Genomic DNA, 48,116 nt, shown 5'->3' with positions numbered 1-48,116 from the left:
AAACATGGGATCTAATATAGATTTATGAATATTAATTCCGATATCAACAAAGGTAAATCAGATTTCAATAATCTTAATTTCTGATTTAATAATCACAATCATAAAATATCCTTTACTTTTGTTGTTTGTTCTAAAAAAATGCTTTAACTTTGTAAAACGTATAAAAATGGCCATTTTTGGCCCTCTTAAACCCATTAACAGAAAATGAAGGACAGAATTAAGCAGATTATGGAAGCCCAGAGGTTGACCCAACAGGAGTTTGCCAACACCCTCGAGTTGTCTCCCGCCACCCTCAGCAGCATCTTCAATGGTCGTACCAACCCTACCCTTAACATTGTCGACGCGATAAAGAAAAAGTTTCCTGCCATCTCTACCGACTGGTTGATGTTTGGCAACGGTTCGATGTATGGAGACCATTCCGGCGACATTGCCCAGGGCCATGACTCCGCTCCCGATGGCGGTGAACAGGTTATCGATTTCGGCGATGCCCCTCAGACGGCTCCCACCCCATCGGCTGTCAATCGTGCCCAACAGCAGGGTCAACAGCCCACTGCTGTAGTGATGAAAAATATTTACAAAGCTCAACGCAATATCACCGAAATTCGTATCTTCTACGATGACCAGACCTGGGAAACTTTTGTACCCAAAAAGTGATTATTCGCAAAATAATAAGTAATTTTGCAGCATATAATTATATGTACGCGCGTGAGACGCCTGACGGCGTCTTCACGTGTCATCATCAAATTGCAGTGTTACTTATAAAACTCTATTTATGAAGAAGGCTTGCTTGGACTTGACCGTAAGTTCCATCGACCACCTCAACGAGAAGTACGTACTCATCAAGTTGACTTCTCAGGACGCCATGCCGCCTATGGCGCCTGGTCAGTTTGTTGAGGTGAAGGTAGAAAAGTCTCCCAATACTTTTCTGCGTCGTCCTATATCCATTCACAATTTTGATGCCGAGACCAACGAACTTTGGCTCCTTGTCGCCCGTATTGGCGACGGTACCCGCCAGATGGGCGAGCTCCATGTCGGCGATACCCTCAACTGTGTCCTTCCTTTGGGCAATGGCTTCACCATGCCCGACACTGCCGACAAGCGTCTGCTTCTGGTTGGCGGCGGCGTGGGTGTGGCCCCTCTGCTCTATTTCGGAGCCGAGATAAAGAAGATGGGCGGCCGTCCCTCGTTCCTTCTTGGCGCTCGCACCAAGACCGACCTGCTCCAGTTGGAGCTTTTCGAGGCGCTGGGCGATGTCTATGTCACCACCGAAGACGGCAGCTATGGTGAGCGCGGATTTGTCACCAATCACTCGGTGCTGCAGACCACGCATTTCGACCAGATATCCTGCTGTGGTCCCAAGCCGATGATGAAGGCTGTAGCCGCCTATGCCACCAAGCACGACGTAAGCTGCGAGGTGTCGTTGGAGAATATGATGGCCTGTGGTCTGGGTGCTTGTCTGTGCTGTGTAGAGAAGACTATTGAGGGCAATTTGTGTGTATGTAAAGATGGTCCGGTGTTAAATATTAAGAAACTGTTATGGCAAGTCTAAATGTAAAGATAAATAACCTGGAACTCTCCAACCCGGTAATGACCGCATCGGGCACTTTCGGGTATGGATTGGAGTTTGCCGACCTCGTGCCTCTGCATGAGATTGGCGGCATTATCGTCAAAGGAACCACCCTGCGTCCACGCGAGGGCAACGACTATCCCCGTATGGCCGAAGTCGCTTCGGGTATGCTCAACTGTGTGGGTCTGCAGAACAAGGGTGTCGATTATTTTTGCTCCCACATCTATCCGCAGATTAAGGATATCGACACGCGGATGATTGTCAACGTCAGCGGCAGTACGCCAGAAGACTATGCCGAGTGTGCCGCCCGCATCGACGCCCTCGACAAGATACCTGCCATCGAGCTCAATATCTCTTGCCCCAATGTCAAGGACGGTGGAATGGCCTTCGGCGTGACTTGCGCCGGCGCCACGAGTGTGGTCAAGGCCGTGCGTGAGCGTTATCACAAGACGCTCATCGTAAAGCTATCGCCCAATGTGACCGATATTGCCGAGATAGCCCGTGCCTGTGAGGCTGAAGGCGCCGACAGCGTGTCGCTCATCAATACTCTCATGGGTATGGCCATCGACACCGAGCGCCGTTGCCCCAAGCTGAGTATCGGTACCGGCGGACTGAGCGGTCCTGCCGTCAAGCCTGTTGCCCTGCGCATGGTGTGGCAGGTGGCACGTGCCGTCAAGATACCTGTCATCGGACTTGGCGGTATCTCTTCGGCCCAGGATGCCATCGAGTTCCTTATGGCTGGAGCCACAGCCATAGAGATAGGCACAGCCAACTTCATAGACCCCGCCATCGCCTACAAGGTAAAGACCGGTATCAACGATTGGCTCGACAGCCATGGCTGTGCTTCGGTACAGGAGATTATCGGCGCCGTCAATGCTTAGACAGTGACTGCAGGCCGACTGGCTCTGCATAGTGGATAATGAATGATAGCAACCGTCAGCGGGCGACTCGCACGAGCGCTCTCTGGCGGTTTGCTTTTGATTATGGCCACCGCCACAACTCCGAAGGGCATCGCTCTGACTCCTCGGCTGACCATGCTCGGTGCCCTCGATATGATAAAAAAAATGAAAATCGTTGCCTCTGAATGAAAATTATGAAGAAATAGGGCGTTTTTCTTTTATTTTTGCTTAACTTTGCGCAGCTTTGAGCTTGTGTTATATGGCTTTGGGCTATGCCTCGTCATTGTGGCGGCGGTATATATTATAAATGTATAATCAATAATAGCAAATAGATTACAATCTGATGAAGCGTATTCAGTATATCATTTTATTGTTTTTGGGACTGAGTTTCTTATGGTCATGCAACGATACCGAGACCTATGCCGAGCGCAAGGCCAAGGAGCGCGCAGCCATAGGCAAGTATATTGCCGACTCGGCAGTAAACGTTATCAGCGAGGCCAAGTTCAAGGCCAATGGCTACAAGACCGACGTGTCTAAAAATGAATTTGTACTTTTCGAGAGCAATGGTGTCTATATGCAGATTGTGCGCCAAGGATGTGGCGAGAAGCTCAAGGATGGCGAGACCGCCTATGTGCTCTGCCGTTTCACCGAGCGCAACCTGCTCACCGACTCCATACAGCTTACCAACAATATCCTCTATTACTCTGACTATTACGACAAGATGTCAGTAACCAACACATCGGGCACCTTCACCGCATCGTTCGATACCAAGAAGTGTCTCATGTATCAGGTCTATGGCACCACCTCTGTACCTGGTGGATGGCTTGTGCCCTTTACCTACATCAATCTTGGGCGTCCGGAGAACGAGAACGAAGAGATAGCCAAGGTACGACTTATCGTACCGGCTGCCCAGGGACAGAGCTATGCGATGCAGACCGTCTATCCCTGTCTGTATGATATAACTTATAAACGCGGAAGATAACTTTTAAGTAATTATGACACTCATCAAATCCATTTCAGGTATTCGTGGCACCATAGGCGGTCACACCGGCGACACTCTCAACCCGCTGGACATCGTGAAGTTTACCACAGCCTATGCCACATTCATTGGCAAGACCAAGAAGACCAACAAGATAGTAGTAGGCCGTGACGCCCGCATCTCGGGCTCGATGGTCAATCGCGTCGTTTGCGGTACCCTCATGGGTATGGGCTTCGATGTCATTGATATCGGTCTGGCCACCACACCCACTACCGAACTGGCAGTGCGCATGAGCGGCGCCGATGGTGGTATCATCATCACCGCCAGCCACAACCCACGCCAGTGGAACGCCCTGAAGCTCCTCAATGCCGAGGGCGAATTCCTTACCGCTGCCGACGGTGCCGAGGTGCTCGCCATAGCCGAGGCCGAGGCTTTCGACTATGCCGACGTAGACCATCTGGGCCATTACACCAGCGACGACAGTTTCGACCAGCGCCATATCGACAGTGTGCTGGCTCTCGAGCTCGTTGACCGCGAGGCTATCCGCAATGCCCACTTCCGTGTGGCTGTCGACGCTGTCAACTCTGTGGGTGGCGTCATCCTGCCCCGTCTGCTCGACGCTCTGGGCGTAGAGTATACCATGCTCAATGGCGAGCCCACCGGAGATTTCGCCCACAACCCCGAGCCTCTGGAGAAAAACCTCGGCGGCATCATGAGCGAGGTTGCCAAGGGCGGTTACGACCTGGGTATCGTGGTCGATCCCGATGTAGACCGTCTGGCCTTCATTCAGGAAGACGGCAAGATGTATGGCGAGGAATACACCCTCGTGACCGTGGCCGACTATATCCTGGACCATGTCAAGGGTGCCACGGTGAGCAATCTGAGTTCTACCCGTGCCCTGCGCGACGTCACCGAGCGCCATGGATGCAAGTATTATGCTTCGGCAGTAGGCGAGGTCAACGTCACCACCAAGATGAAAGAAGTGGGTGCCGTCATTGGCGGCGAGGGCAATGGCGGAGTCATCTATCCCGAGAGCCACTACGGTCGCGACGCCCTCGTGGGCATCGCCCTGTTCCTCTCGTCGCTGGCCCAGAAGAAACTTACCGTCAGCCAGCTGCGTGCCACCTTCCCCACCTATTATATCGCCAAGAACCGCATCGACCTTACCCCCGAGACCGATGTCGACGCTATCCTGGTCAAGGTCAAGGAACTCTATGGCAAGGAGGCCGATGTGACCGTAACCGACATCGACGGCGTGAAGCTCGACTTCCCCGACCGTTGGGTACACCTCCGCAAGAGCAACACCGAGCCTATCATCCGCGTCTATAGCGAGGCTTCCACTATGGAGGCTGCCGACGCGCTGGGCAAGCGCCTGATGGATGTAGTCTATTCGATGCAATAAGCCGGATGGACTAAAGCGGAAACAGCAAGACTGTTTAACTTTACTATATAAGCCCACACCTTCAGCATGAACGGTGTGGGCTTTTCTGTAACCAATAAAAAAGACAGCAGACTTCACTTCTCAGAGGTCTGCTGTCATCGTCAGGCCGGTTGTCAGAATTGCTGTTGTGGTGGCATGGATGCCGGCAATTCCTCCCGTACCTATATTATAATATATGCTTTACTCGGGAATATTCTTGAGTATCTCGAGCAGGTGGTCCCATACCATCTGTACAGTGGGGATGAGCAGACGCTCATCGGGAGTGTGTACATAGCGCAGTGTGGGACCGAAACTTACCATGTCGAGGTTGGGGTAGCGCTCTGAGAAGAGGCCGCACTCCAGACCGGCGTGTATTCCCAGCACCTTGGGCTCCTTGCCGAAGAGCTTGCGATAGGTCTCTGCGGTGATGTCTACCAGCTTGCTGTGTGGGTTCATCTTCCATGCAGGGTAGCCGTCGGTGGTTATCACCTTGGCACCAGCCAGACGGTAAGCGGCAGCCACGGTGTTGCACATGTTGTCGAGGTTGCTCATCACGCAAGAGCGCTGCGATGACAGTACCTCCACCTCGTTGTCGGTGGTCTTCACGGCGGCTACGTTGCTCGATGTCTCTACCAGCCAGTCGAGAGCCTCGTCCTGGCACATGGCGAAGACGCCGTTGTCTACAGCCTGCAGCGCGAAGATGATGTTGTCGCCTACAGCCTTGGTGATGACAGCTGCAGCGTCGGTGCTGGTGAGGGCAAACTCCATGGCGGTGTCTGTAACGTGGAACTCATCCTCTACCTTGGCTACGAATATGTTGAAGTCGGCCTTGACCATCTCTTTATCGGCAGCGGGAACGGCGAATACCACCTTGCCGTCGCGTGGGATGGCGTTGTGCAGCTTTCCGCTGTTGAAAGAAACCAGACGCACGTCGGTCTTCTGCATCTCGGCATAGATGAAGCGGGTGAGCAGCTTGATGGCATTGGCGCGCTTCTTGTTGATGTCGTCGCCCGAGTGTCCGCCTACCAGACCCTTCACGGCAGCTTCCATGAAGAAGTAACCGGCAGGTGCCTCTTCGCGCTTTACGCTGAACGTGGCGATGGTGCTACGGCCGCCGGCACAGCTTACGAAGAACTGGCCCTCGTCCTCAGAGTCGAGGTTGATGAGGTAGTCGCCGTTCATGAAGCCCGACTTCATACCTATGGCACCTGTGAGCTGGGTTTCCTCGTCGCGAGTGAACACACACTCGATGGGGCCATGCTCGATGTCGTCGCTGTCGAGCACTGCCAGCTCGATGGCACAACCTATACCGTCGTCGGCACCCAGTGTGGTGCCTTTGGCGCGCAGCCATTCTCCGTCTACATAAGTCTGGATGGCATCCTTGTCAAAGTCGAACTCGACATCCACCAGCTTGTCGCAAACCATGTCCATGTGGCTCTGCAGGATTACCGTCTTGCGGTTCTCGTGTCCGGGGGTGGCGGGCTTGCGTATCAGTACGTTGCCTGTCTCGTCGACTACAGTCTCGAGACCATGGTTCTTACCAAACTCCTTGAGATACTCAATCATCTTCTCCTCGCGCTTGGAGGGGCGTGGAATCTGATTGATTTTAGCAAACTGCTCAAACACGCGAGCAGGTTTTAATTCTACGTTACTCATTTTTATGATTATTTATTTTGTCCTTTAATCTAAAAACGCTACCTTTGTCAGCAGAAAGGTGTCATTGTGATACTGCAAAATTAATTAAAATGATAGAAACTCTACTATTAAGCGTGTTAATAATTGCTATTGCACTGGCATTATTGTGTGTGAAGTTGCTTTTTCGCAAGCACGGAGAGTTTTCTTCCCAGCATATCCATGACAGCAAGGCGATGAAAGACCGCGGTATACACTGCGTGATGGACCAGGACCGTGAAGCCCGCCAGAAGGGTGGGGCATACTGATGCGAAGGCCGTCGCCGCTAACGATGACAATAAATACTATAACTGATATGAAAAAAAATCTGATGAAAACCATGGTGGCAGTCGCAGCACTGTCGCTCGCTATGACCTCATGCAACAAGAGTACCGCTAACGACGAAGCCCAGGCTCAGCCCGTAGCTCCCGGTAGCCTGAAGATTGCCTATGTTGAGGTAGACTCGATTATGTCGCAGTATAAGTTCTGCAAAGACTATTCGCTCATTCTTCAGAAGAAGGGCCAGAACATCCAGAATACCCTTGCTGCCAAGCAGCAGCAGTTGCAGGCAGCTGCTGCCAACTTCCAGCAGAAGGTTCAGCAGAATGCCTATACCCGTGAGCAGGCCGAGGGCATCCAGGCTGGTCTGCAGAAGCAGAGCGCTGACCTCGATGCGCTCAATCGTCGTCTTTCCAACGAGTTCCAGGCAGAGACCGAGAAGTACAACGCCGCTCTGCGCGACTCTATCCAGCACTTCCTCGCTGCCTACAACAAGGACAAGAAGTATAGCCTTATCCTGAGCAAGGCCGGCGACAATCTGCTCTACGCCGACAAGGCTTACGACGTTACCGCCGAGGTGGTTGCCGGTCTCAACAAGGCCTACAAGCCCACAGCCGCTACCAAGAAGGCCACCGAAGAGAAGAAATAATTAGATACTTACCTTAGTGGGCGCACCGCAAGGCACGTTCCACAATCCACGATGGAGTATGTAGAAACCGCCGCTCACGAGCGAAAGAGTTTTTCATACTCCGTTTGTTTTGCCCTTTATCCTACACAGATTTTATTATGACCCGTCAACAGCGTTACCAGCGTGTGCTCGATTATTATCGTGAAGCCATGCCCAAGGTTACCACCGAGCTCCAGTTTGGTTCGGCTTTCCAGTTGCTGGTAGCCACGCTCCTCAGTGCCCAGTGTACTGACAAGCGCATCAACCAGGTTACCCCAGCCCTTTTCTCCCGTTATCCCACCGCGCAGGCCATGGCCCAGGCCGAGGTCGACGATGTGCTGCAGCTCATCAGTTCGGTGAGCTATCCCAATGCCAAGGCCAACCATCTGGTAGCCATGTCGCGCCAGCTGGTCAGCGACTTCCATGGCGATGTTCCCTCCGACCGCTCCCAGCTCATGACGTTGCCGGGCGTAGGGCGCAAGACCGCCAATGTCATCCAGGCCGTGTGGTTCGGCAAGCCCACCATGGCTGTCGATACCCATGTCTATCGTGTCAGCCACCGTCTGGGCCTCGTTCCCCAGACTGCAAATACGCCTCTGAAGGTCGAGCAACAGCTCATGCGCTATATCCCCGTCCAGGACATCCCCGATGCCCACCACTGGCTCCTGCTCCATGGGCGCTATATCTGTCGGAGCAATCGTCCGCTCTGTGGCGAATGTCCCTTCGATTCATTCTGTCCAAAAAGATTTGACGATTCAAAATTATAAAATAAGGATTATGAATACTAAACTCATACTTGGATTTCTCGATACCGTGGCTCGCAATAACAATAGACCTTGGTTCCTCGAACATAAGAAAGAATACAATATATGTAAAGCCGATTTTGAGGCCGATATCACGCGTGCCATTGCCGAGATAGCTACCATCGACGCCGAGGTGGCACATCTCACGGCCAAAGACTGTATCTACCGCTTCAACCGCGATACCCGTTTCAGTCCCGACAAGTCGCCCTACAAGCGCCACTTCGGTGCCTTGATTTGTGCCAAGGGCCGCAAGTCGCTCCGTGGCGGTTACTATATCCATCTGCAGCCGGGCCACAGTTTCATAGCCATCGGCTCCTACTGGCTGCCCACTCCTATCCTTACCGCATGCCGCAACGAGATTATGGGCAACATCGATCTCTGGCGCAAGGCTGTCGAGGCGGGTCCCTTCGTGCGTTATTTCGGTTATCCCGGCGAGGGCGTGATGAACGACGACGAGATGAGCGACCGCGGTTTTGGCATTGCCATGCTCAAGACGGCGCCCAAGGGTTTCCCGCGCGACTATCCCTACATCGACTATCTGCGCATGAAGGACTACTGCTGCTGGAAGCGTGTGCCCGACAGTCTCTTCGACGCTCCCGACTGGCCCCACCAGCTGCTCAAGTATTTCGAGGCTGCCAAACCCATGATGGACATGATGAACAGCGTCATCGACGATTACGAATAGCCCTCTGTTGCGACGAGACATAAAAAAGGCTCTACCCATCAGCATGGGTAGAGCCTTTTCTATAAATGGCGTGTATGTTAGAAGCGCATCTTTACTACCACGGGATAGTGGTCAGAAGGATTGCGGCGTACACCCTCTTTGAGTTTTACATCCATAGGAGCGTTGGGTGATGGTTTGGCTTCATACATCTCCACATTGTCCCAGTAACCGTCGGTGCGGATGGCGTAGCGGTCCACCTTGAAGCTCTTGCTTACAAAGATGTGGTCGATACGGCTGTTGCTGCAGTTGAGCGGGTTGAAGTCGTTGAATGTGCCGTTGGTGGCAAAGCGATACTTGCTCACCTCGTAGCAGTCGTTGAGGAATCCGGAGTTGATGAATACCTGGAAGGGCTCGCTGCGCTGGTCGACGTTGAAGTCGCCGGTAAGGATAACGGGGTCGTTCTTCTTCATCAGCTCGCGCATCTTGCTCACGATGAGCTTGGCGCCCTCTCGGCGTGCTGTCACACCGATGTGGTCCATGTGGGTGTTGAAGAAATAGAAGGTATGCTTGGTCTTGAGGTCCTTGAAGTGGCCCCATGAGCACACGCGCTTGCAGGCGGCGTCCCATCCCAGCTCTGCCTTGGTGGGGTCTTCGGCCAGCCAGAACGTGCCGCTGTCCAGCAGCTTGTAGCGGTCCTTCTTGTAGAATACGGGCGAATACTCGCCGCCCTCCTTGCCGTCCTCGCGGCCTACGCCTACGTAGGCATACTCGGGCATGAGGCGCAGCATATCGTCTATCTGCTCTTTCTTAACTTCCTGGCAACCGAATACGCCTGGGTCTTCAAACTGTATCTGCTGACACATATACACTGAGCGCTTCTCCCAGCCGTTGCCGTTCTTGGCATCACCGCGGTTGGCGTTGCGGATGTTGTAGCTGCACACTACCAGGTCTTGTGCCGAGGCCATGAGGGCCATCATGAGGCACATGACAATCAAAAAGTTTTTCTTCATTGTTATTATATGGTTTATAAGTTTACTCCTTGCCTTTCTTTCCCTTCACGTAGACCAGCGCAGCACCGATGGCTGTGCAGAACTCGCTGTACTCGGGGATGATGAACCGCACGCCAAACAGCTTCTCCATTGAGGGGAACACCGTCTTGCACTGAGGCAGCAGCGTGAGGTTGCCTATGAGCACATACTCCTTGATGCCGCTGCCAAGCGACGAGAGTATGGTGGTCGAACCGATGGTCTGCAGTACGGTGGTGATGATGCCCAGCGCGATGTCTTCCCGCGTGGCGTTGCTCTTGGCATTGCCGAAGAGGCTTGCGGTCGCGTCTTTGGGCAGTCCGGGCAGTGGGTTGGGGCTGATGTCGCCTATCTGCACATCTATATTCTTCAGGTCGCCCTCGTTTGCCAGCTTGTTGATGGTGTGTATGTCGTCGGTCTGGAGCATGATGCGCGAGAGTCCCATCAGGGTGCCTCCGCCCACACCGATACCTCCGATATGGCGGATGTCGTCGCCGATACACTGCACGAGCGACGTACCTGTGCCCATCGATACCACTATCATCCGGTCGATGTCGGTCTCGTAGCTGGCGCCCAGTCCGTCGGAGATAAACTCGTCGGCCTTGGCTGTGGGCAGACCATAGATGGGCGAGTCGATGTAAGCTGCGCCTACGCCTGTAATCATGACCTGTTCCACGTCGCTCAGACTGATTTTGTTGTCATAGAGATACTTGCCGAAGGCGCCGTAGAGCGAAGCCACCGGGTCGGTGGCCTTGATGCGCTTGGGCGCTACCACTTGGCCTTCGTCGTTAATTCCCACTATCTTGGTGGTGCTTATGCCCACATCTATACCTATTACAATAGCCATTGTCCGGGTTGTGATTATTATGGTGCAAAAGTAGCCAAAAAAGCTGGATTATGAGCCCTTTGCGCCAAAAATGTATGCCAATAACCCAAAAAACATATTTATATATAGCATGGGCCCCACGCAATCGGCATGATTAGCCTTCGCAGACAGCCTGGCCGCGGTCTCTTTACATTTCACTCCATTGTCATAGTGCCTTAACACGATTGTAATAACTGTTGCCTACCTTTGCGGCAGTAAAACAAAAACAAAAAATATGAGTGCAATTTATTTTCTCATTGTAGTGTTTCTGCTCTGCTTGGCGCTGTTTGACCTCTATGTCGGCGTAAGCAATGATGCAGTCAACTTTCTGCAGTCTGCGGTAGGTGCGCGCGTCGCCGCCTTTCGCACCATTCTCTTTGTGGCATCTGCAGGTGTCATATTAGGCGCCGTGATGTCGTCGGGCATGATGGATGTGGCACGCCATGGCATCATGATGCCCAACCAATATGCCATGAGCGAGGTGATGGTGGTCTTTCTGGCGGTGATGGTGACCGATGTGATAGTGCTCGACGTGTTCAACTCGCTCGGCATGCCCACCTCTACCACCGTGTCGCTGGTATTCGAGCTCTTGGGAGCCGCTGCCATCCTCGCCGCTGTCAAGATGATGGGCGACGGCAGTCTGCAAATCAATGATCTGCTCAATACAGACAAGGCGCTGAGCGTTATCCTTGCCATCTTCGTGTCGGTGGCTGTAGCCTTCGTCTTCGGTGTGGCTGTGCAGTGGATAGCTCGCCTGGTGTTCACCTTCCGTCAGACCGGTGGCGGCCTGGTGGCTGTGGCGCTCTTTGGCGGCATCGCCTTCACCGCTCTGGCTTACTTCATCTTCCTCAAGGGAATGGGCGGTTCGCCCTATATCTCTGAGAGCGTGAGAACCTGGATTGGCATGCACATCCCCATGCTGCTGCTCACCATCGGCGGAGTCTCCACGGTGCTGATGGGCGTGCTCCATCTGCTGCGTGTCAATGTCTTCCGCATCGTGGTGCTCATGGGTACCTTTGCCCTGGCTATGGCATTTGCCGGCAACGACCTGGTCAACTTCATCGGTGTGCCTCTGGCAGGACTCGACAGTTATCTCGACTATTATAACAATGGTCTCTCTACTGGTGTTGCCCCCACCCAGTACATGATGACCTCGCTCATGCAGCCTGCCAAGACTCCCGTGGTCTTTCTGCTCATAGCCGGTCTGGTGATGATTACGGCTATGGCTACCTCGAAGAAGGCCAAGCGCGTGATACAGACCTCGGTAGACCTGGCCCGTCAGGACGAGGGCGACGAGATGTTTGGCTCGTCACGTGCCGCCCGCGCCATCGTGCGCACCGTGCAGAGTGTGAGCGACAGCGTGGGTGCTGTGGTCCAGCATATCCCGGTTGTCAATAAAATCAACCAGTGGATAAACCGCCGTTTTGCCCCCGTATCGGTCAAGTCCAACGATGCAGCTGCCTTTGATGTGGTGCGTGCAGCCGTCAATCTGGTGCTGGCGTCAATGCTTATCACCATCGGTACCAACTACGCCCTCCCGCTCAGTACCACCTATGTCACCTTCATGGTGGCTATGGGTTCATCGCTTGCCGACCGGGCCTGGAGTCGCGAGAGTGCCGTGTTCCGCATCACCGGCGTGCTGTCGGTCATCGGTGGATGGTTTATCACAGCCGGTGCCGCCTTCATCGCAGCCGCCGTGGTTTGTGCCGCAATGTACTATGGAGGCTTGGCTGTGCAGATAGGCTTCATTGCCCTGGTGGTCTATATCCTCTTCTTCTCTGGCAAAAGCAAGAAACGTGGCGAGTGCGACGCCGACGGCAAAGACCTCTTCCGTCTGATGATGCGTGCCCAGGAGCCCGAGATAGTTTGGGATTTGCTCAAGAAGTATGTGCGCCACACCCAGAGTGCCATTACCGCCAGACTGCTCGATGACTATGAGATGCTCATTGATGGATTTGAGAGCAACCGTCCTTCGCCCCTGCGCAAGGTGATGCGCCATCTGCGTCGCGCCAAGCAGGAACTGCGCAACGTGCGCAAGCAGCAGCTCGTGGCGCTGCAACGGGTGCCCATCGAGATGGCCATGGAGCGCAACACCTGGTTCCACGTCGGTGTCAATGCCAGCCAGCAGCTCATCTATTGCATGCAGCGTATGCTCGAGCCAATCAAGGAGCACGTGGATAACAACTTCACCCCTGTTCCTATGTATGTCTGCACCGAGTATCAGATGATTAAGATTAGAATCGTCGAACTGATGCGCGACACCGAGACCCAGATTTCCACAGGCCGTTTCGACCGCTATCGTGATACCCTTGCCGCTGCCGACCAGCTCAAGGACGAACTCTCGCAGTATCGTCATCGCCAGATAGACCGTCTGCAGGGTATCGAGGACAACGGCCAGCTGCAGGTAGGTATGCTCTATCTCAATCTGCTGCAAGAGAGTCAGCAGCTGTTGAGCAACCTGCGTCACCAGTTGCGTGCAGCCAAGAAGTTTATGGAGTAGCCACATACGCTATAATAATAGATATGGAGAGCGTGTTGCCCACTGACGGTGGGAGCACGCTCTCCATTTTTTTGTCGGTTTTCTTGGTCGTCCCCCGTGAATGCACTACCTTTGCATCGATATAGATAGTTAAGATGATGACAGTCATAAGATATATTCTCGCCCTGTGTGTCGCGACTGCCCTTGTGGGCTGCGATAACAGAGCTACACAGCCGGTGGCCGAAGCTGCTGAGCCCATCGACTCCATCCCCATGATGGTGATGCAGATACAGCAGTGTTCGCGTCTATATACCACTGAGTATAAGGTGCGCAAGATAATAACCCAAGACGACGAACAGGCGGTGAGTGGCAAGTTGCTTGGCCGTCCCTTCAGCGTGACTCTGCCCACTGGCAAGCGCTCGGTGGCTATTCCCATCGATGCCACCATCAAGGGCTATATAGACTTTTCCGACTTCTCGGCCTCCAATATCACCCGCAGTGGTGATAGGATTGAGATAGTCTTGCCCGACCCGCAGGTGGTGATGACCTCGACCCGCATAGACCACGACAATGCCAAGGAGCGCGTGCCCCTCTTGCGCACCCATTACACCGACGCCGAGCTCAGCGCCATTGAGCGTCGCGGCCGCCAGTCCATTATCAGCAGCATACCCCAAATGGGCATCATCGAGTCTGCCCGCGCCAATGCTGCCGCCCTGCTCATACCGATGATAGAGCAGATGGGCTTCCAGCGCGACCATATCACCATTACGTTCAGACAAGACTTCGGTCCTGCCGACCTTATCAAACGTCTTACCCGTCAAACCTCCGAACATGGCAAAGCAAGACAATAAGAAGAAATCATTGGCGCGCCGCATCCTCGGCGCCATTCCCGTCAATGCGTGGATAGCCTTCTTTGTGGTGGGGGGCATCGCCCTGATGCTGCTTTGGATGGTCTATGGCCCAGGCGAAAGCAATGTGGTCACCACAGAGCGCGTGGAGCGGGTGACGCTCACGCCTACGCAGATAAAGTCTATTGAGAGCATCGGCGAATGGGAGTTCCTCGCCGTCAGCGATGAAGAGATTGTCGATACGGTCTCACATGGATTCTTTGGCGATTCCGAACTGATACGCATCTATTATGGTACCCTCCGTATGGGTATCGATTTGCGTCAGGCCCGTAAGGGATGGATTAGGCTTGAGGGCGATACAGTCTGTGCCGACCTGCCTCCCGTCCGCCTGTTGGGCAATGAGTTTATCGATGAGGCACGCACCCAGACCTTCTATGAGACTGGCACCTGGACAGCTGCCGACCGCAAGCGCCTCTACCTCAAAGCCAGTCGTATCATGCGTCAGCGCGTTGTCAACAGGGATAACCTGAACAAAGCCAGCCAACAAGCCGAAGCCCAGATGGACAAACTGCTTCATGCTATGGGTTTCGAGCATGTCCGCATCACTGTCGGCAAATGACAAAAGCAAAAGGACAAGCCCCGAGAGCTTGTCCTTTTGTGTTTTATATATAGTATTCAGCGCTGTCCACCAGTCCGGCTCTCAGCGCATAGCGTGTGGCTTCGTGGACATTGTTGACGCCTATTTTGCGGAAGATGTTCTTGCGGTGGGTGTTGACGGTGTGGAAGCTGGAGTAGCGCTTCTCGGCTATTTCGCGTGTGGTGAGCCCCAAGGCGATGTCGCGCAGTATCTCTGTCTCTGTGGGCGTGAGCCTGTTTTCCTCCTGTGTGGTCTGCGTCGGTGTGAGCAGCATCTCTGCCATTCTCCTGCATATATACCTCCTGCCTTTTGCCACCTCTGCCAGTCCTTCTCGTATTTCTTTCAGGGGCGACTCCTTGAGCAGCACGCTGAAGCGGTTGTTTCCGGCGGCAGTCATGCGGACAAAGTCTACGCTCAGGTCTTCGCTGAACAGTACCCACGACGCCTGCGGGAAGCGCTGGTTGAGAATATGCAGTTCGGCAGCGTCGCCGATGTCAAACAGGGTGTAGTCGAGTATCACGATGGCGTCACCGTCGGCACGCAGAGCCTCTATCAGTTCGGTTTTGTCATCGGTATAGCGGTATTCATATCCCGCTTCATGACAGAGGAACATGAGCCCTGCCCTTGTGATGCCCTGTCTGTCTGCTATCAATATCTGCATGATGGTCTTTGTGTTTAGAACGACATGGAGAAACTGAATCTTATACCATTCTTCTTGATGTCGGGATTGTTGTTGTAATTGATTCTTCTTACGTAGTCGACACCGAAGAACTTGAAGATATTGTGTACGCCAGCCACCACTTCCATATAGGGCGTGTGGCTGTCCATGACGTGGCTTTCAGCAGGAAATCTGAACAGCAGAGGGTCGGCCGAGTTAACCATAGGGTTGTTTTTGTCAGTGAGTTTGCCAAACATGCCCTTGAAGCTGATGTACTCGCGCCACTTGAGATGGCGGATGAGCGGAATACGGTTGAGCACCTTGCCGTTGAGGTCCCAACTGATAGACCAGTAGGCGTAGCGGTCATTGAGAAACTCCATATTGCGCATCATCGAGAACGTGTTCTCATGCTCAAAGTACGATACATTGACCGGTGGCATAATCAGCAGTGGGAATGGCACCTTGCTCCATTGTGCCCCCACGTTGAGGCGGTTGTCTATATATCCCCAACTGCCCATCCAGAACCGTTTGTAGATACTGGCTTCGGTAAGGTTGAGCTTGTATTGGCCACCCAGCATGTGTTTGAAACCTGCGGTATGACTGATGCCGAATTCGGGAGCGTCGAAGTTGACCGGCAGACGCTGTTGCTTGGTGTTGATGTATGTCTGGCCGGGGCAGTATTTCAGTCCGGCTTTCACCTCAGTGGTGCGGATTTGCGATACATTGCTACCGTCGACATTATTGATAAAGCTAAGATTGCCCGTAGGGCTGTTGCTCTCCGCCTTTATCTGCGCGCTCATCTTCAGACCCCAGTCGGTCTCGTAGTCGAAAGCCAGACGTTGACGGTTGTAGAAGTACATCTGCTCCACTTTCTGTACACGGAACGCCATGAACATGTTGTCCTTGTTGTGCAGGAGGTATTTGTCGGCGGGAGACATCACGTCGTGCGTAGTTTCAAAGATGATGTTACGCTGGGGAAATTCAAACGGAACATTCTTCTTGCTGTTGAGCGAGTAGGTAAGTTCCGAAGAATAGTAATGCCTGTTCGAGCGCGAGCCATAGGCGTAGTATCCTTTCCAGAACAGGTGCGGATTGAGCTTGGCTGTCGTGCGGCCGCTGACACGGAAACGAAGGCCGTCGACGAAGTTGCTCGACACAATAGTATTGACTGGGCCGAAATCAAACTTGCTGTTCTTCTTGCTGTCGGTCTCGATGTAGTTCTCCATGAAGGCTTTCAAGGTAAACAATACCCACTTATAGTTGCGCGATTGCTCCATACGGTGGATAAATGCATCCATCGACGACTCACATTTGGTCAGTTCTACAGCACGGTACTGGTTCCAGAAAGCGTCGTCCCTAATCATGGCGTCGGCTTCATGCCGCGTGTTGGCACGGCCCTTGAATATCTTGTTGGGCAGTTCATCGAAAGCATAGTCACTCAGCCTCGTCGTGCGTATGCATACCACCTTGGCTGCCTTGGCTATGATGCTCAGCTCTGCCACCATGTCATCGGTCGTCAGCGCCCAGTCTCCATTGGGCAGACGGGTATATTCCTGTATTATCTTGATGTCGTCGATGAAGTTGACGTCACTCTTCTTGGGGATAGTCATGTTACACTTCTTGACATGCAGTGTCGAGTCGGCGAGGATATACAGGTCGCCCCTGAAGCCGAAGTCCTGCTGGTTGTTGGGGATGAATTGCAGGTGATAGCACAGGTCGCGGTCCACATACACTGTGTCCTCTATATAATAGCGGTAGAAGGAGATGGCTGTCTCACCGATAGGCGAGGTGAAGGGGTGTTGCAGCAGACGGATGTGGTTGTCATAGAGGTCTATGTCGGTAAACACGTCTTTGAGCATAGTATTAAGTATTTCGCCCGTCTGCAATACGTTGTTGATGCCATCACTACGTTGGCCCTTGATGATGGTCTTTGCCGACTTGGGGTCTTTGCGATACACATGCTGCGTCACCGTCTCGTCGACCGAGATGGGCAGGATGCGCTTGTGGTTATAGGGACTGGTCTCCACAAAGTCCACCAGCCACGGCGAGCGTTTGAAGAGCCCCTGCTCCAGGTCGCTGTCGCTGATGTCGTTGAGACCGAAGGTTATCTTCTGGTATTTGTTGAACTGGTAGTAGGGGTGGTTATCGAGATGGGTGCGCTTCTTGGCTGCGATGACACGACGCATGAGCTCCACGGCAGGGTTGTCCTTGCGGCGGTATTTGCCTCTGCGTGCCTTGACCACTATCTCGTCTATCTTGCGCGACTCCGATTTCAGCTTGATGGTCAACTCCTTGGTGGCGGCGTTGACGGTGATGGAGACAGGAGTGTAGCCTACCGAACTGAATGTCAGTGTCCAGCCCTCGTGGCGTTCGATGCTGAACTTGCCATCGGCGTCGCTCGACACCGCCTTGTGCTGTCCCTTGTATGAGGCACTGGCGTAGGGTATCGGGCCGCCATCGTCGGCGTCCACTATCCGCCCCGTGAGCATCGCCTGTGCCATCATTGTGAGTTTTAGCATCACCAGCAATAGCACGAGGGTAGTCCTGCGAATTAAGAGTATGTTGTTGTCATCCATTTCTTTTACGTTGTTCGAAATACAAAGGTAAGCATATTGTTGGGATGCGAGAAAACTTTTTTGTCTTTTTATGTTTTTTTCGTTAAATAGCTTTTACATTATTTTTATAATCAGTACTTTTGCACTCATGATTAGACATATACCCTTTGTTCCTACCTTGATAGCCACGGGCTTTGGCTGTGGCTTCTGGCCGTGGGGCCCTGGCACCATGGGAGCCCTCGTTGCCACCTTGCTGTGGATGGGGGCATCGTTCTGGCTCGACGCTGTCTCTCTGGCGTGGGTCACACTTGCTGCCGCTGTGGCCTTCACCGGCTTGGGCACATGGGCTACCCACAAGTTGCAGCCGTTCTGGGGCGACGACCCCTCCCGTGTGGTTGTCGACGAGATGGTTGGAGTCTGGATTCCGCTCATCGTGTGCCCCGCGGGCCACTGGCTCTTTGCGGCGCTGGCGTTTGTCCTTTTCCGGTTTTTTGATATCGTCAAACCATTGGGCATCCGTGCCCTTGACCGTTGCCGTGGCGCTTTCTGGGTTATGGCCGACGATATTCTGGCTGGCATCTATTCTCTTCTCATCCTGTTACTGGTGATATGGATGATATGAAGACACAGCTCGTGACTTTCTGCAAGGCAGAGGCTTCGGCGGTAGTGGCTTCGGCTGCCGACTTCGCCGTCACGCTGATACTTGCTGAACTTCTGGGGCTATGGTATGTCTGCGCCACCTTCATCGGAGCCGTCACGGGAGGTGTGGTCAACTGCATGGTCAACTACCGATGGGTCTTCTCCGCACAGCGTCTGGGCAAGATGAGGCTTGCTCTGCGCTATATAGTGGTATGGGCGGGCAGCATAGGGCTCAATACGGGGCTTACCTATCTCGTCACCGAGCTCGCCGGTTGCAATTTCATCGTGTCCAAGGTGGTTGTGGCCTGCTTGGTGGCAGTCTTGTGGAACTATCAGATGCAGCGTTGCTATGTCTTCGCGTGTCGTCATTACAATATGGATAATAATCAATAGAAATATGAATTACAGAGATTTTCTTCAACGCGTAATCTACGTCATCATCAATCCCATTATCCAGGCTATGGTCAAGGTGGGCATTACCCCCAATATGGTGACTACCATAGGATTTGTAGGCAATCTTGCTGCCACCTCCCTCTTTGTCGTTGCAGCCCTCATGGTCCGCAGCGGCGATATGGCCCAGGCCATGGAGATGGTAGGATGGGGTGGTGCCACCATACTCTTTGCCGGACTCTTCGACATGATGGACGGGCGGTTGGCCCGCGTCAGCGGCAAGTCTTCGGTCTTCGGCGCCCTGTGGGACTCTACCCTCGACCGCTATAGCGAGATGGTTTCGCTCTTCGGCGTCTCGGTCGTATTCCTTTACTGCGACTGGTTCTGGATGGGCATCGCCACCTATGCAGCCATCCTGGGTTCGGTGATGGTCAGTTATGTGCGAGCCCGAGCCGAAGGACTGGGCATCGAGTGCAAGGTAGGACTCCTCCAGCGTCCCGAGCGCGTGGTCATCACCGCCCTGGCGGCTATCGCGAGCGGAGCGACCGGCAATCTGTGGTGGCTGGCTGGCGGTATGCTGGTCATCGCCGTCCTTGCCAATCTTACTGCCTGCTGGCGCATAGCCCATTGCCACAAAGTGTTGAACGCCGGCAAGAAGCAGTAGTCCCCCTATGTTCAGCATCTATATTCTTGTGGTCTATGTGGCGCTCGTTGCCCTCAGACCCACCCGCCGTGTGGCGCTGGCGCTGATGCCTTGGGTCATCTTCGCCTGCTCCTACGATGCCATGCGCCTCTATCCCAACTATATGGTCAACGACATCGACGTGCGCCAGCTCTATGATACCGAGCTCAGATGGTTTGGCATAGCCCTGTCCACTGGCGAGACGGTTATCCCTGGCGCCTGGTTTGCCCAGCACCATCATGCCGTGGCCGATGTCATGGCCGGGCTCTTCTATCTGTGCTGGGTGCCAGTGCCCTTGGCCTTTGCGCTGTGTCTCTATTTCCGTGGCAGATATTCGGTCTATCTCCGCTTCTCCATTGCCTTCCTTGTGGTCAATCTGATAGGCTTTTGCGTCTATTACATCCATCCCGCCGCCCCGCCATGGTATGCTCTTGACTATGGATTTACCCCCGTTCTGCATACGCCGGGCAATATGGCGGGTCTCGCGCGTTTTGATGCCCTCACCGGGCTGCCCGTCTTCCATGCCCTGTATGGCCAGAATGCCAATGTCTTTGCCGCGGTGCCTTCGCTGCATGCCGCCTACATGCTGGTAGCCACTGTCTATGCCGTCCTGGGTCGCAGCCGCCGTTGGCTTGTCGCGCTCTTCGCCTTTATCTGCATCGGCATCTGGTTTACGGCTGTCTACACCTGCCACCATTACATCATCGATGTCTTGCTGGGCATCGTCACGGCGCTTGTGGGTGTGGCGCTTACCGAGTGGGTACTTGCCCATACAGCCCGAGGGCGCCGCTGGACCGACCGCTACATGTCGTGGATAAGGCGCTGACCCGCTACAAACCAAAAGACCATCTTCTCCGCAGTGGTGAAGATGGTCTTTTGGGTTATGATGATACATTCTTATCGCGTTTCCATCAGTTGTGAGGCATCGATGCTGCCCGAGCCGTTGGCTCTCCTGTTGAGGTGGCGTGCCGAACCTTTCAGCGTGATGTCGCCCGAACCGTATGTATAGGCGTTGATTACTCCGCAGCGTTGCGCCTTGACCTCGATGCTGCCCGAACCATAGAGCATGATGTTGGTATTCTTGACCCTGTCCTGCTTGATTTCGATGTCGCCCGAGCCGCGCAGCCAGATGTTCGATGTGGCACAGCGCAGATAGTCGACTTCCACATCGCCCGAACCGCGCAGATTGACGGTAAAGTTGTCGCATATTACGTATTTCATGTCGGCATCGCCTGAGCCTACGATTTCTACCGTCAGGTTGTCGCTGTCTATCTTGCCCTTGGACTCGAAGTCGCCGCTGCCCCTAAGCGTTACGCCTACCAGGTCGGGCGAGGTCACATATACCTTGACATCATCTCCTGAGTCGAAGCTGAACATACGCGATCCGCTGTTGTAGCCTACTCTGAGTATGTTGCCCCTCACGTAGGTCGTGACGCGGTCTACCTCTTTGGCTTTTCCCACGACCTTGACGCTCGGTCTGTTGCCCTGGGTGTATACGATGTCTATACTTCCTACAGATTCTATTCTTGTGAAGTTAGGTACTCTACGCTGCGATACGGTGTTGCCTTCAGTAGCGTCAACGTGCTTTCCTGCTGCCTGCATGGTGGTGCAAGTCATCAGCGCCACCAGTGCCATAATGATTATTCGTTTCATATTTGTCATTGTTTTATTGGTTTCTGATTATTGGACGAACCATCGGCAGGAAAAGTTGCACCGATGCCGATTTTTTTTCAGCGTATGCAGTTTTGCTCCAGAAAGAGTCTGAACTCGTCTTTATAGCCGTTGAACACATTGATGTCTACCTCGCCCCTGATACCATTGACGCGGCCGTCGGCACACAGCTGCCAGTAGGCCAGGCGCACATCGGGCTTGTATTCGCCATAGCGTGCTATCCACACCGGATGGTTGCTGCGCACGTCGGGGGCGTAGGGCAGATAGGTGTTGACAAACATCTGGCTGATGTAGAGCACTGGTGCCACGCCCGAGCGCTGTCTTACCACCCTGAGCCATGCTCTCACCTCGCGCCAGAGGGCTTCAGGGCCGCCCATGCGTTTGATTTGTGCCGTCGAGGGTTCTATGTCGAGCACCGGAGGCAGGTCGCCCTTTGACAGACGGGCGTGGCGCAGAAAGTGGCGTGCCTGTGCTGCTCCCGGAGTGGTGGTCGAGAAGAAGTGGTAACTGCCCACGTGTATATTGTGGCTTCGTGCCTGGCGATAGTCGGCTGCGTAGTAGCGGTTGCGTATGGAGATGCCCTCAGTGGCTTTGATGTACATGAAGGAGATGGGGTAGTCCACATGCCCGTTGATGCGCTTGCGGCTCGACGTGCCGAGATGGCTGATGCGCAGCCGCTGCCAGTCGATGCCGAATTTCTTCTTGCCTTTCTCGTGTTGAAATCGCGAGATGTCTATGCCATAGATGCGGTCAGAGGTATAGGTGAGGCGCTCGCCGCGATAGTTTCCGGATTCCCATTCACCTGCTTGCAGTGCCGTGTTGAGCCCCGTCTGATAGCCGAAACCTTCTCTGTGTCCGGCTTTCCAGCTGCCGCAGTATGTGCGACAGCCGTCATAGCAGAGAGTGCCGTGACCGTGGGGGCGCCCACGGCGGTCCATGTCGCCTCTGTACCAGTCGGTGCGGTGGCGGCTGATGCCGTAGCAGAGGGTGTCGGCATTGAAGCGTCCCCATAGCTCCACACTGTCGGGGCAGAAGATGAGGCCCTCGCCCTGGCGGCGACCCTTGACCCTATATCCGGCAGTGACCGAGCCATTGTCCTGGCGGCTGAGCCAGTAGCCGGTATAGCCGGCAGGTAGGGGACCGATGGGGGTGATACCCAGTCTGCGGCTGATGTTGAGCCTGTTGTCGCGTATGACGTGGCGGGCGTAAAGGTCGCGATAGGTGGTGACCAGTGCCTCTTCGTCCAGCATCCTCGGCCATGCCACCATGCTCACGGCCCTTGCGCTGTCGGGGGTTATGCTGTCTGTACGTTGCAGCAGCAGATAGCCTTGCCTGCTGCGCTCTGCCACAGCGTGCAGCGGGTAGCGCTGCCGTTGTTTTCCCTCTTGTACAATGGCTTCGTATCGGGCTTGGGTGGTAAACTTGGCACCTGAGAGGTTGGCGAGTGCTTTGCGGAGGATGGATATGCGCTGAGTGATGATGGCCGTCTGGCGCTTAGTGTCGCGCTGCAGCGACAGCAGCCTTTGCAGTTGTCGGTCCTGGCGGCGGTAATAGCGTGTAATGTCGTGATAGCCTTCGTCCTGCACGCCGTGTACCCGCAGATAGTATTTCAGATTGGCTGTCTCGCGGCGCTGCTCGTCGATGTTTCTCTTCAGGGTATAGCCGCTCTCTTCGTCGCCCCGATAGTAGTGGAGCATATCTTCGTAGAGCGCCAGCTCGCGGCGCAGGTGAAGGGCTGTGGCTGTGCTGTCGCCGCCATAGATGGGGCGGGCAATGGGAGTGGCAAGACTGCCGTGACAGGAGGGGAGCAGCGCCCAACGGTTTACCCACACCGCCGGGGTGTAGATGGTATCGGTATAGGCAGGAGTCCATGTGTCGAAGTTGCGGTAGGGTCGCGTGGTGTCGCGGTCGTCGATGTTGCTGATGAGTGGCATAGACAGCGTGCCTACAGACAGCTGTGCGCAGCGTTGCTGCTCTATCATCGCCATGCAGCGGTGCTGGTCTTCGGGGGCGGGCAGGCTCAGCCACCATGCCGCTGCCGCTGCAAGTGCTGCCGCCGTCACGATGCCACCTATATATCTTATGGTTTTCTTCATCTCTATGTGCTATTGTCAATTGAAAGGCGAAATTATAAATAATTTATGAGAACGGACAACAAAACGCCAAAATCTTTGTGCCCGATGTCGTGGCTGCCGCATTGGGCTGCACGTTGGAGCTGTACAGCGCATGGTCTTCCGCAGTCAGCGTTTGGTCTTCCGCAGTCAGCGCTTGGTCTTTAGCAGTCAGCCAGACTCGCCGTCAGTCTCTCCCCGTCGCCCTGGCACACGGCATAAAGTGTACACTGTGCCGGCAATTCTCTGCGGCGACCGCGTTGGCGATGGTTTCAAACCCTGAAATGCTGAAATCGTGCTTTGCCATACTCGTTTCGCGCCCCGCATTTGCCATTTCGCGCCCTGCAACGCAGATAAACCGCATCAAGGCGGTTTTCCCTTCGGTCGCCAATGGGCGGTCTGCAACCGACAGCCCCCACAACGCCATGACTGGCACTGTGGGGGCTGGTATCTTGAGGGTGGATAATGCTCCGGTCTATTCCTTCATCAGATTGTCGAAGAAGGAGTCGAGGTCTGAGTCGAGGTCCTTCATCAGGTCATCGCCAATGATAACGGTATCGTCGTCGGCGAGATACAGGTCGGCTACGGTGTTGCGGTCGTCGTCTTCCAGTACAAAACTGAAAGGCTTCATGATACCCATCTGGTCGATGGTGTCGCTCATGCGCTTCAGCGTGTTGGTGAGCAGGGTGGTGACATGGGTGTAGAAATCGTCGTCGTTGCAGTCTATCCACTGTTCTACCACGCAGCGGTTGAGCTCCATGTCATCGTCGTCGAACGAGACCATCTCGCCGCTCTCAGGCGATACCTTGATGTGTATGTCTGTAATCACCGAGTTCTCGCTGTCAGTGGGAAACTTCTGTGCTGTTTTTCGGATGGCGCGCTCTATCTGTTGCACCGTTTGTTCTGTCGCTTTCATGCCGTAGGCTTTGTATTATTAGTTTTCCAGGGTACCGGCAGGCCGGCTCCATGGTGTTTATCTATATGCAAAGATAATGGATGTGGGATAAAACACAAAGAAAAAACCTAAGTTTTTTATCATTGTATGCAAAAATGGAATGAACAGGCGTGGGAAGGTCATCGTTTAATCAAAGTTTAACGCTCATTTAATGGCCAAAGTGTGTGGCTAAGTCAGAAAAAATAGTTAATTTTGCACACATTATTAATATATGGGCAATGAGTCTATTGCCTTTGTGTTTAGGATTGGTTTGACAACATCAGCAAGTTCATCCCCTAAGTCTGTCAATGCCGTCAGTAAGGAAGGCATCGTAGAACAGATAACCCCGACAAGCGTCAGCGTACGGGTAGTACGGTCGTCGGCTTGTGCCGGATGCGGTCTGTCGGGTCACTGCAACGCCTCGGAGTGCAGGGAGACGCTCATCAGCGTACCTGTAGATAGATGCGTAGCCTGCAGTGTGGGCGACAGGGTGAGAGTTGTCACCTCTTCGTCATCGGTCAAGGTGGCTCTGGCATTGGGATTTGCAATGCCGCTGCTCTTGATGATGGCGGTATTTGGCGTCTGTAGAGCCATGGCCGGAACCAGCGAAATGGCGGCGGCGCTGTACAGTCTGCTGGTTCTTATACCTTATTATATATTACTATACCTCTGCCGTAATCTTGTGGGCAGACGTATCCAAATAAGCATTATTGAGAGACTATGAATGAAATGAACTATATTGTAGTGGCGGTGCTGACCCTCGGCGGGGTGGCTTTGCTGGCAGCAGTGGTGCTGTACATCGTGTCGCGCAGGTTTGCCGTCAAGGAAGACCCTCGCGTCAAGGACGTGCAGGAGTGTCTGCCCGGTGCCAACTGTGGCGGTTGTGGCTTTGCCGGATGTGCAGCCTTGGCAGAAGCGCTGGTCAAAGGCGCCGACAAGGGAAGTCTGGACGGACTGCGTTGTCCTGTAGGTGGCGACGAGGCTATGGGCAAGATTGCCGATGTGTTGGGCATAGCTGCCCAGGCTGCCGAACCTATGGTGGCGGTGGTGCGCTGCAACGGCAGTTGCGACAAGCGTGGCAAGGTGGCTGTCTATGAAGGTCTGCACACCTGTGCGGCTGTCAATGCTGCCGGAGCAGGCGAGAGCGGTTGTGGCTATGGCTGTCTGGGCTGTGGCGACTGTGCCGATGCCTGCCAGTTTGGTGGCATCGTCATCAATCCAGCTACCGGACTGCCCGAAGTCGATGAGCAGATGTGTACCGGCTGTGGCAGTTGTGCCAAGGCCTGTCCTCGCCACGTCATCGAACTGCGCAAGAAGGGCCCCAAGGGGCGTCGCGTCTATGTGGGCTGTGTCAACCAAGACCGCGGACCCATAGCCCGCAAGTCGTGTCAGGCTGCCTGCATCGGCTGTGGCAAGTGCGAGAAGGTCTGTCCCTTTGGCGCCATCACTGTAGAGAACAATCTGTCGTATATCGACTACAACAAATGCCGTATGTGTACCAAGTGTGTGGCTGAGTGTCCTACCGGTGCCATCGTCAAAGTCAATTTCCCCATAAAGAAGAAGGAGGCAGAAGCATGAAACTGCATACATTCAAGATAGGTGGCGTGCACCCGGCTGAGCACAAAATCACTGCCGACGTGGCCACCGTCCAGGCGCCGCTGCCCACAGAGGCCATATTCCCCCTCTCACAGCATATCGGCGCACCCGCCAAGGCTGTGGTAGCCAAGGGCGACAAGGTGAAGGTGGGTACGCTCATCGCCGAAGCCGGCGGATTTGTGTCGGCGCCCATCTATTCATCGGTATCGGGTACGGTGACCCGCATAGACAGCGTCGTCGACGCCACGGGCTACCGCCACCCCGCCATCATCATCAAGGTAGAGGGCGACGAGTGGGAAGAAACGATAGACCGCAGCGCGGCGCTCGAAACCCTGGACAAACACCCTGAACTCACAGCCGAAGAGATCGTGGCCCGCGTGAAGTGGGGCGGTATTACGGGTATGGGTGGTGCCGGCTTCCCCTGTCATGTCAAGCTCTGTCCGCCGCCTACTGCCAAGGCAGAGTGCGTGATACTCAACGGCGTGGAGTGTGAACCCTACATCACGTCGGACTATCGGCTCATGCTGGAGCATGCCGACGAGATACTGGTGGGTCTCGACCTGCTGATGCGCGCTGCCCACGTAGAGCGTGGCTATATCGGTATCGAGGAAAACAAGCCCGACGCCATCCGTCTCTTGCAAGAGAAGACTGCCAACAGGCAGGATATAAAGATTGTGCCGCTGAAGATGAAGTACCCGCAGGGTGGCGAGAAACAGCTGGTCGATGCCGTCATCGACCGACAGGTTCCGGCGCCGCCTGCCATCCCCGTCAGTGTGGGTGCCATCGTGCAGAACGTGGCCACGGCTTATGCCGTCTATCAGGCAGTGATGAAGCACAAGCCTCTCTTCGAACGCTATACCACGGTGTCGGGTCTGGCTATGGGCAAGTCGGCCAACTATCTGGTGCGCATGGGCACCCCCTTTGCCCAACTGGTGGACCTCTGCGGCGGTCTGCCCGAGGGCGACAACAAGGTGCTGGCCGGCGGACCCATGATGGGTAAGGCTGTAGCCTCGCTCGATGTGCCCGTATGCAAGGGTACCAATGCCGTGACCGTGCTCAGTGGCAGCGACGCCCATCGCGGCAAGGTGCAGCCCTGCATCCGTTGCGGCAAGTGTGTCGAGGTATGCCCTATGGGTCTCGAGCCCTATCTGCTCGCTACGCTCTCTGCCAACGATATGTACGACCGTGCCGAGCAGGAGCAGATAGTATCGTGCATAGCCTGCGGCAGCTGCCAGTTTACCTGTCCGTCACACCGGCCTATCCTCGACAACATCGTAATCGGCAAGGGTAGGGTGATGGCCAATATCAAATCACGTAATCAGAAGAAATAAGATAATGAGTAAATTGATAATATCCCTTTCGCCCCACGCCCACGGCGGCGACAGCGTAGAGCGCAATATGTATAATGTGCTGTTAGCGCTGGTGCCGGCCCTGCTGGTGTCGTTCTATTACTTCGGGCTGGGCTCGGTGGTAGTCTGTTCGGTAAGCGTGGCGGCCTGTGTCTTCTTTGAGTGGGCGATAACACGCTATATGCTGCGCCGCCCCACCACGCTGCTCGACGGGTCGGCCTGCATCACGGGTCTGCTGCTGGGCATGAACCTGCCCAGCAACTTCCCCATCTGGATGATTATCGTGGGCGCACTGGTAGCCATCGGCATCGGCAAGATGACCTTTGGCGGACTGGGTTGCAACCCCTTCAATCCAGCCATCGTGGGTCGCTGTTTTCTCCTGGTCAGCTTTCCGGCTGCTATGACGTCATGGCCAGTGGCAGGACAGCAGATGGCGTACACCGATGCAGTGACTGGAGCCACTCCGCTGAGCCTGATGAAGACCGCCATCAAGACTGGCGACGTAAGCGTGTTGCAGGGCTTGCCCGACACGGTCGACATGTTGCTGGGCAATGTGGCCAATGGCTATGGAGCAGGCACCATAGGCGAGGTGTGTGCCCTGGCGCTGATAGCCGGACTGATATGGATGCTCTGGCGCCGCGTCATTACCTGGCATATCCCCATTACCATTCTGGCCACCGTCTTCGTGCTGAGCGGGGCGTTGCATGTGGCCAATCCGGTCTACGCCCATCCTATGGCAGTGGTGCTAAGTGGCGGACTGATGCTGGGTGCCATCTTTATGGCTACCGACTATGTCACCTCGCCCATGACCCATCGCGGGCAGGTCATCTATGCCGTGGGCATAGGTGTGCTCACCGTGGTGATACGCAACTGGGGCAGCTATCCCGAGGGTATGTCGTTTGCCATACTCATCATGAATGCCTTTACGCCCCTCATCAACTTCTATGTCAAACCTAAACGATTTGGGGAGGTAAGCCGATGAAGAAGATGGAATCGACACTCACCAACATGATAGTGGTGCTGGTGGGAGTGGCACTGGTGACAGGATGCCTGCTGGCAGTGGTCAACCACATCACAGAGGGTCCGAAGGCTGCGCAGAAGACTCTGGCTCTGGCTGAGGGCATACGCACCGTGATGGGAAGCAGCGACGTGACGGTGAGCAAGACAGACACCGTATGTATGACGGTCAACGGCAAACCGGCGGAACTGATAGTGCATCGTGTGGCTGGCGGCGGTGCTGCCGTGGAGAGCCAGACGATGGGATTTGGCGGTGACTTGCGTGTGCTGGTGGGCTTTGCCGATGATGGCACCATCACCGGTTATACCATATTGCAGCACGCTGAGACGCCAGGACTTGGCGCCAAGGCTGCCACGTGGTTTCAGAAAGACGGCAAGGGAAACATCATCGGCAAGAAGGCCGTGAAGCCACTCGCCGTGAGCAAGGACGGAGGTGAGGTAGACGCCATCACCGCCTCGACCATCACCTCGAGAGCCTTCCTGAAAGCCGTAAACCAGGCGTATGCCGCCTATATGCAGCAGTCTGCCGACGCCCACACCGGCGCAACCGAAATAAAGAAAGGATAGACAACGATGAATCTACTCAATATAATCAAAAACGGCATCATCAAGGAGAATGCCACATTCGTATTGCTCTTGGGCATGTGTCCCACACTGGCTACCACCACAAGTGCCACCAACGGACTGATGATGGGTCTGGCCACGATGGCAGTGCTGATATGTACCAACTTTGTCATCTCCTGCATCAAGAACATCACCCCCGACAAGGTGCGCATACCTGTCTTCGTAGTGGTCATCGCTACCTTCGTCACCATTCTCCAGATGTTTATCGAGGCTTATCTGCCCGATGTCAACAAGAGTCTGGGCATCTATATCCCGCTGATAGTGGTCAACTGTGTGATATTGGGCCGTGCTGAAGCCTTCGCCTGCAAGAACACTCCGCTGGCGAGCATCGCCGACGGTGTGGGTATCGGTCTGGGCTTTGCCCTGGCACTGACTCTGCTCGGTGCCGTGCGTGAAATTCTGGGCGCAGGGTCGCTCTTCGGGTGTGCCCTCTTGCCCGAGACTACCAATATCCTGCTCTTTGTGCTTCCTCCGGGTGCATTCATCACCTTGGGTTATCTTGTCGCAGTGTTCAACCATTTCAAAAAGGCATAGACTATGGAATATATCCTGATATTCATCTCGGCGATATTCGTCAACAACATCATACTCTCCCAGTTCTTGGGCATCTGTCCGTTTCTGGGTGTCTCCAAGAAGATAGACACCGCTCTGGGCATGGGTATGGCAGTGGCTTTTGTGCTCACGCTGGCCACCATCGTGACCTATCTTATCCAGTATGGACTGCTTGTGCCGCTCGGGTTGCAGTATCTGCAGACGCTGGCCTTCATTCTGGTCATCGCGGCACTGGTGCAGATGGTTGAAATCATCCTGCGTAAGGTTTCGCCCGCCCTCTATCAGGCATTGGGCATCTTCTTGCCACTCATCACGACCAACTGTGCGGTGCTGGGTGTGGCCATCCTCGTCATTCAGAAAGACTATACGCTGGCGGAGAGCATCGCCTATGCTTTCTCTACCGCATTGGGCTTTGCCCTGGCGCTCACCATCTTTGCCGGAATGAGAGAGCAGATGGCTCTGGTGCAGATACCCAAGGGCATGCGTGGTATGGCCATCGTGCTCGTGGCAGCCGGCCTGCTGAGTCTCGCATTTATGGGCTTCAGCGGCGTGGATAGCGGTCTGAAGGCCGCATTGGGGCTCGAATAAACGGTAGAATAACGATTATTTATCATAACATCAAACAATATGAAACAGACAATTCTGGTAACAGGTGGTACTGGCTTTATAGGCTCTCATACCACAGTTGAACTGCAGCAGGCAGGCTACAAGGTAGTTGTAGTAGACAATCTGTCTAACTCCAATGAGAAAGTGCTCGACGGTATTGAGAAAATCACAGGCATCCGTCCTGCCTTTGAGAAGGTTGACCTCCGTGACAAGGAGGCTACAGAGAAGGTGTTTGAGAAATACCCTGACATCGAGGGTATCATCCATTTCGCCGCTTCCAAGGCTGTGGGTGAGAGTGTGCAGAAACCTTTGCTCTATTATCACAACAATATCATCTCGCTGGTCAACCTGCTGGAACTCATGCCTAAGTATAATGTCAAGGGCATCATCTTCTCTTCTTCATGCACCGTATACGGTCAGCCCAAGCCTGAGAATCTGCCTGTTACCGAGCAGGCTCCTCACCAGAAGGCTACCTCGCCTTATGGCAATACCAAGGAGGTGAACGAGCAGATTATCCTTGACGATATCAAAAGTGGTGCTCCTATCAAGAGCATCGTGCTGCGCTACTTCAATCCTATCGGTGCCCACCCATCGGCTCTCATCGGCGAGCTGCCCAATGGTGTGCCCAACAACCTCATCCCCTTTGTCACTCAGACCGCTATCGGTGTACGCGAGCAGCTCACCATCTTCGGCAACGACTATAACACTCCCGACGGTACCTGTATCCGCGACTATATCTATGTAGTGGATCTGGCCAAGGCTCATGTGGCTGCTATGGCGCGCGTGCTTGACAAGGAAACCGAGCCTATCGAGTATTTCAATATCGGTACAGGTAAGGGCAATTCTACCCTCGAGATTGTCGAGGCTTTTGAGCGTGCCACCGGCGTGAAGCTCAACTGGAAGTATGGTCCTCGTCGTGAAGGCGATATCGAGAAGATTTGGGGCGACTGTACCCACGCCAATAAGGTGCTGGGTTGGAAGGCCGATACTCCTCTTGATGAAGTCATGCGCAGTGCATGGAACTGGCAGCTCAAGCTCCGTGAAGACGGCGTGATGTAATAACTCTACGGGATAGACTCGTCCCCATATATTGCTTCTATACGGTGATGCCTTGTCATTGTATAGAAGCAATTTTCATTTGTTGGCTGCCACAACTCGGCAATCCATCACGATGGTACGGGAACTCGGCAAAGCTGTCATTATCATCATGGAGATAGGATGGGGTAGCGTCATTATGATGCATACAAACGATAATAGGCTGACTTCCTTGCGGAAATCAGCCTATATCAATTTCTTTTCCGGTGAAGAATTAAGCCTCAGCGGGAGCCTCTTCGGTAGCTTCAGCCTGAGCAGCAGCCTCGGCCTCAGCCTTGGCAGCAGCCTCAGCAGCCTTCTTGTCAGCTACTTTCTTGGCGATAGCCTCGTTAATCTTCTTCTCCTGCTCGAGCTCCTTGGCAGCAGCTTCCTTCTTACCCTTTGCTACGTTCTCACGAGTAGTAGTGGTCTTCTGGTCTTTGCCCTGCTTCCAGGCCTCAAACTTCTGCTGCATAGCAGCTTCGTCGAATGCGCCCTTCTTTACGCCACCTTTGAGGTGCTTCATCAGGTAAACGCCCTCGCCCTTGAGGATGTTGCGAGCTGTATCGGTGGGCTGTGCGCCAACCTCTACCCAGTAGAGTGCACGCTCGAAATTCAAATCTACAGTTGCAGGATTGGTGTTAGGATTGTAAGTACCAATCTTCTCAGTAAATCTACCATCACGTGGTGCTCTTGCGTCAGCGATAATGATGCTGTAGAAAGCATAGCCTTTACGACCGCCGCGCTGTAATCTGATCTTTGTTGCCATTTTTAATGTAAAATTATGATTAGGTTTGAATTTTATTGCTGCCATCACGTGACAGCGGGTGCAAAGGTACTACATCTTTTTGGAAAACGAAAGAAAATTAGTGGAAAAGTGATGGTTTTCATCGTATTTTTGTCTATTTGGGCTTTATGATTGCTGGGTTTGTGGGTATCAAGGCGATTGTTGCGCGTGTTTTGAGTCATATCACTCGTAGCTGGTAGGGTAGGGCAATCAGCAGTCATCACTTTTCCTGCATCCCTATACCTTATTATATATATAAGGAGCAAGCGCAACATGGCAATATGATTTTATGGAGCATCCAGATGGCTGTGGCACGTTTTTTGCAAATGATTAAAGTGAACGAAACTTTATAAAATACATATAACTATGCAAAAAGGTAATATCGGAGTAACGACAGAGAACATATTCCCTGTCATCAAGAAGTTCCTCTATTCTGATCACGAGATCTTCCTTCGTGAAATGGTTTCCAATGCGGTAGACGCTACCCAGAAGCTGAAGACCCTGGCTGCCCAGGGTGATTTCAAGGGCGAGATGGGTGACCTCACCGTGCATGTAAACCTGGATAAGGACAAGGGTACGCTCACAATCAGCGACCGCGGTATCGGTATGACTGCCGACGAGGTTGACCGTTATATCAATCAGATAGCCTTCTCTGGCGTCAACGACTTCATGGAGAAGTACAAGGACAAGGCCAATGCCATCATCGGTCATTTCGGTTTGGGTTTCTACTCTGCTTTCATGGTAAGCAAGAAGGTAGAGATTGTTACCCGCAGCTACAAGGATGACGCCAAGGCCGTGAAATGGTCTTGCGACGGCAGCCCTTCATATACACTGGAAGAAACAGAGAAGGAAGACCGTGGTACTGACATCATCCTCTACATCGACGACGACTGCAAGGAATTCCTGGAGAAGGCCCGCATCGAGTCGCTGCTCAACAAGTACTGCAAGTTCCTGGCTGTGCCCGTAGCCTTTGGCAAGAAGACCGAGTGGAAGGACGGCAAGCAGGTGGAGACTGCCGAGGACAATATCATCAACGACGTGGAGCCTCTCTGGACCGCTACCCCAAGCCAGTTGAAGGACGAGGACTACAAGAAGTTCTATCGCACGCTCTATCCCATGCACGATGAGCCCCTCTTCTGGATTCATCTGAATGTAGATTACCCCTTCCATCTTACGGGTATTCTCTATTTCCCACGTATCAAGAGCAATATAGAACTCCAGCGCAACAAGATACAGCTCTACTGCAACCAGGTGTTTGTGACCGATCAGGTCGAAGGCATCGTGCCCGACTTCCTCACTCTCCTGCATGGTGTGATTGACTCTCCCGACATCCCCCTCAACGTAAGCCGAAGCTATCTACAGAGTGATGCCAACGTGAAGAAGATCTCTACCTACATCACCAAGAAGGTGGCAGACCGTCTGCAGTCGCTCTTCAAGGCCGACCGCAAGGCTTTTGAGGAGAAATGGGACGACTTGAAGCTCTTCATCAACTACGGCATGCTGTCGCAGGAAGATTTCTATGACCGCGCCAAGGACTTTGCCTTGATGAAGGACACCGACGGCAAGTACTTCACCTTCGAGGAGTACAAGACCCTCATCAAGGACAACCAGACCGACAAGGATGGCAATCTGGTATATCTCTACGCCAACGACGCCACCGAGCAGTATTCATATATCGAGGCTGCCAAGGCCAAGGGTTACAGCGTGCTGCTGATGGACGGTGAACTCGATACTCCTGCCATCTCCATGTTGGAGCAGAAGTTTGAGAAGAGCCGCTTCACACGTGTCGATGCCGACATCGCCGACCGTCTTATCACCAAGGACGACGAGAAGAAGAACGAGCTGGGCGAGGATGAGAGCGCCAAGCTGTCAGAGGTCTTCAAGACCCAGATGCCCAAGATAGACAAGGCCGAGTTCATGGTCGAGGTCCAGCCTATGGGCGAGAATGGACAGCCTGTACTCGTCACCCAGAATGAATATATGCGTCGTATGAAGGAGACCAGCAAGTATCAGCCTGGCATGAGTTTCTATATGCAGATGCCTGATTCGTATATGGTAGTACTCAACAGCGACCATCCGCTCATCAAGCGTGTACTTGACGAGACCGACAAGGCTACCGCAGATGCTCTGAAGCCGGTTGAGGCCGAATTGCGTGGTCAGGAAGCTCGTCTGGCTGCCATCAATCAGAGCCAGAGTGGCAAGAAAGACGAGGAAATCAGTCAGGAGGAGAAGGACGACAAGGCCAATACGCAGAAGGCCATCAACGACCAGCGCGCCAAGAAGACCCAGATTCTGAGCGAATACGCTGCTGGCAATGAGGTGGTACATCAGCTCATCGACTTGGCATTGCTCCAGAACGGCATGCTGAAGGGACAGCGTCTGAATGACTTCCTCAAGCGTTCGGTTGACCTGATTAAGTAATCGAATTATCTAAATTTCTTTTTAGAGAGTCGTATCTGTAGTGGATACGGCTCTTTTTTTTAGGTTCGCCGTGGTCACCAGGGCGCAGATTGTCGTTTCCGGTCTCTGGGTGCAGTTCCTATGTGGCGAGGCCAGGTTGCGCCCGGCAGACATGGCCCGGGCAGTCATTATCGCCAAATATGGGGTAAAATATGGCCGAAAACAGGAAAAATGCAGTTTTTTGAAAAATAATTGAGGAAATGTTTGGCGGTATAGGAAAAACTCTGTACCTTTGCACTCGCAATTAAGGAACAAGGTTAGCCTACTACTTAAGAAGCAAAGAACGGAATGGTTCCGTAGCTCAACTGAATAGAGCATCTGACTACGGATCAGAAGGTTGTGGGTTTGAATCCCGCCGGAATCACTACCAAGGACTGAGGTTTTCTCAGTCCTTTTTTTATGTCCGCACGCAAGGCTGCATTTCTTTTTTTAGGGGTGGTCGCAGTTGTTGTCATTGTGTCATGTGCCACAAGCGAAATAGCAAATATTACAGGTAGAGTATTTGCAATAATGTGTAAATTTGCAGCTATAATACTTAACAATACCCAAGCCTAATGCGAAAAATCAATACTTTGCTGACTATCTGTGCGGCGGCGTCGATGCTCCATGCGCAGCCCCGCATCAACCCCGATGATTACAAGATAGACGCTGCCGACGTGCAGCGGGCCGAGAAGCTCATTGCCGCTCCGGTGCCCGACGACGTGGTGATGCCCACGCGCCATCCTGACGCCCAGTGGTATCCCGGCGCGGCGCTCGGCCTGTTTATGCACTGGGGCATACACAGTGTCGACGGCATCCAGCCGTCCTGGAACATGATAAAGCACTACCGCTATGGCGGCAAGCGTTATCACAGTCCCAAGCGTTATTACCGGCTTGCCCGCAAGTTCAAGCCCACCATTCTTCCCGACAGTTTCCTCACGGCAGCCCATGACGCCGGGTTCACCTATGCCGTGCTTACCACCCGTCACCACGACGGTTATGCTCTCTGGCCATCCAAGTATGGTATAGGCGTGCGCCACGACTTGCCCGGCCGCGACCTCGTGCGCGAGTATGTCGATGCGTGTCGTGCCGCCGGACTCAAGGTGGGCCTTTACTTTTCGCCCCGCGACTGGCATTATCCTGAGGCAATGGCGCCATGTGAGTTTAATGTCAGAACCCGAAGCAAGGTGCCAGCCATAACCGACAGTGTAGCCAATCGCGCGAAGTATGTAAGGTTTGTGGGATATGTGATGCGCCAGCTGGAAGAACTGCTGACGCACTATGGCAAGATAGATCTGCTGTGGCTCGACGGTATGGAGTGGCGTGGCATCACTGAGAACAACACCGAGAAGATATACAGTTGGATTAGAACCATGCAGCCCGGTATCGTCATCAACGACAGATGGGCCAACCTGGTAGACCCCGACAACCCCGACGGAACCAGCGTGCGCATAGGCGACCTCACCACGCCCTTTGAGTGCGGCGAGCCTACCTATATCCCTTCGCCCTGGTGGGAGGTGCAGGACCTGTGGACCTATGGCGGCGGCTGGGGCTACGACCGCAAGGAGAAGTTCCGCCCTATGGCCTGGTTCTTCAACCGCTTGGCCCAGGCGCGTTCCCTTGGTGGCAACTTCCTGGTCAATGTGGGTCCCCGGCCCGACGGCGATATGCCGCGGGAGTTCTATGCCAAGATGGACAGTCTGTCGCAGTGGATGACGTATGGTCGCGAGTCAATCTTCGGCACCGGCATCACGCCCGGGCCCGAGCTCTGCAATGTCAAGCTCACCTCGCGCGGCAGCGATACGCTCTATGCCCATGTAATGCCAAAGGGCAGCAACCAGGTCAACCTGATTACTGCCCGTAAGCCTGCCAGTGTCACCGTCTTGCGCACTGGCCAGAAGTTATCGTTTATCTATCGCGACAGCCACCTTTACTTTGCGGTGCCCAAAGAGCAGCGTCTGCCCATGGACGAGGTGGTGCGCATCTTGTTTTAGACTATGCCCTGTGCCATCATGGCTCGTGCAACCTTGAGGAAGCCGGCTATGTTGGCACCCTTCACGTAGTTGATGTAGCCATCGGCCTGTGTACCATATTTCACACAGTTGGCGTGGATGTCGTTCATGATTTCGCGCAGCTTGGCATCCACCTCCTCGCGCGACCAGCGCAGACGCTCCGAGTTCTGCGTCATCTCCAGTCCCGATACTGCCACACCGCCGGCATTGCTTGCCTTGCCGGGGCAGTAGAGGATTTTGGCATCCTGGAACACCTTGATGGCCTCGGGAGTGGTGGGCATGTTGGCGCCCTCGGTTACGGCTATCACGCCGTTGGCCACCAGTGCCTGCGCAGCCTCTTCGTTGATTTCGTTCTGGGTGGCACAGGGTGTGGCGATGTCGGCCTTCTCAAACCAAGGCTTGGCGCCCTCCACGTATTTCACGCCGTACTTCTCGGCATATTCGCGTATGCGGCCACGCTCTATATTCTTGAGTTCCATGATGTAGTCGAGCTTCTCGCGGTCTATTCCGTCGGGGTCGTAGATATATCCGTCTGAGTCAGAACAGGTGACGGGCTTGGCGCCGAGCTCGAGCAGTTTCTCCATAGTATATTGTGCCACGTTGCCCGAACCCGATACGAGCACTGTCTTGCCGGCGAGCTCTATGTTGCGCGTCTTCAGCATGTTTTCGAGGAAGTAGATGTTGCCGTAGCCCGTGGCTTCGGGACGGATGCGCGAACCGCCAAACTCCTGACCCTTTCCGGTGAGGATGCCACAGAACTGATGGGTGAGCTTCTTGTACATACCAAACATGTAGCCCACCTCGCGGCCACCCACGCCGATGTCACCTGCCGGAACGTCTTCGTCGGGACCGATGTGGCGGTAGAGTTCGAGCATGAAAGCCTGGCAGAACCTCATCACCTCGGCATTGCTCTTGCCGCGGGGAGAGAAGTCGCTGCCGCCTTTGCCGCCGCCCATAGGCAGGGTAGTGAGCGAGTTCTTGAAAGTCTGCTCAAAAGCAAGAAACTTGAGAATAGACTGGTTTACCGATGAGTGGAAACGAATGCCGCCTTTGTAGGGGCCGATGGCGTTGTTGTGCTGGACGCGGTAACCCATGTTGGTCTGCACATTGCCTTTGTCGTCGACCCAGTTTACGCGGAACTGGATGATGCGATCCGGAACACAAAGGCGCTCGATGAGGTTGGCCCTGTCAAATTCGGGGTGCTTGTTGTATTCATCCTCAATGGTGGCCAAAACCTGGCTGACAGCCTGGATATACTCAGGCTCATTTGGAAATCTTCTCTTAAGATTTTCCACAACATCCGTAGCTTTCATTCTGTTAATGTTTTAAGTAAAAATGTTAACCTTGATACAATTTCTCTCAATCTTTTGGGCAAAGTTATACATTTTTACTTAAAAACCGCACAAATTGTAATGAAATTTACGAAAAATGTTGAAAAAAGTAAGGATTGTCATCATTATCCCCACTTCTTCCAACCATTATGCCGCTAATTCTGCAGCTGTTTCTGCGACCGTTGCCAGTCATCAGTCTTCGTACAGATAGAAGAAACGCTCCATCATCTGCCACTTCTCGTCAGAGGTATCGCCCTCCTTGCACTTTTGGAAACGGCCGACAAAGTTTTCCCACTCCTGCTGGCGGGGCAGCTGTGCGAGTCTGGCCATAGCCTTGTCCCAGTCGAAGTCGAGGGGAGTCTCTACGATCATCACCTCGCGTGTACCTATAATATATAGTTCCATCTCCAGGATGCCTACTTCCTGTATTCCCTGCTTGATTTCGGGCCAGAAGTCCTCGCGCGAATGAGCTTTACGATAGCTGGCCAGCGACTCAGGGTCGTCCTTGAGCTCCAAAATCTGAACATAACGCTTTACGGGTTGGCCGAAGCGCTTTACGATATATCCTTCCGTCATCATAGTTGTTGTTATGTAGTTATTAATTGCCTTTTATTGATATAACGCAAGTCCTCGATTTTTATTTTGACCGAGGTCAACAAAAGTGGGATTTCATACCATTTTAGTGCGAATTGTTTGGACTGTGTGCGCAAACAGCGTAACTTTGCACTCGATAACAAAAGGATAACATTAACAACTTAAAAAAGAAAGGTAAAAAGATTATGTTGACATTAGGATTTGTAATGATTATCGCAGTCGCTTTGGTTAAGGCCATCAGTTTGGGTCACAACCTCGACATGGGCAAGTAAGCCCCTTGCGAAGAAAGGTAAAACACCATTGGTGTTACAATTATAATAATTTAGGTGGAAAAGGCCTGGTTTTGAAAGAAACCGGGCCTTTTTTGTCAAATTTCTATGCCCTGATATGTTGATTATTCTTACCTTTGTATCCGATTTCGGCATGTGGCCGGACTTTTTCTCTACAAACAATTAACAAACAATAAAACAAGTTACAATGAAAAGATTGATTTCTTTCTTGATGATGGTCTTTGCCTGCACCGCGACTTTCGCCCAGGTAGAGCGGCCCAAGCTCGTGGTAGGCTTCGTGGTCGACCAGATGAGATGGGATTACCTCTATTATTATAATGACCAGTTTGGCGAAGGCGGCTTCAAGCGCCTGCTGCGCGAAGGGTTCAGCTGCGAGAACACCATGATCAACTATGTGCCCACCGTTACTGCCATCGGCCATTCATGTATCTATACCGGCTCGGTGCCAGGCCTCAACGGCATCGCCGGCAACGATTTTATGATTGCCGGCAAGAAGATGTACTGCGTGTCCGACTCCACCGTGCATGGCGTGGGCTCGTCGAGCAGAGAGGGCAAAATGTCGCCTCGCAACCTCCTTGCCACAGGCATCGGCGATATGCTCAAGATAGCCACCGACTACAAGGCCAAGGTCTTTGGCGTTGCGCTCAAGGACCGCGCAGCCATCCTGCCCGCAGGCCATGCTGCCGACGCCGCCTACTGGTGGGACACCTCGGCAGGACACTTCATCTCCAGCTCCTATTATATGGACAAGCTGCCCGAGTGGGTCAACCGCTTCAACAAGACCGTGCGCGTGAAGCCTGGTACCGACATCAAGTGCAGCCCCGAGGGTGTCACCAAGACTTTCCAGATGGCCAAAGCCGTGCTCGACAATGAGCAGCTGGGTCAGGACGATGTCACCGACATGCTCGCCATCAGCATCTCTTCGACCGACATCATCGGCCATGCCTATGGCACCCGTGGCGCCGAGAATAAGGCTGCCTATATGCGTACCGATGCCGAGTTGGCAGACTTCCTCGCCTATCTCGACCAGAAGGTGGGCAAGGGCAACTATCTCTTCTTCCTCTCCGCCGACCACGGTGGCATGCACAACGCCAATGTGATGAAAGAGCACAAGATACCCGCCGACGGCTATGCCGCATGGAACGAAATCAAGTCGCTCAACGAGGCCTTCCGCACCAAGTATGGCATCGAGACCGTGGCGCTCATGGCCAATGCCAACCGCATCTACCTCGACCACGCTGCCATCGCCAAGGCAGGACTCCAGCTCGACGCCGTGAAGAAAGAGGCTGCCGACTTCCTGGCCCGCAACCCCAAGGTACACATGGTAGTCGACTATGCCAATGCCGTCAACACCAGTCTGCCACAGCTCATCCGCGAGCGCATCGTCAACGGATGGAACCCCGAGCGCAGCGGCGACCTCTTTGTGGTACCCAAGCCCCATCATGTCGATGGCGTGGTTACCCCCGAATACCGCGGCACCAGCCACGGCGTGTGGAACCCCTACGACTCACACATCCCCATGGTATTTATGGGATGGAAGGTGCCCCACGGACAGACCTCCACACCTACCCGCATCGTCGATATCGCCCCCACCGTGTGCGAGATGCTGCATATCCAGATGCCCAACGCCTGCATAGGCGACGCTGTCAACGAGATAGTTAATCCCAAATAATCCCTGTTTTAGTTTCACACCATCAAGCCACTCACCCATGCCGTGAGTGGCTTTTTTCATATCCACAAACTCTCCGCTACCACCCCTAAGTTTATTTCAAAGCATGAAATGCAGAAATCATGGCGCGCAATCATAAAAGCAAACCACGAAACAATAAAATCCAACCCCGAAAAACTTCCCAAAGCCATTATCACCACCTTCTTCCGTGTGGTGGGATGGGGGAGTGTGGTGGCGGGAATGATGGTTGTAGTGACGACAAAGCCCAGGACTGTGGGGAAAATTCCTCGACAGTCCTGGGCAGTTATCTTCTTGGCCTCGCCTTGCGGCAGAGGGCCATTGCTTAATAATTCTCAGCCTTGAGCTCGAAGTAGCTCTGCGGATGGTTGCACACGGGGCATACCTGGGGTGCCTGCTTGCCCACTACCACGTGGCCACAGTTGCGGCATACCCAGATGGCGTCGCCTTCGCGTGAGAATACGAGGGCGTCCTCGATGTTCTTCAGCAACTTGCGGTAGCGCTCTTCATGGAGCTTCTCGATGGCAGCCACGCCGCGCATCTTGGCAGCAATCTCTGTGAAGCCCTCTTCCTCGGCCTCCTGTGCCATGCGGTCGTACATGTCGGTCCACTCGTAGTTTTCGCCCTCGGCGGCAGCCTTCAGGTTGCTTCTGGTATCCTTTACGGCGCCACCTTCAAGGTACTTGAACCACAACTTGGCGTGCTCTTTCTCATTGGCGGCAGTCTCTTCGAAGATGGCAGCTATCTGCTCGAAGCCGTCCTTCTTGGCGCGTGATGCGAAATAGGTATATTTGTTGCGAGCCATAGACTCACCTGCGAAAGCCTCCATGAGGTTCTTCTCTGTTTTGGTTCCTTTAAGTTCTTTCATAATCATTTCTGTTTTGTTTGTTATTCTGGATGCAAAGTTAACCATATATCCGACAGCCTCCAAACGTTTTTTTCTATCTGCCCATAGAAAAAATCTATAATAGTGTGCTCTGCCGTTGATTATTTTATTAACTTTGCCCATACAAATGATAATTTTAACGCGTAAATAGGCCATGACATTACAACAGATGGAATATATTGTGGCGGTATATCGGCTTCGCCATTTCGCCCGTGCCGCCGAGCATTGTGGCGTCACCCAGCCCACGCTGAGCGCCATGATACAGAAGTTGGAAACCGAATTGGGCGTGAAGATATTTGAGCGCTCGTCGCAGCAGGTGATACCCACCGAGATAGGCCGCAAGGTGGTAGAGCAGGCATGGAAGGTGCTGGTGAGAGCCAACCGCATCCACGACATCGTGAACGAAGAGCGCCAGTCGCTGGCAGGCACTTTCAGTCTGGGTATCCTGCCCACCATAGCCCCATATCTGCTGCCTCGGTTCTTCACCCGTCTGCAGCGCGAGCACCCCGAGGCCGATATCCGCGTGATGGAGATGAAGACTGCCGACATCAAGCGTGCCCTCAACCGGGGCGAGCTCGACGCCGCCATCCTGGTGAGCCTCGACGATATGGACCACTATGTGCAGACACCGCTCTTCTATGAGCAGTTTCTGGCCTACGTGTCGCGTGGCGATGCCCTCTTCTCCCACAAGGCCATCAAGACCAGCGACCTGAACAACGAGTTCCTATGGCTGCTCGAAGAGGGTCACTGCTTCCGCGACCAGCTGGTCAAGTTCTGCCAACTCAAGTCGGCCGACAGCAGCAAGAAGACCTATTCGCTCGGTAGTATCGAGACCTTCATGCGCATGGTGGAGGGCGGCCAGGGTGTCACCTTCATTCCCGAGCTGGCTCTCGAACAGCTCTCTCCGGCTCAGCACGAACTGGTGCGCCCCTTTGCTCTGCCCATACCTGTGCGCGAGGTGGTGCTGCTTACCACGCGTGCCTTTGTGCGCCACTCGGTGCTCAATCTCATTGCCGACGCCGTGCGCCGCAGCGTGCCCCAACGTATGCTCCAGTTCAATAATACCGAGCAGAGGGTGTAGCCGCAGGCCTGCACCTGATGAAGAAACGATTAAAACAGATGATTATGGAAAATATTGCTGTCCGGTAAAAAACAAAATAGCATAAAATCTCGCCCGAAGCCCAGTAAATTTGACTTCGGGCTTTCTTTTTCCAACAATAAGCCCCCTTAATCGAAAAGATTAGGTGGTGGCGGCGCTTTTTGCGTCTCTTTTTGCAAGAATATCATTCCATGTTTTCTCGGGTTCTTCCATGAAAGCGATAAAATCGACATAGTACATGAGCTTGAATCCAACCATGGTAACAACCAGCGAGAATGCACTGTATCTGTTTCTCACCGTCTTTGGGCTCGTGCGTCTGCCCCATAGCGCATTCCCATTATCGTTATGTGAGTGTATTGTTTTTTTTACTATTATGTTGGCGGTTATGAGAAGCATTGTGCAATTATTCCCGAATAATAGACTGCTTCATCATTTTTTTTTGTACTTTTGTCCTCGTCTTTTAATACATATAGGATGAAAACAGTAAGAAGCATGATGGCGATACTGGCACTGGCCGTATCGATAGAAATGGGGGCACAGGGCATTATACGCCCTAAGACCACGCCTGCTCCGAATGTTACGCATACCACACCCTCAAAGTCTAAGACACAGAAGCGTACGGTGCAGACCCGAAAGAGTGGGCCGTCGCGTAAGCAACTGCTGGATCAGGCTGTACATGATATGGTACGCGTAGAGGGCGGCACCTATACAATGGGACTTACCAAGGGTATGCAGGATGCAGTAGGGTGGGCCTCGCCGGCTCATAGAGTTACGGTAAGCTCTTTCTTTATCAGTAAGTATGAGGTGACTCAGGCGCTGTGGCGTGCCGTCATGGGCAGTAACCCTTCGCGGTTTAAGGGCGACAACAGACCTGTGGAGCATGTGAGTTGGGATGACTGCCAGCTGTTTCTGTCGCGCCTCAGAACACTTACCGGCTACAGTTTCCGTCTGCCCACCGAGGCCGAGTGGGAGTATGCCGCACGCGGTGGTAACAGGTCGCGTGGCTATGTGTTCAGCGGTAGTGACAACCTGAATAACGTGGCCTGGTACAAGGGCAATAGCGACATGACCACCCACGATGTGGGAGGCCTGGAACCCAACGAACTGGGGCTGTATGACATGGCAGGCAATGTGGATGAGTGGTGTAGCGACTTTATGGGCGACTATACCGCCAGCCCGGCCGTTGACCCCAAAGGACCGGCTACGGGCGATTTCCGCGTGACGCGTAGCAATTACTGGAGTGGGGCGCAGATAGGGTGCTATATATGTGCCCGAGGCTCGGCAGCGCCCGATTTGCGCCATACTATAGGGCTGAGGCTTGCACTGTCAGAGTAGCGTTGCAAAAAGATAGATTATGGAAAAAGAATTTGAAGACTTCTGGACCGCTCATAGCAAACAACTCATTGCGCGAGCCCCCAAGCGCTGGCAGGAAGAGCGAACCCATAGCTTGGGGATGAACACTCTGGGCGACTGGCTGCTCTGGATAGTGCCCGTGGGCGTGGTGGTGTGTCTGATGGATTACAAGTTTGTGGCGAGCAGCCTGGTTAACTTCCTTATCTTGCTCGTCATCTGCGTGGTGTGCGTGGTGGTGTGCCAGATGGTGCGTCCCTATGTCACCGGCAAACGCAGCGTGGCCGAAATAGACAAGGAAATCAAGCAATACTACTACGAGCAGTATCGCCGCGACGGAAAGATAGAACTGTAAGGATGGCTATATCCGCATCAGGTCGCTCATGATGCTGTCGGAGAGGTAGATGCCGCTGCGGGTGAGGTGGAGCCGGTCGTCGTCGACAGCCAGCAGGCCGCGGCCGATGTGTGGTCTGGCGGCGTCGAGGGCAAACTGCCGGTCTTCGGGCGAAAGGTGCTCGAGCTGCAGCCCCTCTCGCGTGCGTAGAGCAGTGGTGATAAGGTCGTTGTAGTGGGTCTCGGCATCTATCGTCTCGTATTCGCAGGGGCGAATGCCATCTTCTATCGAGCTGATGTAGTCGTCCAGACTGGCTGTATTCCAACTCCTTGTCTTTCCGTCATACGAGTGTGCGGCTGCACCTACGCCTATGTAGGGCGTGTCGTGCCAGTAGCTGCTGTTGTGGCGGCTTCGGAAGCCCGGTAGGGCAAAGTTGCTTATCTCATAGTGTTCATATCCGGCAGCGGTAAGCCGGTCGATAAGCACGTTGTACATGTCGAGCGACAGTTCGTCGCTTATTTCCTTTATTTTCCCTTGCTCCAGATACCGGTAGAGCAGGGTACCCTCTTCATACATCAAGGAGTAGGCCGACAGGTGTTGGGCGCCGAGAGCGAGAGCATGGTCTATGTCGCTCTCCCAGTCGGCCAGAGTCTCGTCGGGAAAGCCGAACATGAGGTCTACGCTGATATTGCCGATGTTCAGCCGATGCAGTGTCTCTACAGCCTGTGTCACCTCATCGGCAGTGTGGCGTCGGCGAATCAGACGGAGCCTGCTGTCACTGAAAGTCTGGGCTCCCATACTTACACGGTTTACCTGTGGCGGCAGGCGGAAACCTGCGCGACACACGTCGTCGGGATTACATTCGATGGTGACTTCGGCGTCGTCGCTCACCCTATACCTATTATATATATAGGAGATGAGTCTGTCGAGATTGCCGGCAGAGAGCATGCTGGGCGTACCTCCCCCCAGATAGATGGTATCGATGCTGTCGGCAGAGGCTTGGCGCATGTCAAGTTCGTGGCACACGGCGTCGATATAACTATCTTGGATATCAGCACGTGTGGTACTGTAAAAGCCACAGTAGGCACAACGCGATGCACAGAAAGGTATGTGAATGTATAAACCAGCCATAATTGGCGCAAAATTACTAATAAGTTGAAAAAAAATGAAGATTTTTGCCGTTTTCTTTTGGTGTTTCTCCTAAAATATATAACTTTAGCATCGATAAGGGCAAGTGTATCGCAACACATGCCATGACTAAGAACATTACTAACAACTTAAATCTTTTTGATATGAGAGTATATCAAACAAATGAAATCAAGAACATCGCGCTGCTTGGCAGTGCGGGTAGCGGCAAGACCACGCTTGCCGAGAGTATGCTTTTTGAAGCTGGAATCATCAAACGTCGTGGTACAGTGGAAGCCAAGAATACGGTGAGCGACTACTTCCCCGTAGAGCAGGAGTATGGCTACTCTGTATTCCCCACAGTATTCCATGTAGAGTGGAACAACAAGAAACTGAATATTATCGACTGCCCCGGTTCCGATGACTTCGTGGGTGGCGCCATTACTGCCCTCAACGTTACCGACCAGGCCGTGATTCTCATCAATGGCCAGTATGGTCCTGAGGTGGGTACACAGAATAACTTCCGTTATACCGAGAAACTCAAGAAGCCCGTTATCTTCCTTGTCAACCAGTTGGATTCAGACAAGTGCGACTTCGACAACATCATCAACAGCATGCATGAAATCTATGGCAGCAAGTGCGTACAGATACAGTACCCCTTGTCTACCGGTCCTGGTTTCAATGCGCTTATCGACGTGCTCCTGATGAAGAAGTACAGCTGGAAGCCCGAGGGTGGTGCGCCTATCATCGAGGACATTCCTGCCGAGGAGATGGACAAGGCTCTGGAGCTGCACAAGGCTCTGGTCGAGGCTGCTGCCGAGAACGACGAGTCTCTGATGGAGAAGTTCTTCGAAGAGGAAACCCTCACCGAGGACGAGCTGCGTGAAGGTATCCGCAAGGGTCTGGTAACCCGCTCTATCTTCCCTGTATTCTGCGTATGTGCAGGCAAGGACATGGGCGTTCGCCGACTGATGGAATTCTTGGGCAATGTAGTTCCCTTCGTAAGCGAGATGCCTAAGATGCACAATACCCGTGGTGAAGAGGTTGAGGCCAACGCCGCCGGACCAGAGAGTCTGTATTTCTTCAAGACTGGTATGGAACCCCATATCGGTGAAGTGTCTTACTTCAAGGTTATGAGTGGTTCGGTTAAGCCTGGTGACGACCTTACCAATGCCGACCGTGGTTCCAAGGAGCGTCTGGGTACCATCTATGCCTGCGCCGGTGCCAACCGTATCGCCGTAGACCGTCTCGAGGCTGGCGACATCGGCTGTACCGTGAAACTCAAGGATGTCAAGACCGGCAACACGCTCAACGGCAAGGACTGTGAGTGGCGTTTCGACTTCATCAAGTATCCCAACTCCAAGTATTCGCGTGCTATCCGCACTACCAATGCCCAGGATATGGAGAAACTCATGGTCGCCCTGCTCAAGATGCGTCAGGAAGACCCCACATGGGTGGTAGAGCAGAGCAAGGAACTGCGCCAGACCATCGTTCACGGTCAGGGAGAGTTCCATCTGCGTACGCTGATGTGGCGTCTGGAAAACAACGAGAAGCTGAGTGTAGTCTTCGATGAGCCCCGCGTGCCTTACCGTGAGACCATTACCAAGAAAGCCAAGGCCGAGTATCGTCACAAGAAGCAGAGTGGTGGTGCCGGACAGTTTGGCGAGGTTCACCTCATCGTCGAGCCTTATGCCGAGGGTATGCCCGATCCTACCGTGTTCAACTTTGGTGGTCAGGAGTTCAAGATGAACATCAAGAGCCGTCAGGAAGTAGATCTGGAGTGGGGTGGCAAGCTCGTATTCCTCAACTCGGTTGTCGGCGGTGCCATCGATACTCGTTTCATGCCCGCTATCCTCAAGGGTATTATGGACTGCATGGAGCGCGGACCTCTTACTGGTAGCTACGCCCGTGATGTACGCGTAATCGTTTATGATGGCAAGATGCACCCGGTTGACTCCAATGAAATCTCATTCACCCTGGCTGCCCGCCACGCTTTCTCTGATGCGTTCAAGAATGCCGGTCCTAAGATTCTGGAGCCTATCTATGACCTCGAGGTTTATGTACCGTCAGACTATATGGGCGATGTGATGAGCGACCTGCAGGGACGTCGTGCCCTCATCATGGGTATGGACTCAGAGGCTGGTTACCAGAAACTCCAGGCCAAGATTCCATTGAAGGAGCTCGCCAACTACTCTATTTCTCTGAGTAGCCTTACTGGCGGACGTGCCTCGTTTACCACCAAGTTCGCCAGCTACGAACTCGTGCCCAATGATGTTCAGTCCAAGCTGATTGCCGAGCATGAGGCAGAGCAGAAAGACGATGACGAATAACAGAGTATAAAATCCGAAAATGATGGAGGGAATGGGTAAAGCCATATCCCTCCTTTTTTTTATCCTATCCGTCATCACGATAATTACAAATGCGTAAGTAATCTGTGTATTTATAGTTAATAATGTTAAACACGGTGTAAATAATTAACCTTTTAATGTTAACGTTTTAAGTATTTACGTATATTTGCATTATGAAAAAGAAAACAATATGGACCATAGCAGTCATCATGGGCGTCAGCTTCCTGATATTGCTTTTCCTACAGCTCAAGTATATCCAGGAGATGGTGGATATGAAGAAAGAGCAGTTTGACGAGAGTGTCAACCGTTCTCTCTATCAGGCCTCGCGCAATTTGGAGCTTAACGAGACCCTGCGTTATCTTGAGAAAGACGTCAACGAGACTGAGCGTAAGGCCTTCAAGAAGGACTCTGTGGGCACGCGCTCCAGCCATCCCGACGCTACAGTGCAGCAGTCGCATCAGTATGCTGCCGTGGGCAAGGACGGCACTATCTACACCTCGTTCGAGCTCAAGACCATATCATCCAATCCTGCCACCAAGCCCAAGGGAATGATTCTCGAAAACGACAAGGGCA

46 protein-coding genes and 1 tRNA gene (1 of these 47 only partly in view) are annotated in these 48,116 nt (G+C 53.5%); 33 read left to right on the top strand and 14 right to left on the bottom strand.

The window, feature by feature from the left end; translation table 11 throughout:
• Positions 1 to 204 precede the first annotated feature (204 nt).
• The 5 genes from CIK94_RS00970 (at position 205) to glmM (ending at position 4,847) form a co-directional block, all read left to right on the top strand.
• A complete protein-coding gene (locus CIK94_RS00970) occupies positions 205 to 654 on the top strand; it encodes a helix-turn-helix domain-containing protein (protein ID WP_094420764.1) in 450 nt (149 codons plus the stop codon).
• A gap of 118 nt (positions 655 to 772) precedes the next feature.
• The gene (locus tag CIK94_RS00965; RefSeq protein ID WP_022310778.1) at positions 773 to 1,549 is read left to right on the top strand and encodes a dihydroorotate dehydrogenase electron transfer subunit; all 777 of its coding nucleotides are present in this window, start codon (positions 773 to 775) and stop codon (positions 1,547 to 1,549) included.
• A complete protein-coding gene (locus CIK94_RS00960) occupies positions 1,537 to 2,448 on the top strand; it encodes a dihydroorotate dehydrogenase (RefSeq protein WP_022310777.1) in 912 nt (303 codons plus the stop codon). Before CIK94_RS00965 ends, CIK94_RS00960 begins: the two co-directional genes overlap by 13 nt.
• 361 nt (positions 2,449 to 2,809) lie before the next feature.
• Positions 2,810 to 3,448, top strand: coding sequence for a DUF4827 domain-containing protein (locus CIK94_RS00955; protein WP_022310776.1), 639 nt, complete (start codon positions 2,810 to 2,812; stop codon positions 3,446 to 3,448).
• Between the two features lie 13 nt (positions 3,449 to 3,461).
• Positions 3,462 to 4,847, top strand: a complete 1,386-nt coding sequence (gene glmM, locus CIK94_RS00950; protein WP_094420762.1) for a phosphoglucosamine mutase — start codon at positions 3,462 to 3,464, stop codon at positions 4,845 to 4,847.
• A 219-nt stretch (positions 4,848 to 5,066) separates the two neighbouring features.
• Here glmM and CIK94_RS00945 read toward each other — a convergent pair whose 3' ends face one another.
• Entirely contained in the window at positions 5,067 to 6,521 is a 1,455-nt protein-coding gene (locus tag CIK94_RS00945) for an aminoacyl-histidine dipeptidase (protein ID WP_094420759.1), read from the bottom strand.
• Positions 6,522 to 6,610: 89 nt separating this feature from the next.
• Between CIK94_RS00945 and CIK94_RS00940 the strand changes: the two genes are divergently transcribed.
• The 4 genes from CIK94_RS00940 (at position 6,611) to CIK94_RS00925 (ending at position 8,970) form a co-directional block, all read left to right on the top strand.
• Entirely contained in the window at positions 6,611 to 6,805 is a 195-nt protein-coding gene (locus CIK94_RS00940) for a hypothetical protein (protein WP_022310773.1), read from the top strand.
• Positions 6,806 to 6,852: 47 nt separating this feature from the next.
• The gene (locus tag CIK94_RS00935) at positions 6,853 to 7,464 is read left to right on the top strand and encodes an OmpH family outer membrane protein (protein ID WP_094385957.1); all 612 of its coding nucleotides are present in this window, start codon (positions 6,853 to 6,855) and stop codon (positions 7,462 to 7,464) included.
• A 137-nt stretch (positions 7,465 to 7,601) separates the two neighbouring features.
• The gene (nth, locus tag CIK94_RS00930; protein WP_094420757.1) at positions 7,602 to 8,249 is read left to right on the top strand and encodes an endonuclease III; all 648 of its coding nucleotides are present in this window, start codon (positions 7,602 to 7,604) and stop codon (positions 8,247 to 8,249) included.
• Between the two features lie 10 nt (positions 8,250 to 8,259).
• Positions 8,260 to 8,970 carry a DUF2461 domain-containing protein gene (locus CIK94_RS00925; protein WP_022310770.1) on the top strand — a complete coding sequence of 237 codons (711 nt, stop codon included), beginning with the start codon at positions 8,260 to 8,262 and terminating at the stop codon, positions 8,968 to 8,970.
• Between the two features lie 77 nt (positions 8,971 to 9,047).
• Here the strand turns inward: CIK94_RS00925 and CIK94_RS00920 are convergent, their stop codons facing one another.
• Entirely contained in the window at positions 9,048 to 9,959 is a 912-nt protein-coding gene (locus tag CIK94_RS00920; protein ID WP_094388527.1) for an endonuclease/exonuclease/phosphatase family protein, read from the bottom strand.
• 22 nt (positions 9,960 to 9,981) lie between these two features.
• The gene (gene coaW / locus CIK94_RS00915; RefSeq protein WP_094385965.1) at positions 9,982 to 10,821 is read right to left on the bottom strand and encodes a type II pantothenate kinase; all 840 of its coding nucleotides are present in this window, start codon (positions 10,819 to 10,821) and stop codon (positions 9,982 to 9,984) included.
• Positions 10,822 to 11,074: 253 nt separating this feature from the next.
• On the opposite strand from coaW, the gene CIK94_RS00910 reads away from it, so the two are divergent.
• The 3 genes from CIK94_RS00910 (at position 11,075) to CIK94_RS00900 (ending at position 14,785) form a co-directional block, all read left to right on the top strand.
• Positions 11,075 to 13,339: an inorganic phosphate transporter gene (locus CIK94_RS00910; RefSeq protein WP_094420754.1), complete on the top strand. Its 2,265-nt coding sequence runs from the start codon at positions 11,075 to 11,077 to the stop codon at positions 13,337 to 13,339.
• Between the two features lie 134 nt (positions 13,340 to 13,473).
• Complete coding sequence (locus tag CIK94_RS00905) at positions 13,474 to 14,169, top strand: DUF4230 domain-containing protein (protein ID WP_254046114.1); 696 nt, start codon at positions 13,474 to 13,476, stop codon at positions 14,167 to 14,169.
• Positions 14,150 to 14,785: a DUF4230 domain-containing protein gene (locus CIK94_RS00900; protein WP_254046113.1), complete on the top strand. Its 636-nt coding sequence runs from the start codon at positions 14,150 to 14,152 to the stop codon at positions 14,783 to 14,785. Before CIK94_RS00905 ends, CIK94_RS00900 begins: the two co-directional genes overlap by 20 nt.
• 43 nt (positions 14,786 to 14,828) lie before the next feature.
• On the opposite strand, the gene CIK94_RS00895 is transcribed toward CIK94_RS00900, so the two are convergent.
• Complete coding sequence (locus CIK94_RS00895; protein WP_094420752.1) at positions 14,829 to 15,464, bottom strand: response regulator transcription factor; 636 nt, start codon at positions 15,462 to 15,464, stop codon at positions 14,829 to 14,831.
• A 14-nt stretch (positions 15,465 to 15,478) separates the two neighbouring features.
• A complete protein-coding gene (locus CIK94_RS00890; RefSeq protein ID WP_173845645.1) occupies positions 15,479 to 18,037 on the bottom strand; it encodes a DUF5686 and carboxypeptidase-like regulatory domain-containing protein in 2,559 nt (852 codons plus the stop codon).
• A 130-nt stretch (positions 18,038 to 18,167) separates the two neighbouring features.
• On the opposite strand from CIK94_RS00890, the gene CIK94_RS00885 reads away from it, so the two are divergent.
• The 4 genes from CIK94_RS00885 to CIK94_RS00870 are packed head-to-tail and all read left to right on the top strand — an operon-like array spanning position 18,168 to position 20,553.
• Positions 18,168 to 18,638 (top strand): phosphatidylglycerophosphatase A, encoded by a 471-nt coding sequence (locus CIK94_RS00885; RefSeq protein WP_173845647.1) that lies wholly within the window; start codon positions 18,168 to 18,170, stop codon positions 18,636 to 18,638.
• Positions 18,635 to 19,048 (top strand): GtrA family protein, encoded by a 414-nt coding sequence (locus tag CIK94_RS00880; protein WP_254046112.1) that lies wholly within the window; start codon positions 18,635 to 18,637, stop codon positions 19,046 to 19,048. Before CIK94_RS00885 ends, CIK94_RS00880 begins: the two co-directional genes overlap by 4 nt.
• Positions 19,049 to 19,052: 4 nt before the next feature.
• Positions 19,053 to 19,709: a CDP-alcohol phosphatidyltransferase family protein gene (locus CIK94_RS00875; protein ID WP_094420745.1), complete on the top strand. Its 657-nt coding sequence runs from the start codon at positions 19,053 to 19,055 to the stop codon at positions 19,707 to 19,709.
• Positions 19,710 to 19,716: 7 nt separating this feature from the next.
• Positions 19,717 to 20,553: a phosphatase PAP2 family protein gene (locus CIK94_RS00870; protein WP_094420743.1), complete on the top strand. Its 837-nt coding sequence runs from the start codon at positions 19,717 to 19,719 to the stop codon at positions 20,551 to 20,553.
• Positions 20,554 to 20,624: 71 nt separating this feature from the next.
• Here CIK94_RS00870 and CIK94_RS00865 read toward each other — a convergent pair whose 3' ends face one another.
• The 3 genes from CIK94_RS00865 to CIK94_RS00850 form a co-directional block, all read right to left on the bottom strand.
• Entirely contained in the window at positions 20,625 to 21,380 is a 756-nt protein-coding gene (locus CIK94_RS00865; RefSeq protein ID WP_158216488.1) for a head GIN domain-containing protein, read from the bottom strand.
• A gap of 77 nt (positions 21,381 to 21,457) precedes the next feature.
• Positions 21,458 to 23,494, bottom strand: coding sequence for a GH25 family lysozyme (locus CIK94_RS14695; RefSeq protein WP_254046111.1), 2,037 nt, complete (start codon positions 23,492 to 23,494; stop codon positions 21,458 to 21,460).
• Positions 23,495 to 23,984: 490 nt separating this feature from the next.
• Positions 23,985 to 24,425 (bottom strand): hypothetical protein, encoded by a 441-nt coding sequence (locus CIK94_RS00850; RefSeq protein ID WP_022310755.1) that lies wholly within the window; start codon positions 24,423 to 24,425, stop codon positions 23,985 to 23,987.
• A 289-nt stretch (positions 24,426 to 24,714) separates the two neighbouring features.
• Here CIK94_RS00850 and CIK94_RS00845 point away from each other — a divergent pair, with 289 nt between their 5' ends.
• The 8 genes from CIK94_RS00845 to galE are packed head-to-tail and all read left to right on the top strand — an operon-like array spanning position 24,715 to position 31,246.
• Complete coding sequence (locus CIK94_RS00845; protein WP_158216487.1) at positions 24,715 to 25,167, top strand: SoxR reducing system RseC family protein; 453 nt, start codon at positions 24,715 to 24,717, stop codon at positions 25,165 to 25,167.
• Positions 25,168 to 25,172: 5 nt separating this feature from the next.
• Complete coding sequence (locus CIK94_RS00840) at positions 25,173 to 26,021, top strand: RnfABCDGE type electron transport complex subunit B (RefSeq protein WP_094420772.1); 849 nt, start codon at positions 25,173 to 25,175, stop codon at positions 26,019 to 26,021.
• Positions 26,018 to 27,370 carry an electron transport complex subunit RsxC gene (gene rsxC / locus CIK94_RS00835; RefSeq protein WP_094385982.1) on the top strand — a complete coding sequence of 451 codons (1,353 nt, stop codon included), beginning with the start codon at positions 26,018 to 26,020 and terminating at the stop codon, positions 27,368 to 27,370. The genes CIK94_RS00840 and rsxC overlap by 4 nt, the downstream gene beginning before the upstream one ends.
• 4 nt (positions 27,371 to 27,374) lie before the next feature.
• Complete coding sequence (locus CIK94_RS00830; RefSeq protein ID WP_022310750.1) at positions 27,375 to 28,370, top strand: RnfABCDGE type electron transport complex subunit D; 996 nt, start codon at positions 27,375 to 27,377, stop codon at positions 28,368 to 28,370.
• Entirely contained in the window at positions 28,367 to 28,972 is a 606-nt protein-coding gene (locus CIK94_RS00825) for an RnfABCDGE type electron transport complex subunit G (RefSeq protein WP_094420735.1), read from the top strand. Before CIK94_RS00830 ends, CIK94_RS00825 begins: the two co-directional genes overlap by 4 nt.
• A 6-nt stretch (positions 28,973 to 28,978) precedes the next feature.
• Positions 28,979 to 29,563, top strand: coding sequence for an electron transport complex subunit RsxE (rsxE, locus tag CIK94_RS00820; protein ID WP_022310748.1), 585 nt, complete (start codon positions 28,979 to 28,981; stop codon positions 29,561 to 29,563).
• 3 nt (positions 29,564 to 29,566) lie between these two features.
• Complete coding sequence (gene rsxA / locus CIK94_RS00815) at positions 29,567 to 30,169, top strand: electron transport complex subunit RsxA (protein WP_094420733.1); 603 nt, start codon at positions 29,567 to 29,569, stop codon at positions 30,167 to 30,169.
• A gap of 39 nt (positions 30,170 to 30,208) precedes the next feature.
• Positions 30,209 to 31,246, top strand: coding sequence for a UDP-glucose 4-epimerase GalE (galE, locus tag CIK94_RS00810; protein WP_094420730.1), 1,038 nt, complete (start codon positions 30,209 to 30,211; stop codon positions 31,244 to 31,246).
• Between the two features lie 250 nt (positions 31,247 to 31,496).
• Here galE and CIK94_RS00805 read toward each other — a convergent pair whose 3' ends face one another.
• A complete protein-coding gene (locus CIK94_RS00805; RefSeq protein WP_022310745.1) occupies positions 31,497 to 32,030 on the bottom strand; it encodes a 30S ribosomal protein S16 in 534 nt (177 codons plus the stop codon).
• Positions 32,031 to 32,414: 384 nt separating this feature from the next.
• Here CIK94_RS00805 and htpG point away from each other — a divergent pair, with 384 nt between their 5' ends.
• The 3 genes from htpG to CIK94_RS00785 all read left to right on the top strand — a co-directional run bounded on the left by htpG (position 32,415) and on the right by CIK94_RS00785 (position 36,481).
• Complete coding sequence (gene htpG, locus CIK94_RS00800; RefSeq protein WP_094420728.1) at positions 32,415 to 34,469, top strand: molecular chaperone HtpG; 2,055 nt, start codon at positions 32,415 to 32,417, stop codon at positions 34,467 to 34,469.
• A gap of 329 nt (positions 34,470 to 34,798) precedes the next feature.
• Positions 34,799 to 34,872, top strand: a tRNA-Arg gene (locus CIK94_RS00790).
• A gap of 208 nt (positions 34,873 to 35,080) precedes the next feature.
• Positions 35,081 to 36,481: an alpha-L-fucosidase gene (locus CIK94_RS00785; RefSeq protein WP_158215103.1), complete on the top strand. Its 1,401-nt coding sequence runs from the start codon at positions 35,081 to 35,083 to the stop codon at positions 36,479 to 36,481.
• On the opposite strand, the gene CIK94_RS00780 is transcribed toward CIK94_RS00785, so the two are convergent.
• Positions 36,478 to 37,812, bottom strand: a complete 1,335-nt coding sequence (locus CIK94_RS00780; RefSeq protein WP_094385996.1) for an NADP-specific glutamate dehydrogenase — start codon at positions 37,810 to 37,812, stop codon at positions 36,478 to 36,480. The genes CIK94_RS00785 and CIK94_RS00780 overlap by 4 nt on opposite strands.
• A 210-nt stretch (positions 37,813 to 38,022) precedes the next feature.
• Positions 38,023 to 38,409 carry an L-rhamnose mutarotase gene (locus tag CIK94_RS00775; RefSeq protein ID WP_094385998.1) on the bottom strand — a complete coding sequence of 129 codons (387 nt, stop codon included), beginning with the start codon at positions 38,407 to 38,409 and terminating at the stop codon, positions 38,023 to 38,025.
• A gap of 492 nt (positions 38,410 to 38,901) precedes the next feature.
• Between CIK94_RS00775 and CIK94_RS00770 the strand changes: the two genes are divergently transcribed.
• Complete coding sequence (locus tag CIK94_RS00770; RefSeq protein ID WP_094386000.1) at positions 38,902 to 40,386, top strand: alkaline phosphatase family protein; 1,485 nt, start codon at positions 38,902 to 38,904, stop codon at positions 40,384 to 40,386.
• A 340-nt stretch (positions 40,387 to 40,726) separates the two neighbouring features.
• Here the strand turns inward: CIK94_RS00770 and rbr are convergent, their stop codons facing one another.
• Positions 40,727 to 41,269, bottom strand: coding sequence for a rubrerythrin (gene rbr / locus CIK94_RS00765; protein WP_094386048.1), 543 nt, complete (start codon positions 41,267 to 41,269; stop codon positions 40,727 to 40,729).
• A gap of 172 nt (positions 41,270 to 41,441) precedes the next feature.
• Between rbr and CIK94_RS00760 the strand changes: the two genes are divergently transcribed.
• Positions 41,442 to 42,368, top strand: a complete 927-nt coding sequence (locus CIK94_RS00760; protein WP_022310737.1) for a hydrogen peroxide-inducible genes activator — start codon at positions 41,442 to 41,444, stop codon at positions 42,366 to 42,368.
• A gap of 159 nt (positions 42,369 to 42,527) precedes the next feature.
• Here the strand turns inward: CIK94_RS00760 and CIK94_RS14260 are convergent, their stop codons facing one another.
• Positions 42,528 to 42,683 carry a hypothetical protein gene (locus CIK94_RS14260; RefSeq protein ID WP_158214747.1) on the bottom strand — a complete coding sequence of 52 codons (156 nt, stop codon included), beginning with the start codon at positions 42,681 to 42,683 and terminating at the stop codon, positions 42,528 to 42,530.
• Between the two features lie 177 nt (positions 42,684 to 42,860).
• On the opposite strand from CIK94_RS14260, the gene CIK94_RS00750 reads away from it, so the two are divergent.
• Both CIK94_RS00750 and CIK94_RS00745 read left to right on the top strand, forming a co-directional pair.
• On the top strand, positions 42,861 to 43,721 hold the full coding sequence (locus CIK94_RS00750; RefSeq protein WP_254046110.1) for a formylglycine-generating enzyme family protein: 861 nt from the start codon (positions 42,861 to 42,863) through the stop codon (positions 43,719 to 43,721).
• Positions 43,722 to 43,740: 19 nt separating this feature from the next.
• Positions 43,741 to 44,091 (top strand): hypothetical protein, encoded by a 351-nt coding sequence (locus CIK94_RS00745; RefSeq protein ID WP_094388513.1) that lies wholly within the window; start codon positions 43,741 to 43,743, stop codon positions 44,089 to 44,091.
• A gap of 6 nt (positions 44,092 to 44,097) precedes the next feature.
• Here the strand turns inward: CIK94_RS00745 and hemW are convergent, their stop codons facing one another.
• Positions 44,098 to 45,201 (bottom strand): radical SAM family heme chaperone HemW, encoded by a 1,104-nt coding sequence (gene hemW, locus CIK94_RS00740; RefSeq protein WP_094420722.1) that lies wholly within the window; start codon positions 45,199 to 45,201, stop codon positions 44,098 to 44,100.
• 161 nt (positions 45,202 to 45,362) lie between these two features.
• On the opposite strand from hemW, the gene CIK94_RS00735 reads away from it, so the two are divergent.
• Complete coding sequence (locus CIK94_RS00735; protein WP_094420720.1) at positions 45,363 to 47,525, top strand: translation factor GTPase family protein; 2,163 nt, start codon at positions 45,363 to 45,365, stop codon at positions 47,523 to 47,525.
• Positions 47,526 to 47,716: 191 nt separating this feature from the next.
• Positions 47,717 to 48,116, top strand: the 5' end (the start) of a protein-coding gene (locus CIK94_RS00730; protein ID WP_094420718.1) for a sensor histidine kinase KdpD. Its footprint extends 1,160 nt past the window's final position; the window shows 400 of its 1,560 coding nt (coding positions 1-400); its start codon is at positions 47,717 to 47,719; its stop codon lies beyond the right edge, outside the window.

The sequence above is a fragment of the Prevotella sp. P4-51 genome (assembly GCF_002251455.1).
Lineage (GTDB): Bacteria > Bacteroidota > Bacteroidia > Bacteroidales > Bacteroidaceae > Prevotella.
Note: the sequence above shows the minus strand (reverse complement) of the source record. Positions and strands in the feature narration are given on the sequence as shown.

What these genes read in the sequence shown, in the direction of transcription:
- CIK94_RS00970 (WP_094420764.1), top strand. Translation starts at nt 205, where the DNA reads ATGAAGGACAGAATTAAGCAGATTATGGAAGCCCAGAGGTTGACCCAA.
- CIK94_RS00965 (WP_022310778.1), top strand. Translation starts at nt 773, where the DNA reads ATGAAGAAGGCTTGCTTGGACTTGACCGTAAGTTCCATCGACCACCTC.
- CIK94_RS00960 (WP_022310777.1), top strand. Translation starts at nt 1,537, where the DNA reads ATGGCAAGTCTAAATGTAAAGATAAATAACCTGGAACTCTCCAACCCG.
- CIK94_RS00955 (WP_022310776.1), top strand. Translation starts at nt 2,810, where the DNA reads ATGAAGCGTATTCAGTATATCATTTTATTGTTTTTGGGACTGAGTTTC.
- glmM (WP_094420762.1), top strand. Translation starts at nt 3,462, where the DNA reads ATGACACTCATCAAATCCATTTCAGGTATTCGTGGCACCATAGGCGGT.
- CIK94_RS00945 (WP_094420759.1), bottom strand. Translation starts at nt 6,521, where the DNA reads ATGAGTAACGTAGAATTAAAACCTGCTCGCGTGTTTGAGCAGTTTGCT.
- CIK94_RS00940 (WP_022310773.1), top strand. Translation starts at nt 6,611, where the DNA reads ATGATAGAAACTCTACTATTAAGCGTGTTAATAATTGCTATTGCACTG.
- CIK94_RS00935 (WP_094385957.1), top strand. Translation starts at nt 6,853, where the DNA reads ATGAAAAAAAATCTGATGAAAACCATGGTGGCAGTCGCAGCACTGTCG.
- nth (WP_094420757.1), top strand. Translation starts at nt 7,602, where the DNA reads ATGACCCGTCAACAGCGTTACCAGCGTGTGCTCGATTATTATCGTGAA.
- CIK94_RS00925 (WP_022310770.1), top strand. Translation starts at nt 8,260, where the DNA reads ATGAATACTAAACTCATACTTGGATTTCTCGATACCGTGGCTCGCAAT.
- CIK94_RS00920 (WP_094388527.1), bottom strand. Translation starts at nt 9,959, where the DNA reads ATGAAGAAAAACTTTTTGATTGTCATGTGCCTCATGATGGCCCTCATG.
- coaW (WP_094385965.1), bottom strand. Translation starts at nt 10,821, where the DNA reads ATGGCTATTGTAATAGGTATAGATGTGGGCATAAGCACCACCAAGATA.
- CIK94_RS00910 (WP_094420754.1), top strand. Translation starts at nt 11,075, where the DNA reads ATGAGTGCAATTTATTTTCTCATTGTAGTGTTTCTGCTCTGCTTGGCG.
- CIK94_RS00905 (WP_254046114.1), top strand. Translation starts at nt 13,474, where the DNA reads ATGATGACAGTCATAAGATATATTCTCGCCCTGTGTGTCGCGACTGCC.
- CIK94_RS00900 (WP_254046113.1), top strand. Translation starts at nt 14,150, where the DNA reads ATGGCAAAGCAAGACAATAAGAAGAAATCATTGGCGCGCCGCATCCTC.
- CIK94_RS00895 (WP_094420752.1), bottom strand. Translation starts at nt 15,464, where the DNA reads ATGCAGATATTGATAGCAGACAGACAGGGCATCACAAGGGCAGGGCTC.
- CIK94_RS00890 (WP_173845645.1), bottom strand. Translation starts at nt 18,037, where the DNA reads ATGGATGACAACAACATACTCTTAATTCGCAGGACTACCCTCGTGCTA.
- CIK94_RS00880 (WP_254046112.1), top strand. Translation starts at nt 18,635, where the DNA reads ATGAAGACACAGCTCGTGACTTTCTGCAAGGCAGAGGCTTCGGCGGTA.
- CIK94_RS00875 (WP_094420745.1), top strand. Translation starts at nt 19,053, where the DNA reads ATGAATTACAGAGATTTTCTTCAACGCGTAATCTACGTCATCATCAAT.
- CIK94_RS00870 (WP_094420743.1), top strand. Translation starts at nt 19,717, where the DNA reads ATGTTCAGCATCTATATTCTTGTGGTCTATGTGGCGCTCGTTGCCCTC.
- CIK94_RS00865 (WP_158216488.1), bottom strand. Translation starts at nt 21,380, where the DNA reads ATGAAACGAATAATCATTATGGCACTGGTGGCGCTGATGACTTGCACC.
- CIK94_RS14695 (WP_254046111.1), bottom strand. Translation starts at nt 23,494, where the DNA reads ATGAAGAAAACCATAAGATATATAGGTGGCATCGTGACGGCGGCAGCA.
- CIK94_RS00850 (WP_022310755.1), bottom strand. Translation starts at nt 24,425, where the DNA reads ATGAAAGCGACAGAACAAACGGTGCAACAGATAGAGCGCGCCATCCGA.
- CIK94_RS00840 (WP_094420772.1), top strand. Translation starts at nt 25,173, where the DNA reads ATGAACTATATTGTAGTGGCGGTGCTGACCCTCGGCGGGGTGGCTTTG.
- rsxC (WP_094385982.1), top strand. Translation starts at nt 26,018, where the DNA reads ATGAAACTGCATACATTCAAGATAGGTGGCGTGCACCCGGCTGAGCAC.
- CIK94_RS00830 (WP_022310750.1), top strand. Translation starts at nt 27,375, where the DNA reads ATGAGTAAATTGATAATATCCCTTTCGCCCCACGCCCACGGCGGCGAC.
- CIK94_RS00825 (WP_094420735.1), top strand. Translation starts at nt 28,367, where the DNA reads ATGAAGAAGATGGAATCGACACTCACCAACATGATAGTGGTGCTGGTG.
- rsxE (WP_022310748.1), top strand. Translation starts at nt 28,979, where the DNA reads ATGAATCTACTCAATATAATCAAAAACGGCATCATCAAGGAGAATGCC.
- rsxA (WP_094420733.1), top strand. Translation starts at nt 29,567, where the DNA reads ATGGAATATATCCTGATATTCATCTCGGCGATATTCGTCAACAACATC.
- galE (WP_094420730.1), top strand. Translation starts at nt 30,209, where the DNA reads ATGAAACAGACAATTCTGGTAACAGGTGGTACTGGCTTTATAGGCTCT.
- CIK94_RS00805 (WP_022310745.1), bottom strand. Translation starts at nt 32,030, where the DNA reads ATGGCAACAAAGATCAGATTACAGCGCGGCGGTCGTAAAGGCTATGCT.
- htpG (WP_094420728.1), top strand. Translation starts at nt 32,415, where the DNA reads ATGCAAAAAGGTAATATCGGAGTAACGACAGAGAACATATTCCCTGTC.
- CIK94_RS00780 (WP_094385996.1), bottom strand. Translation starts at nt 37,812, where the DNA reads ATGAAAGCTACGGATGTTGTGGAAAATCTTAAGAGAAGATTTCCAAAT.
- CIK94_RS00775 (WP_094385998.1), bottom strand. Translation starts at nt 38,409, where the DNA reads ATGATGACGGAAGGATATATCGTAAAGCGCTTCGGCCAACCCGTAAAG.
- CIK94_RS00770 (WP_094386000.1), top strand. Translation starts at nt 38,902, where the DNA reads ATGAAAAGATTGATTTCTTTCTTGATGATGGTCTTTGCCTGCACCGCG.
- rbr (WP_094386048.1), bottom strand. Translation starts at nt 41,269, where the DNA reads ATGAAAGAACTTAAAGGAACCAAAACAGAGAAGAACCTCATGGAGGCT.
- CIK94_RS00760 (WP_022310737.1), top strand. Translation starts at nt 41,442, where the DNA reads ATGACATTACAACAGATGGAATATATTGTGGCGGTATATCGGCTTCGC.
- CIK94_RS00750 (WP_254046110.1), top strand. Translation starts at nt 42,861, where the DNA reads ATGAAAACAGTAAGAAGCATGATGGCGATACTGGCACTGGCCGTATCG.
- CIK94_RS00745 (WP_094388513.1), top strand. Translation starts at nt 43,741, where the DNA reads ATGGAAAAAGAATTTGAAGACTTCTGGACCGCTCATAGCAAACAACTC.
- hemW (WP_094420722.1), bottom strand. Translation starts at nt 45,201, where the DNA reads ATGGCTGGTTTATACATTCACATACCTTTCTGTGCATCGCGTTGTGCC.
- CIK94_RS00735 (WP_094420720.1), top strand. Translation starts at nt 45,363, where the DNA reads ATGAGAGTATATCAAACAAATGAAATCAAGAACATCGCGCTGCTTGGC.